This window comes from Kluyvera sp. (assembly GCF_965301105.1).
On the sequence record NZ_CBDKZX010000033.1, the window covers coordinates 1 to 43,761 of the forward strand.

Consider the following 43,761-nt stretch of genomic DNA (forward strand, 5'->3'; position numbering starts at 1 on the left):
GCAGGGTGAAGCCTGCGGTGAACAGCGCGGTGGTACGGGTCAGGAAACCGAACAGGATTGCCAGACCGCCGCCAAACTCAAGCAGGATGGTCAGCGGCAGCAGGAACCCTGGGACGCCCATCGCTTCCATGTACTGCTGTGTACCCGCATACCCGGTGATTTTGCCCCAGCCAGCTGTGATAAACAGAATTGGCATCAGAATACGAGCAACCAGGAAACCGATATCTTCTAATTTTTTCATCTTTCTCTCCAGAGAACCTTGCGGGTAGTTAAACCAATTTATTCAGCATTTACACGTCGATAGCGCGTTGCTGCTGTCGATGGAGAGAAATATAACTGCGACGTATGGCAATTGTTAGCAAGGAAAACTGTTGAACTTCTTCAAAGAATCTGAGCAATGAGGTCTGGCGGTGGAGGCGGTGACGGACAGAGGGGAGCAGGAATGCCTGTCCTGTGACAGCAAACGCTGACAGGATCGAAAGTATGAACAGCAGAAAAAGCCCGTATCTGCGTGCTGTCTACGGGGCTTTATGTTGTGAGAAAGCTGCCGAATCAGCCTGCTTTGCGCAGCAGGCTCTTTGCCATTCGCCAGGTGCTCCAGACGCCAATGCCGCGTCGCGCCCAGCGCACCAGGAAGCGAGGGTGGCGCAGCGACACCACGGCCATGGCGCTGCTGGCGACCATCACCCACGAGCGCAGACTGACGAGACGGCTCCAGCCGCGATCGTAAACCTGTGTGACATCCAGCCAGTCGCGGCGACCTGCGCTGAGATCCAGCCGCTGCTGCTGAATCTGGCGCAGCAGAAACGCTTTGCGCTGTTCCCGTTCCTGACGTGGGCTCATCATGGCTCTTCATCCTCAAGAAGGGCGCGGTCGTTGGCCAGCTCGTGGCGCGTATGTCGCAGTAACGTGGTACGTCGGGCCTTGCGAAGGGTCCAGATGCCGCCAATCAGCGCCAACAGCAGCAGCGTGCCGGTGGTGGCAATCATCACGTGTAAACGATACTGCGGGTCGACCGCCCACATAATCAACACCAGCAGGCTCATCAGGCCGAAAGCGGTAAACAGCAGGGTTAACCCTGCCATTAACAGCAGCTGGATGAGGTTGGCTTTCTCCTCTTCCAGCTCGACGACCACCAGGCGGAGTCGCGTTTCAACCATCTGAACCAGCAAGGTGAGAATGCGCTGACCAATGCCGAGGACGTTTTTCCCGGGACCCTGCGCGTGCTGAGAATCACTCATGCTTAACGGCGCGTCAGCAGTACGCCCAGCACCAGGCCGACAGCGGCGCCAATGCCAACACCGGTCCACGGGTTTTCGCGGACGTAGCCGTCGGCTTTCGCCGCCGCTTCGCGGGTCTGCTTCGCAATGGCATCGCCCGTTTCGCCCAGACGGTCGCGGCTCTCTTTCAGCGCGCTTTCCGCTTTGCTGCGCAGTTTGCTCAACTCTTCTTTGGATTTATCGGTGGAAGCGTTCAGGACTTCTTCCAGAGTATCTGACAGGGCTTTCAGCTCTGCACGTAACTGATCTGAGGTTGAATCTTTAGCCATCGTCTCTCTCCTGTTGGGGTTCCACACACTCAATACGCGCGTGATTCCAGCGCGTTAAGTTCTTTTTTGGCTTCCTGCAGCTTATGCTCGCGTTTAGCCACTTTTTCCGCATCGCCGCTCTGCTTCGCGTCTCGCAGATCCTGCTCGCGCTCGCGAATTTCGTCCTTCTGCTCAGCGATCTTTTCCTGATGATCGGCGCGAAGCTTGCTATCAGTACAGTTGGCTTTCACCTCGCTCAGCGCCTTTTTAAGGCCGTTGATACGGTTCTGATTGTTATGCTTCTCGGCATAACCAATCTCACGCTGAATGTCCTGCTCTTTTTCCTGGCAGAGTGATGTTGCTGCTGCGCTCGCGCTAAGACAAGCGAGAGTAAGCGCAAGTACGATGCGGTATTTCATGTATTCATCTTCCATTTTGCACAGTACATCTGGAATGTACTTTTCCCAGTAGGTGAGTACCGAGACGGCACCCACAATACTAAGCATAGTAAGTAAAAGACTAAATCACCAAAGTAAGTGAAATTATTCAGATTCCTGGAAGTTTTTAGCCAAATCGATGTGAGGTGTCACGCAGTCGTGACAGCCAGCTTTGCGGATCGTTGTCTTCATCCTGTAGAGCGACAACGTAGACGTGCGGTAGGGTGCTATCCAGCACGCGCTTCGCCGCTGCGCTTTGCTCGCTGGATTCAAAGGTAATCAACAGCGAGTCATTCTGCGGGGTAATGCTTTTAAAACGAATGCCGTTGGCATCCAGGTGGTGCGAGATGGAGAAACCATCAGGCATGCTGGCCTGGCTAATCGGGCGAATCGCGAGCGTGGACTCTTCACGCTGCAGCGCGGCCCACATCCAGAGCAGCATGCACAACATCAGCATGATGCTCAGGCTCAATGCAAACCGGCGAAGCTGAATGCGGTTCGACGCCATGATTATCCTCGATTACCGTATTTTTTCTTCCACATCACGATTAACGAACCGCACAGTCCAAAGACCAGCAGCACTACCGGTAGCAGCATCAGGCAGGACATCAGCGCGTCTTCATATTTCTGGAAGACCGGCGTTTTACCGAGCAGGAAACCCAGCGAGACCAGAATCAAAACCCACAGCAGGCCGCTCATCCAGTTAAAGAACTGGAAGCGCGCGTTGTTGAGCCCGGACAACCCGGCGATGGTCGGCAGCAGGGTGCGGACAAAAGCGATAAAGCGGCCAACCAGCAGGGCAGACAGACCATGCTTATGGAACAGATGGTGCGCGCGCTGGTGATAATGGGCGGGAAGATGCGATAGCCAGTTCTGGACGATACGCGTATTGCCCAGCCAGTTGCCCTGGATATAGCCAATCCAGCTGCCGAGGCTGGCGGCGACCGTCAGGAGAAATATCGTTTGCGGGAAGCCCATCGCGCCTTTGGCAATGAGTACGCCAACCAGCACCAGCAGGCTATCGCCCGGCAGGAAGGCGGCAGGCAGCAGCCCGTTTTCCAGAAACAGGATCATAAACAAGACAAAATAGAGCATGCCGATCATCGAGGGATTTGCGAGCGTCTCGAAATCCTGGCTCCATAAGGCATTTAACAGTTGGGTTAGTAGTTCCATTCATGATTCCTGGTACATCGATTAACGTAATGCCTGAACGCGCTGCGACGTCTTCTCTGTTTCTATTTTAATAGCATCGCGGTAAATACGCGCTGAACAGTCCCTGTTTTGGCGAAATAATCTTTTACTCAATGTCGAAACGACAAAATGCACGCAATTGTAACAAACGGCGTGGTTTCACGTCATAGAAATTGCAATTTGTTGCAGATTGATTTTGCGGTTTCGTGCGGAGAGAGGCTAGGGGATTTACAAAGGCTTACCCACACAGAAAGTCAGGCAAGCCTTGTCGAAAAAAAGAACGATTTATTTACCGCCGATGGCGACGGTATCGAGGTGAACGACCGGGTTTTCGGCGAACAGGTAACGGTCGGCGTTGAACTCGAAATCATCGCTGGTTTCGTTGAACAGCATCAGCTTGGTGTTTTCCAGATGCTGCCACATGGCAATCTTCGCCGCGTGCGGATCTTTGCGAATGAGCGCCTTGAGGATTTGGTCGTGATCGTCGCACCAGTTATCGACGGTTCGGGCGTCGATATGGTCGTGGAGCTTCTTCCAGTACGGGTTATGCACACGCTGGGTCCACATTTTTTCAACGATCGCGGCCAGCGCGGTGTTCTGCGTCGCCAGGGCGACCTGCACGTGGAACTGGAGATCCCACTCGGAGTCGCGGAAGCATTTCTCTTTGCGCGCTTTTTCCTGGATCTCCATCAGCTTCATGATGTCCTGCTTGGTGACTTGGGTGGCGGCAAATTCAGCGATGTTGCTCTCAATGAGCTGGCGCGCTTGCAGCAGCTCGAACGGCCCGTAGTTAGCGAACTCCAGGTTTTCGTCCGGCGCCTGATGATGCTTCGGCTGATTGGAGATAACGTGGATGCCGGAGCCTTTGCGAACTTCAACGTACCCTTCAACTTCGAGCATAATGATGGCTTCGCGCACCACGGTGCGGCTGACGCTTTTTTCATCGGCAATAAAGCGCTCAGCAGGCAGTTTATCGCCCACAAGGTAAACGCCTTGCTCAATGCGTTCTTTCAGCTCAGCGGCAAGTTGCTGATATAAGCGACGTGCGTCGGCGATTTCCATATACTCTCCAGGCAGGGTACGGCAGATTGAATTTGTTATACCACTTTTGCGAGCCACTCACCACAATTTGGCATGAAAAAAGCCGCCTGGATCAAGGCGGCTTGAGCGAAAACAAACTTCGGTCGCAGATTAGTTTTGCGTGGCCTGCTGGGCCGGACGATTCTGGCCGGATTGGCCATCGTCAGCCTGCTTGTTCTGCAGGACGGTCCAGATAACCAGCGCGCCTAACAGGTCAAAGATTGCCAGTACGGCGAACAGCGGGCTGAAGCCGATGGTATCAGCCAGCGCACCCACCACCAGGGCAAACATGGTGCTTGCCATCCACGCCGCCATACCGGTCAGACCGTTCGCGGTCGCCACTTCGTTACGGCCAAAGACGTCAGAAGAGAGCGTAATCAGCGCGCCGGACAGAGACTGGTGAGCGAAGCCGCCGAGGCACAGCAGAGCAATCGCAATATATGGGCTGGTGAACAGGCCGATCATGCCAGGGCCAATCATCAGCAGTGCGCCCATGGTAACCACCATTTTACGGGACACAATCAGGTTCACGCCGAACCAGCGCTGGAACAGCGGCGGCAGGTAACCACCGATAACGCAGCCGAGGTCAGCAAACAGCATCGGCATCCACGCAAACATGGCGATTTCTTTCAGGTCGAAGCCGTACACTTTAAACATGAACAGCGGGATCCAGGCGTTGAAGGTACCCCATGCTGGTTCAGCCAGGAAACGCGGCAGGGCGATACCCCAGAAACGACGGGTCTGAATGATCTGCCACGGAGACATTTTCTTCGCGTTGTTGGTCTGGTGTGCCGCTTCCTGACCGCCAATGATGTACTCGCGCTCTTCATCAGTTAATTTTTTCTGATCGCGCGGGTGTTTGTAGAACACCAGCCAGCACATGGCCCAGATGAAGCTCAGCGCACCGGAGATGATGAACGCCATCTGCCAGCTGTGCATCACGATAGCCCATACCACCAGCGGCGGAGCAATCATGCCGCCGATAGAAGAACCGACGTTGAAATAGCCTACTGCGATAGAGCGCTCTTTCGCCGGGAACCACTCAGAGCTGGCCTTCAGGCCGGCAGGAATCATGGCAGCTTCTGCGGCACCGACCGCACCACGCGCCACGGCCAGACCGCCCCAGCTACCTGCCAGCGCGGTTGCGCCACAGAAGATAGCCCATGCGACGGCGAAGAAGGCGTAACCGATTTTGGTACCCAGGATATCCAGAACATAGCCGGCAACCGGCTGCATCACGGTGTAAGCTGCGGAGTAAGCAGCGATGATGTATGAATATTGTTGTGTGGAAATGTGCAGCTCAGCCATCAGCGTTGGCGCGGCTGCCGCCACGGTATTACGTGTCAGGTAACCCAGCACGGTGCCCATCGTCACCAGTGCAATCATGTACCAACGTAATCCTTTAATTTTACGCATGTAAACCTCATCGTGTTGTTATAAATGCGAGTCCTGCAGCCATCTTCCCGTTATGCCGGGGGATGTCATTCTCGAAGGGCTTACCGTGGAAGTGCTCCCCGGTACGGCCCGAACTTGCCAGTAAGTACGTGTGCTGAATTCGGTATCCGTACCGCTCAATCAGGTGTCAGTATCGACCATCGCAAATACATTCCGTCGTTCAATGTGTTTCGACGGGGGCAAGATAACTTGTCATACAACTTTAAAAGGTGAATACCGTCACAAAAGAGGTATTTTCCATAGAGTTTAAGGGGTAGATAGGCCAGGCCAGGCGTGGCGCGGCTTGCAGGGGCGTTTTCGCGATTTTTCTGTCATTTTTTGTCAAGGTTTATTGATCTAACTCACGAAAAAATCTTCGGTTCGGCGAAATTGGTGTGATAACTTTGTCGGCATTACAGATAAACATCTGACCCACTCGTTGAGAGGAAGACGATAATGACCCCGTTTATGACTGAAGATTTCCTGTTAGACACCGAATTTGCTCGCCGTTTGTACCACGACTACGCAAAAGACCAGCCGATTTTCGACTATCACTGCCACCTGCCGCCGCAGCAGGTTGCGGAAGATTACCGTTTTAAAAACCTGTATGACATCTGGCTGAAAGGCGACCACTACAAGTGGCGCGCGATGCGTACCAACGGTGTCGCGGAACGCCTGTGTACCGGCGACGCGTCCGATCGCGAGAAGTTTGACGCGTGGGCGGCGACCGTACCGCACACTATCGGGAACCCGTTATACCACTGGACCCACCTGGAACTGCGTCGCCCGTTCGGTATTACGGGTAAACTGCTGTCTCCGACTACCGCAGATGAAATCTGGGATCAGTGCAATGAGCTGCTGGCGCAGGACAAATTCTCCGCGCGCGGCATCATGAAGCAGATGAATGTGAAAATGGCCGGCACCACCGATGATCCGATCGATTCTCTCGAACATCACGCCACCATTGCGAAAGACGGTTCTTTCGACGTGAAGGTACTGCCGAGCTGGCGCCCGGATAAAGCCTTCAACATTGAGCAGGCCACTTTCGCTGACTATATGGCTAAACTGGGCGAAGTGTCCGACACTGAAATCCGTCGTTTCGCCGACCTGCAAACCGCGCTGACCAAGCGTCTGGATCACTTCGCCGCACACGGCTGTAAAGTGTCCGACCACGCGCTGGACGTTGTCCTGTTTGCGGAATCCAACGAAGCGGAGCTGGACAGCATCCTGGCGCGTCGCCTGGCGGGTGAAACCCTGAGCGAGCACGAAGTTGCGCAGTTCAAAACCGCCGTGCTGGTGTTCCTCGGCGCTGAATACGCACGTCGCGAATGGGTACAGCAGTACCACATCGGCGCGCTGCGTAATAACAACCTGCGTCAGTTCAAACTGCTGGGCGCGGATGTCGGCTTCGACTCCATCAACGACCGTCCGATGGCGGAAGAGCTGTCCAAACTGCTGAGCAAGCAGAACGAACAGAATCTGCTGCCGAAAACCATCCTGTACTGCCTGAACCCGCGCGATAACGAAGTGCTGGGCACCATGATCGGTAACTTCCAGGGCGAAGGTATGCCGGGCAAGATGCAGTTCGGTTCCGGCTGGTGGTTCAACGATCAGAAAGACGGTATGGAACGTCAGATGACTCAGCTGGCACAGCTGGGCCTGCTGAGCCGCTTCGTCGGTATGCTGACCGACAGCCGTAGCTTCCTGTCTTACACTCGTCACGAATACTTCCGCCGTATTCTGTGCCAGATGATTGGCCGTTGGGTTGCCGCGGGCGAAGCGCCTGCCGACATCCAGCTGCTGGGTGAGATGGTGAAAAACATTTGCTTTAACAATGCGCGTGACTACTTCGGCATTGAACTGAACTAAGGTCTGGGTGAAGGTATGCAATACATCAAGATCCATGCGCTGGATAACGTCGCGGTAGCGCTCGCTGATTTGGCTGAAGGAACCGAAGTCACCGTTGATGGGCAGACAGTAACCCTGCGCCAGGCGGTCTCTCGTGGCCATAAATTCGCTTTACGCGATATCGCGAAAGGTGAAAACGTCATTAAATACGGTTTGCCAATCGGTCATACGCTGGTGGACGTGGCGGCGGGTGAGCATATTCACGCTCACAACACGCGCACGAATCTGAGCGACCTGGACACGTATAGCTACCACCCTGATTTCCAGGCGGAAGTTGCCCAAGCGGCCGATCGCGACGTGCAGATTTACCGCCGCGCGAACGGTGATGTAGGGGTGCGTAACGAACTGTGGATCCTGCCGACCGTTGGCTGCGTCAACGCGATGGCACGCCAGATGCAGAATCGTTTTCTGAAAGAGACGAATGACGCCGAAGGTATCGACGGCGTGCATCTCTTCAGCCACACCTACGGCTGCTCACAGCTGGGTGATGACCACATCAACACCCGCACCATGCTGCAAAACATGGTGCGCCATCCGAATGCGGGTGCCGTGCTGGTGGTGGGCCTGGGCTGCGAAAACAACCAGGTTGATGCGTTCCGCGAAACCCTTGGTGAGTTCGATCCTGAACGCGTTCACTTTATGGTCTGCCAACACCAGGAAGACGAAGTGGAAGCGGGGATCGAACATCTCCATCAGCTGTACAACGTGATGCGTAACGACAAACGCGAGCCGGGCAAACTGAGCGAGCTGAAGTTTGGTCTGGAGTGCGGCGGGTCCGATGGCCTGTCCGGCATTACCGCCAACCCGATGCTGGGACGTTTCTCCGACTACGTGATTGCCAATGGCGGTACCACGGTACTGACCGAAGTGCCGGAAATGTTTGGCGCAGAGCAATTGCTGATGGATCACTGCCGCGATGAAGAAACGTTCGGCAAGCTGGTGACCATGGTCAATGACTTCAAGCAGTACTTCATTGCCCACGACCAGCCGATCTACGAGAACCCATCGCCAGGTAACAAAGCGGGCGGTATTACCACGCTGGAAGACAAATCGCTCGGCTGTACTCAGAAAGCGGGTTCCAGCAAGGTGGTTGATGTTCTGCGTTACGGCGAACGCCTGAAAACGCCGGGTCTGAACCTGCTGAGCGCGCCGGGTAACGACGCGGTGGCGACCAGTGCCTTAGCGGGCGCGGGCTGTCATATGGTGCTGTTCAGTACCGGTCGCGGTACGCCTTACGGCGGTTTTGTGCCGACGGTGAAAATTGCCACTAACAGCGAACTGGCGGAGAAGAAGAAACACTGGATCGACTTCAACGCGGGCCAACTGATTCACGGTAAAGCGATGCCGCAACTGCTGGAAGAGTTTGTTGACGTCATCGTCGACTTCGCTAACGGCAAGCAGACCTGCAACGAGCGTAATGACTTCCGCGAACTGGCTATCTTTAAGAGCGGCGTCACGTTGTAATAAAAATGTGATCTGATACGATAAAACGGCGTTTCATCTTCTGAAGCGCCGTTTTTTTATGCATGCTTAACAGGGATCCCCTTCCATGACTGCGTATTGGCTTGCCCAGGGCGTGGGCGTTCTGGCGTTTTTAATCGGTATCACCACCTTTATCAACCGCGACGAACGACGCTTCAAGTTTCAGCTTTCACTCTACAGCGCCACTATCGGCGTGCACTTCTTTCTGATGGGCGCGTTTCCCGCGGGGATGAGCGCTGAACTCAACGTCATCCGTACCCTCATTTCGGTCTATACGCGCCGTATTTGGGTGATGTTTGTGTTTATCGCGCTGACCCTCATCCTCGGCCTCAGCAAATTGCAGCATGCGATGGAGCTGCTGCCGATTGCCGGGACCGTCGCCAGTACCTGGGCGCTGTTTCGCTGTAAAGGGCTGACGGTACGCTGCGTGATGTGGTGTTCAACCGCCTGCTGGGTGATTCACAACTTCTGGCTTGGCTCGATTGGTGGCACGTTGATTGAGGGGAGTTTTCTGGTGATGAACGGCCTGAATATCATTCGTTTCTGGCGCATGCAGCGTAAAGGTATCGACCCGTTCAAGGTGGAAAAGAAAGTACAGGAAGAAAACCCCTCCACCTGACGGCGGAGGGGAGATGGGATTAGCTACGGAGCGCGTTTTTCTCCAGGCGAGCATCTTCTGCCTGGCAGGCTGCCGCGGTGAACAGAACGTCGGTCGACGAGTTCAGCGCGGTTTCGCATGAATCCTGCAATACGCCGATAATAAAGCCCACGGCCACGACCTGCATGGCGACATCGTTAGGGATACCGAACATGTTGCAGGCCAGTGGGATCAGCAGCAGTGAGCCGCCCGCCACGCCGGAAGCCCCGCAGGCACACAGAGAAGCCACGACGCTTAACAACAGTGCGGTTGGTAAATCGACCGGAATACCCAGCGTGTTGACCGCCGCCAGCGTCAGCACGGTGATGGTGATCGCCGCACCGGCCATGTTGATGGTCGCCCCCAGCGGAATAGAGACCGAGTAGGTATCTTTGTCCAGATTCAGCTTTTCACACAGCGCCATGTTCACCGGAATGTTGGCCGCTGAACTGCGGGTGAAGAAGGCGTAGACGCCGCTTTCGCGCAGGCAGGCCATCACCAGCGGGTACGGGTTACGGCGAATTTTCCAGTACACCAGCAGCGGGTTGATCACCAGCGCCACCAGCAGCATACAGCCAATCAACACCAGCAACAGCTGCGCATAGCCCCACAGGGTGCTAAAGCCGGTGGTCGCCAGCGTGGAAGAGACCAGACCGAAGATACCCAGCGGCGCGAAGCGGATCACCAGTTTCACCATAAAGGTCACGGCATTAGAGATGTCGTTGATCAGATTCTTAGTGGTCTCATTGCCGTGGCGCAGCGCAAAGCCCAGGCCAACCGCCCACACCAGAATACCGATGTAGTTGGCGTTCAGCAGCGCATTCACCGGGTTGGAAACCATGCTCATCAGAAGGCCGCGCAGCACCTCGACGATACCGGAAGGTGGCGCAATATCTTCTGCCGCCGCGCTTAAATGCAGCGTGGACGGGAACAGGAAGCTAAACAGCACGGCGGTTAATGCCGCGGCAAATGTGCCCAGCAGATAGAGGAACAGGATGGGGCGAATATTGGTTTTTTGGCCCTGTTGATGGTTGGCGATGGAGGCCATCACCAGCATCAAGACCAGTACCGGCGCGACGGCCTTCAGCGCGCCAACGAACAACGTGCCAAGTAGGCCAGCGGCAATGGCGGCCGGTTTAGAGACGAGGGCCAGGATAATGCCCAGGATCAGCCCAACCAGGATCTGTTTCACCAGACTTCCCTGAGTCAGAATACGGAGAAAACCGGATGATGCGGAAGGTTTCGTCATCATTGCATTCCTTAAAGTGATGAGTTGTGTCTTTCCAGTGACGTATTATTTGTTACGTTTATGTCTGGATGTAAAAATATGTTTGCTCGATCGAGTATAAGGAAAGTCTTCGTTTGGGGAAGCATAAAATGCTGAAATTTACGCCACACGTCATATTATTTAACTAATAATTTACAACGTGTGACGACAATCAAAAGATGGAGCGGCCCGGGTAAGGCATTTACGCCAGCCCCGGGCGGTAAGGGGCGAGTCCCGGCGTTGCTTCCTCGGTCGGGAAAGAATTTACATTTTCTTTTCTTTTAGATCGTGACGGTGATTTACCCAGGCGTTGATGAGTAGCGTCAATGTCAGAATCCCACCGACGACGCCCAGCGAGACCGAGATAGGGATATGGTAGAAATCGACGATCAACATCTTAATGCCGATAAACACCAGAATCACCGACAGGCCGTATTTCAGCATCGAGAAGCGCTCCGCCACACCTGCCAGCAGGAAGTACATCGCGCGCAGGCCGAGGATGGCGAACAGGTTAGACGTCAGTACGATAAACGGGTCGGTAGTGACCGCAAAGATAGCCGGGATACTGTCGACCGCGAAGATCACATCGCTCAGTTCTACCAGAATCAGCACCAGCAGCAGCGGCGTGGCGAACAGTACGCCGTTTTTACGCGTGAAGAAGTGCTCGTTCTCGATCTTGTCGGTCATGCGTAGGTGGCTGCGCAGCCAGCGTACCAGCGGTTTATCGCCGATCCCGCCTTCATCTTCTTTCGCCAGCGCCATCTTGATGCCGGTAAACAGCAGAAACGCGCCGAAAACGTACAGCAGCCATTCAAACTGGGAGATCAGCCAGCTACCGGCGAAGATCATGATGGTACGCAGCACGATCGCGCCCAGAACGCCGTACACCAGCACTCGACGCTGCAACGCGGCGGGCACCGAGAAGTAGCTGAAAAGCATCAGCCAGACGAAGACGTTATCTACCGCCAGCGATTTCTCGATCAGGTAGCCAGTGAGGAACGCCAGCGCCTGAGGGTCGGCCACCGCGCGGCCCTGGGTCTGCACCAGATACCACCAGAATGCGGCGTTAAACAGTAATGAGAGGGTGACCCAGACCAGCGACCAGCTTGCCGCCTGCTTCATGGACATGGTGTGAGCGCCGCGACGCCCCTGTAAAAACAGGTCGATGGCCAGCATGATAACCACGACGACAGCGAATCCGCCCCAGAGCAACGGTGTGCCGACAGTATTCATAGAAATTTCCTTACGCATAAAAAAACGGCTAACGTCAGAAGACGATAGCCGTTGCTTTTTATGCATAGACCTCGCCTTCCGGCAAGGTCTCACTTACAACAAAAAAAGAATGCGCTGACGCATTCCTTTTTCGTTGCCCGGCGACCGGATACGTTTTCACGTATCGTAATGACGATCCACCGACAAGGAAGTTACTCCCCTTTGCAGGTAACAAAATATGACAGGCCATTGATTTCGTCAATGGCCGACAATATCCGTTTACGTTGCTTTACGCATCCGCCGGGAAGAGGACGCCAGTCTGGCGACGAATCTCGGTCTGAACTTTGGCGGTGATGCGGCTGACTTCCAGCCCCGGGTGGTCAACTTCGTTGTTTTCGACCAGGCGCGCAAACTCCTCGGCTTCATACAGCATAGTATTAATATGCTGCGGCTGACTGAGATCCTGCGCTTTACTGCCGCGCGGCACGAAGGAGACTTTCTGGCATTCGGAGATTTTCTCAATCACCAACGCGCCCGCTTCCCCCTGAATTTCGCTTGGCAGGGTAGAGTCGCTGACTTTCGAGTGTTGCAGCGTCACGCTGAAGTCACCGTAGTCCAGCATCACAACGCCGTGGGCATCCACGCCGCTCTCCAGCAGGCTGGCTGAAGCCTGAATATGCTGCGGCTCTCCCCACAGCGCGATGGCGGAGGCCAGGCAGTAAAAACCGATATCCATAATCGAGCCGTTGGAGAAGGCCGGGTTAAAGGTATTTGGGTTTTCGCCATCGAGATAGCGCTGGTAGCGCGAGGAGTACTGGCAGTAGTTGATAAACGCCTTACGAATCTGCCCGAGTTTCGGCAGCGCCTGCTGGAGCTGCTGGAAGTTCGGCAGGCTGGCGGTTTTGAACGCTTCAAACAGCACCACCTGATTTTCGCGGGCCGCGGCGATCACCCGCTCGGCTTCGTCAATGTTAGAAGCCAGTGGCTTCTCGCAGATGACGTGCTTTTTATGGCGCAGGAACAGCTCGGTTTGCGGAGCGTGCAGCGAGTTTGGGCTGGCAATATATACCGCATCAATAACGTCGCTTTGCGCCATCGCCTCTAACGAGGTAAAGAGGTGCTCAACGGGATAGTCATTGGCGAAGCTTTGCGCCTGTTCAAGGCTGCGGGAATAGACGGCGGTCAACTTGTACTTGCCGGTCTCATGGGCGGCATCGACAAACTGGCGGGTGATCCAGTTTGTTCCAATCACAGCGAAACGTATCATAAACGCCTTCAGGCTCCATAAAGGGATTCTGTCGTCAATGTAACACGCCTTTATGACATTGCCAGTGCCCGACTACGCAGTTTCCTTTAACGAAAGGTGCGTCAGCCAAAGGCGGGTATCAAACTCCAGTTGGTGGTACTGCGGCTCCATATGGCAGCACAGCTGGTAGAACGCTTTGTTGTGATCTTTTTCTTTCAGATGCGCCAGCTCATGCACCACGATCATCTTCAGAAAGGGTTCCGGCGCAGTACGGAAAACGGTCGCGACGCGAATTTCCGCTTTGGCTTTCAGCTTGCCGCCCTGTACGCGCGACACCGCGGTGTGTAGCCCCAGCGCGTTTTTCAATACGTGGATCTTGTTGTCGTACATGACTTTATTGATCGGCGGCGCGTTGCGTAGATACTGGTTTTTCAGATCCTGGGTGTACTGCCAGAGCGCTTTATCGGTGGCGAAATCGTGCGCGCCCGGATAGCGTTTTTCCAGCACAGCCCCCAGACGCTGTTCAGCAATCAGCGTGCGCACCTGAGAAAGCAGGTGTTCCGGGTAGCCCTGGAGGTAAGTTAGTTGGTTCATCTTCACCCATGCCAATCATAAAAAGTGTATACTCACGCACCCTTTTCAGGGATAAGCCGAAATTTTACCATTCAGGAGGGCCGATGAGCCACACAGACAACGGTTTCCGTTCACTGACACTTAAACGTTTCCCGGAGACGGACGACGTTAACCCGCTGCTGGCGTGGGAAGCGGCGGATGAATATCTGCTGCAACAGCTGGACGATACCGAGATTAGCGGCCCGGTGCTGATCCTGAATGATACCTTTGGCGCGCTGGCCTGTGCGCTGGCTGAGCATACGCCGTACAGCATTGGCGACTCCTATTTAAGCGAGCTGGCGACCCGTGAAAACCTGCGCCACAACGACATTGCCGAGTCGAGCGTCAAGTTCCTCGACAGCACCGCGGAATACCCGCAGGCGCCCGGCGTCGTGCTGATTAAAATCCCCAAAACCATGGCGCTGCTGGAGCAGCAGCTGCGCGCGTTGCGCGAAGTGGTAACGCCAGAAACGCGCATTATCGCCGGGGCGAAAGCGCGCGACATCCACACCTCGACGCTGGAACTGTTCGAGAAGGTTCTGGGCCCAACCACCACCACGCTGGCATGGAAAAAGGCGCGTCTGATTAACGGCACCTTTACCAAACCGGCGCTGGCCGACGCCGCACAAACCCTGAGCTGGAAGCTGGAAGGCACCGACTGGACCATCCACAACCACGCGAACGTCTTCTCCCGTACCGGGCTGGATATCGGCGCGCGCTTCTTTATGCAGTACCTGCCGGAAAACCTGGAAGGGGAGATTGTGGATCTCGGCTGCGGCAACGGCGTACTGGGCATGACCCTGCTGGCGAAAAACCCGCAGGCGCAGGTGGTGTTTGTTGATGAGTCGCCGATGGCAGTGGCCTCCAGCCGCCTGAACGTGGAGACGAACCTGCCGGATGCGCTGGATCGCAGTGAGTTTATGATCAACAACGCGCTCTCCGGCGTCGAGCCGTTCCGCTTCAACGCGGTGTTCTGCAACCCGCCGTTCCACCAGAAGCACGCGCTGACCGATAATATCGCCTGGGAGATGTTCCACCACGCCCGCCGTTGCCTGAAGATCAACGGCGAACTGTATATCGTGGCCAACCGTCACCTCGACTACTTCCACAAGCTGAAGAAGATTTTTGGCAACTGCGAGACTATCGCGACGAATAATAAGTTTGTGATTCTGAAAGCGGTGAAGTTAGGTCGTCGTCGTTAATACGGTTAACGGTGTAGCCGCCATATCAGGCCTACCTTTGTAGGCCTGATAAGCGAAGCGCCATCAGGCAGTTCGGTGCAGATTGCCGGATGACGGAATAACCGTCTTATCCTCTATATTCCCAGCGCCAGCTTCGTCCCCTGCGCAATCGCCCGTCGGGCATCCAGTTCGCCCGCTACGTCACTGCCGCCAATTAAGTGCACCGTCTTGCCCGCCGCCAGCAGGGGGGCTTGCAGCGTGCGGTTTGGCTCCTGCCCGGCGCAGATAATCACGTTATCCACCGCCAGCAGCTGGCTTTCGCCGCCGATCTCCACGTGCAGCCCCGCATCATCGATCTTCTGATAGCTGACCGCCGGGATCATCTTCACGCCGCGAGAAAGTAGGGTAGTGCGATGGATCCAGCCGGTGGTTTTACCTAACCCTTCGCCCGGCTTGCTGGCTTTACGCTGCAGCATCACAATCTGCCGTGGGCTGCGGGCCAGATGCGGCCCCTCAGGGCGCAGGCCGCCTGCCTGCTGCAGGCTGGTATCAATACCCCATTCCACGCAGAACTCGGCAATATTCTGGCTGGTTGGGTTACCGGGCTGGCTGAGATACATCGCCGTATCAAAACCAATACCGCCGCAGCCGATAATCGCCACCCGCTGGCCTACCGGCGCTTTATCGCGCAGTACGTCCAGATAGGTCAGAACTTTTGGATGATCGATGCCTTCAATAGGCGGGGTGCGTGGGGTGATCCCGGTGGCAAGGATCGTTTCATCAAAGTTGAGCAGATCGTCTGCGGTGACGCGATGATTCAACCTCAACGTCACACCGGTGACGTCGATCATCCGGCGGTAATAGCGCAGCGTTTCGTAAAACTCTTCTTTGCCGGGGATCTGTTTGGCGACATTAAATTGCCCGCCGATCTCTGCGCTACCGTCGAACAGCGTTACCTGATGACCGCGCGCGGCGGCGTTGATGGCAAACGCCAGCCCCGCAGGGCCAGCGCCGACAACCGCCAGATTTTTACGCGTAGTCGCCGGAAGGATCGGCATTTTGGTTTCGTGACAAGCGCGAGGGTTAACCAGGCAAGACGTCACCTTGCCGACAAAGATCTGATCGAGGCAGGCCTGGTTGCAGCCAATACAGGTGTTGATCTCATCGGCGCGTCCCGACTGCGCTTTGGAGAGCAGCTCGGCATCGGCGAGGAACGGACGGGCCATCGACACCATATCGGCATCGCCGCGCGCCAGAATATCGTCGGCGACCTGCGGATCGTTAATTCGGTTAGTGGTAACCAGTGGAATAGTCACCCGTCCTTTTAATTTGCGCGTGACCCAGCTAAAGGCACCGCGCGGTACCGGCGTGGCAATGGTCGGGATCCGCGCTTCGTGCCAGCCGATCCCGGTATTGATGATCGTCGCGCCCGCGCCTTCGATCGCCTGGGCGAGGCGGACGGTTTCATCAAAGGTGCCGCCATTGTCCACGAGATCCAGCATCGACAGACGGTAGATAATAATAAAATCTTTCCCGACGCGCTGACGTACGGCTCGCACCACTTCGACGGCAAAGCGCATGCGGTTGTCGTAGTTGCCGCCCCATTGATCGTCGCGCAGGTTGGTGCGCGCGGCGAGAAATTCGTTAATCAGATAGCCTTCTGAGCCCATCACTTCCACACCGTCATAGCCCGCCTCCCGCGCCAGCTGGGCGCAGCGTGCGAAGTCGTCGATCAGCCCCAGAATACCCTCATGCGTCAGTTCGCGCGGCGTAAAGCGATTGATCGGCGCCTGAAGCGCCGAAGGGGCGACGAGGTTTGGTTGATAGCTGTAGCGGCCAGTGTGCAGAATTTGCAGCGCAATTTTGCCACCTTCCTGATGTACGGCATCGGTAATCGTGCGGTGGTGCGGCAGTTGGCTGACGTCATTCAGCATTGCGCCGCCCGCCATCCCCACACCGGTAGGATCCGGCGCTATCCCGCCGCTGACGATCAGCGCCACGCCATGACGTGCGCGTTCGGCGTAGAAGGCCGCCAGGCGCTCAGCGCCGTCAGGGTACTCCTCCAGCCCGGTATGCATCGAACCCATCAGCACACGGTTTTTCAGCTGGGTAAAACCCAGATCGAGCGGGGCGAACAGCGACGGATAGCTCATAAGGATGTCCAGTATGTGAAATTATTGTTATGTGGTCGGATGAGTTACTAATTTAGCCGTCGGCGCCAAAAAGGGAAAAGGGGAATGCAATGATTGTGATGGGATTCAAAGAACGCCCCCCCACGAAACCGTAGGGGGCGTGAGTTTACTGCTCGGTTGCCACCTGATTCTGGCTAACGCGCAGGGCTGCCAGTGCTTTACGCGCGGCTTTCAGCACCTGATCGCACTGTTCCATCGTCAGCGTTAACGGCGGTTCGATGCGGATGGTTTTCGCGTTGTTCAGCGTGCCGGCCACCAGCACGTGCTGGCGGAACATTTCGCTGGCAAAGCTATAGCCGATTTCGTTATCGACAAACTCAATAGCCATCAGCATCCCTCTGCCGCGGGCTTCGCGGACCAGATCCGGATATTCGCGGGCCATACAGCGGAAGCCATCCAGCAGCATATCGCCTTTCTGTTCCGCCTGAGCGGGCAGGTTCTCGGTCAGCAAGACGTTGATGGTGGCCAACGCCGCTGCACAGGCCAGCGGGTTGCCGCCAAAAGTAGTGGTATGCAGGAACGGGTTGTCGAACAGCACCGAAAACACCTCTTCGGTGGCAATCGTCGCGCCAATCGGCATCACGCCGCCGCCGAGCGCTTTCGCCAGACACAGAATGTCTGGCTGCACGTTTTCATGCTCGCAGGCGAACATTTTGCCGGTACGGCCCATACCGGTTTGCACTTCATCAAAGATCAGCAGCGCGCCGAACTCATCACACAGCTTACGCACCGCGGGCAGGTAGCCCTGTGGTGGCAGAATCACGCCACCTTCACCCTGAATCGGTTCGAGGATCACCGCCGCCACATCGTCGCCGGTTTTCTGGCACTCGCTCAGCATTGTGCGCATGGCATCGATATCACCGAACGGCACGTGGCGGAAGCCCGGCAGCAGCGGCATAAACGGCTTGCGGAAGGTCGATTTCGCAGTCGCGGACAGCGCACCAAGCGATTTACCGTGGAAGGCGCCGCTGGTGGCGATAAAGGTAAATTTGCCGCGCGATGATTGATAAGCTTTCGCCAGCTTCAGCGCTGCTTCGACGGACTCGGTCCCGCTGTTGCTAAAGAAGCTGTATTTCAGCTTGCCCGGCGCCAGCGCAGCCAGCGTTTTGGCCAGCATAGCGCGCAGAGGATCAAGCAATTCCTGGCTGTGAAGGGGTTGTTTGGCGAGCTGATTCTGTACGGCGGAAACCACCACTGGATTACGGTGCCCCACGTTGAAAATACCAAAACCGCCCAGGCAATCCAGAAACTCCTGGCCCTGGGTGTCGACAAGCGTATTTAACCCTCCCGCCTGCCACTCTACGGCTCCGTAATCCCCACCGGCAGTTACAGATTTTCGATACTCTAAAAACCCTGGATTCACATGCTCTTTAAAGTATTCCCTGACCTCCTGGTTCAGTGCTTTCATCTCCTCATGGTCAAGCGTTCGCTTTTCAATGAGATTCAGTGCGTGCGCGCTGCAGGCCAAAGCCGAGGCGCTGGAAGGTAACCTGTTCAAAATGTGCTCCTGGGGGTCACGTATCACACGATACTGAATTAAGTATTGCAGGGATTACGCCACTTCAGCGGCAACGGTGAAAATCGGGATAAATGCCAGGAGAAACCGGTTGTGTACAATATTTAATCGTCCAGCGGCTCAGGGATGGGGGGTAGGGGAGAAGCGCAAGAGGGCAGGTTGCGCCAGGATGGGGCAGGTTTTGCGCCGCCATCGCGCAGCATAAAAAAAGTAGGGCTTTTGTCCATTTTGCGATCTAACGCAAAATTAACAATTAAGGTTAATTAAAATCCCTCCGATATAACAATTGTAATACATTTTCTTTCTGCACCTGAAAAGGATGTCTGTATGTCTACCCTGTCCGACCCAAACTCGTCCACATCATCGCTGGACGAGCGTACTACGCTGATGTCCACCACCGACCTCGATAGCTACATCACCCATGTTAATGATGCCTTTGTGAAAGTTAGCGGCTATGGCCGCGAAGAGATGCTTGGCAAACCGCACAATCTGGTGCGTCATCCCGATATGCCAAAAGCGGCGTTTGCCGATATGTGGCGTACGCTCAAGCAGGGAGAACCGTGGAGCGGGATCGTTAAAAACCAGCCTAAAAGCGGCGGCCATTACTGGGTGCGCGCAAACGCCATCCCGCAGGTGCGTAATGGTAAAACGATAGGCTATATGTCCATCCGCACGATGGCTTCGGCTGAAGAGGTTGCCGCCGTCGAGCCGCTATATCAGGCGCTGCGGGAAAATCGCAGCAACAAGCGCCTGCATAAAGGTCTTGTCGTCAGCAAACGCTGGTGGGGCAAACTGGCGACCATACCGCTGCGCTGGCGTATGCGTAGCGTCACGCTGGGATGTTACCTGCTGCTGGCCGCAAGTTTGCTGACGCTGGGGGCACCCGTATCGGCTGTACTGACATCAGCGCTGATCGTGTTGCTGGCCACCGCAGTGCTGGAGTGGCAGATTATTCGCCCTATTGAGAACGTCGCCCGTCAGGCGTTGAGCGTGGCCACCGGCGAGCGCAACAGCGTAGAGCATTTAAAACGCGGTGATGAGCTGGGATTGATGCTGCGTTCCGTCGGCCAGCTGGGTCTGATGTGCCGTTGGCTGATTAACGATGTCTCAAGCCAGGTAAACAGCGTGAGCGACGGCAGCGATGTGCTGGCGCGCGGTAACGAAGAGCTGAACCAGCGCACCCAGGAAACGGTGGTCAACGTCCAACAAACCGTCGCTACCATGAGTCAGATGGCGGTTTCCGTACAGAATAATTCCCAAACCGCCGCCGAGGCCGACAAGCTGTCGCTGGCCGCCAGCGGCGCGGCCTCTCAGGGGGGGCAGGCGATGCACCGGGTCGTGCAGACGATGGAAGAGATTGCCGACAGCACACAGCGCATTGGCTCGATTACCACGTTGATTAACGATATTGCCTTCCAGACTAATATCCTGGCGCTGAATGCGGCGGTTGAAGCGGCGCGGGCGGGCGAACAGGGGAAAGGGTTTGCGGTGGTGGCGGGAGAGGTGCGCCATTTAGCCAGTCGAAGCGCGACGGCAGCCAATGAAATTCGCCAGTTGATTGAGGCCAGCGCCAGTAAAGTGCAGTCCGGTTCAGAGCAGGTGCACACCGCGGGACGCACAATGGATGATATTGTCTCGCAGGTGCAGAATGTCACCCAATTGATTGCGCAGATTAGCCAATCGACGTCCGAACAGGCCACGGGGCTGTCTGATTTAACTCGTGCCGTGGCAAAGCTGGATGAGATCACCCAGAAAAATGCCGGGCTGGTGGCGGAAAGCGCCAACGTGTCGGCGATGGTGAAACACCGCGCCAGCCGTTTACAGGATGCGGTGACCGTCCTGCATTAATCGAGCTGTGAGATCTCCAGCGCCGCGCGGTCAATAACGCCGATAATCTGTTTTAGCTGCGCGTCGCTGATTTCTCCGTGATTCACCTTCAGGTCCAGCACGGCCTTAAAGTTATCGATCGCCCGTTTCATCTGCGGATTTTTGCGCAGCTCATGCCCTACCATTCTGGCCTTTATCCGCGCCTGGATCTGTTCCAGCTGCTCCCGGTTCTCTTCCAGCGTGCGTGCACCGTCGACGGTGATAGCGATTCTTTTGCGCCCACCGTCTTCTTCCTGAACCGTAATCAGGCCCTGGTCCTGGAGCAGATCAAGCGACGGGTAGATCACTCCGGGGCTTGGGGTGTAGTTCCCCAGCGTCAGAGCTTCAATGGCTTTAATCAATTCATAACCGTGGCTGGCGTTGTCTTTCAGAATGTTGAGGAGCACCAGACGCAATTCGCCGTGGCCAAAGAAACGCTGACGGCGTCCGCCATGATGACCACGTCCGCGGTGTTCGGTATCAGAAAGAGAGTTCATAGTTCACGCCTTACTAACATTTAGATATATCTAATTTATATCTAAATCTATGTTTTTATCAATATGGAAGTGAATATTTTTATATTTCATTGATTTTATTTAGTTTTATTTTGTGCTGTCATTTTTTTTGCTCGTTTTCGTCTATATCTTAAAAATTGCTAGCTTTCTTCTTAATTGGCAATCATTATCATTTGCAAAATGTTTAGATATATCTATTTGCCAGAGAGACGCTCAATGAAAGAGAAAAAGTACCCACAGCGCGTGCGCAATGAACTTCGTTTTCGTGAACTGACCGTACTGCGTGTTGAGCGCATCGGCGAGGCTTTTCAGCGCGTAGTGCTGGGCGGCGAGGCGCTGGAAGGCTTTAGTTCGCGTGGATTTGACGACCACACCAAATTATTCTTCCCACAAGCGGGGAGCAAAATCACGCCGCCAACGGTAACCGATGACGGTATCGTCTGGGCTGAGGGCGTCCGTCCACAATCGCGTGACTATACCCCGCTGTATAATGCTGAACGCCATGAGCTGGCCTATGACTTCTTCATTCATGATGGCGGCGTCGCGAGTCAATGGGCGATGGAAGCTAAAGCGGGTGATACGCTGACGATCGGTGGTCCGCGCGGTTCGCTGGTGGTGCCGGAAGATTATGCCTGGCAGCTTTATGTCTGCGATGAAACCGGTATGCCGGCGCTACGTCGCCGCCTGGAGGCGTTACGCACGCTGGCGCAGCGTCCGCAGGTTACCGCGCTGGTGATGGTGCGTGACGTGGCGGATAAAACCTATCTGGCCGGTTTTGATGAGTTCAATATTGAATGGGTTAGCGAGTATGACGCCGCCGCCGTTGCCGCGCGTCTGGCGCAGCTCACGGTGCCGCCGTCCGATTACTTTATCTGGCTGACCGGTGAAGGGAAGGTGGTTAAAAACCTGACCGATGGATTTGTGACCGATGCCATTGACCCGCAGCTGGTTCGTTCCAGCGCCTACTGGCACGCCAAATAACGTGATTCTGCCGCTGTTTCTCCTGCGGCCAGGATGACTTCCTGTGGCGCTTGTCAGCGCCATTCTCTCTTTTCGCTCCCCGCCGCTACACCTCGGCCATGTTTATTGCCGCTTGCCGTAAACAATCGTCTGAAGGACGTCTTTTCCCTACTTTTTATACTTTTATTTTGCGCCTTTCTGACGTGAGTTATTTGTTGTTTTGTTTTTATAATTCATTGTTTTATATTGTTATTTAATCAATATCCGTATGATATTGTGATGTCAATCACCTTCTGCCTTTTGCCAATACAAAATCTATAAAACTAGATGTTTGTCGAGTTTTCATCTAAAAATAGCGGTGAAGGGACTAGACACGACCATCTTATGGTTATCAAATGGTTAAAAACTCAGAGTCGAATGTAAAAAATCGACAAAATTAGAAAATGGTTAGCCTGCTTACACGACTTACCTGCGTGACAACGCACCTTCTCTGGAGAAACTATGCATTCCACTGTTAATAAAAACGAAAGCCGAACCTTTTTCGGTCACCCTTATCCGCTGGGGTCGCTGTTCTTTACCGAAATGTGGGAGCGCTTCTCGTTTTACGGCATTCGCCCGTTACTGATCCTGTTTATGGCCGCTACCGTGTATGACGGCGGTATGGGATTAGCGCGTGAAAACGCGTCGGCGATTGTTGGTATCTTCGCGGGCACCATGTACCTGGCGGCGCTGCCGGGCGGTTGGCTGGCGGATAACTGGCTCGGCCAGCAAAAAGCGGTGTGGTACGGTTCCATCCTGATTGCGCTGGGACATCTGTCTATCGCGCTGTCGGCGTTTATGGGCGACAACCTGTTCTTTATCGGCCTGATGTTTATCGTACTGGGGTCGGGTCTGTTTAAAACCTGTATCTCAGTGATGGTCGGCACTCTGTATAAAAAAGGCGATGCCCGTCGCGATGGCGGCTTCTCCCTGTTTTATATGGGTATCAACATGGGGTCGTTTATCGCGCCGCTGATTTCCGGCTGGCTGATTAAATCCCACGGGTGGCACTGGGGCTTTGGTATCGGTGGTATCGGGATGCTGGTCGCGCTGGTTATCTTCCGTGTGTTCGCCGTACCGGCGATGAAGCGCTACGACAGCGAAGTGGGGCTGGACTCCACCTGGAACAGCCCGGTGGTGAAAAAGAACGGCGTAGGCGCATGGCTGCTGGCGCTGGCGGTGGGCGTCGCGGTGGTTATCACCCTGATTGCTCAGGGCGTGATCGTGATTAACCCGGTGGCCGTGGCGAGCGTGTTGGTGTACGTGATCGCGGCATCGGTGGCGCTGTACTTTATTTACCTGTTTGCCTTTGCGGGCCTGAGCCGTAAAGAACGCGCGCGTCTGCTGGTGTGCTTTATTCTGCTGGTTTCCGCCGCGTTCTTCTGGTCCGCCTTTGAGCAGAAACCCACTTCCTTCAACCTGTTCGCCAACGACTATACCAACCGCATGATCGGTGATTTTGAGATCCCGGCGGTATGGTTCCAGTCAATTAACGCCCTGTTTATCATCCTGCTCGCTCCGGTCTTCAGCTGGGCGTGGCCTGCGCTGGCGCGTAAGAACGTGCGCCCGGGCAGTATCACCAAGTTCGTGATCGGTATTCTGTGCGCGGCAGCAGGCTTTGGCCTGATGATGATGGCGGCGCAGAACGTGCTGAGCAACGGCGGCGCGGGCGTTTCGCCAATGTGGCTGGTGGGGAGCATTCTTATGCTGACGCTCGGCGAGCTGTGTCTGAGCCCGATTGGGCTGGCGACCATGACGCTGCTGGCACCGGAAAGAATGCGCGGCCAGATGATGGGGCTGTGGTTCTGCGCCAGCGCGTTGGGTAACCTGGCCGCTGGCCTGATTGGCGGCCACGTGAAGGCCGACCAACTGGATATGCTGCCGGATCTGTTCGCCCGCTGTTCTATCGCGCTGCTGATCTGTGCTGCCGTATTGTGCGTGCTGATTGTTCCGGTACGCCGGATGCTGGAAAACAGCAAATCCAGCGCGGAGCAGAACCCGGCGACTAACGTCTGATTGCCATTCAACATCACCTGCCGGCGCCGATGCGCCGGCTTTTTTTTGCGCAAACGGCGGCCAAAAGGGTGACAGCTCACGAAAAAATGCAAGAACGTGAGCGGTTTCTTTGAAATCCCGCTCGATTCCAGTCCATAGTATAGACTTGTTTACTACGTGGTTAATTTAAGGACAAGAATATGCCAGCAGTCATTGATAAAGCGTTGGATTTTATTGGTGGTATGAATACGTCTGAGCCGGTGCCACAGTCTATGGACGAAAGTACAGCGAAGGGAATTCTGAAATATTTGAAAGAGCTGGGCGTGCCCGCGAGTGCGGCCGACATTACGGCGCGTGGCGATCGCGAAGGCTGGAATGCTGGATTCACTCAGAAGGTTGCTGGCTGGGCCGACAAGGTTGACTCCGGTGAACACATGCTGATTAAAAACCCGGAATACTTCTCCGATTATATGCGCGAAGAGCTTCGTGCGCTGGTATAAACCCTAAGTCGGCGCTCTCGCTTTGACGGTGAGAGCGCAAAGTCCGTTGTTTATTTGCATATTTTCTCTCAATAAGCGATTTCGGCCTGGCTGCAATTAATCTGAAAACTGTTGGCCTTCCTTGAGCCATCATCTTCCCGCTTTTATAATTCCGCTAAGAAAGACCGAATTTAATAAAAATATAATTAAAAACATCATCATATGAATGGTGCTTTTAGCTTTTTACTCCCCTGCATCCAGAGATAAATATGAACTCAACCGTTAAATATCGTGCCGATATCGATGGGCTGCGCGCGCTCGCCGTACTCCTTGTGGTGCTCTTTCACTTTGGACTGGGATTCCCCGGTGGATTTGTGGGCGTCGATGTTTTCTTTGTCATTTCGGGGTATCTGATTGGCGGCCATATTTATCAAAGTAAGCTTGCGGGCCATTTTTCGTGGGGGCAGTTTTACGTTCGCCGAATAAAGCGAATTCTTCCCGCGCTGATTGCCGTTGTGATTGCCGTCTGGCTGGTGATGTTTTTTATCTCTACGCCAGCCGATTTCAGGAAATTAGGCCGTGATGCCGCGGCGACGCTGTTGTCGGTCTCTAACGTAACGCTCTGGAATTCCATCGACTATTTCAGCCCCAGCGCCGAGCATAATCCTTTATTGATGACCTGGTCATTGGGCGTGGAAGAACAGTTCTATTTTCTCGCGCCGCTTCTGATTCTGGTACTGACGCGTTTTGATAAAAAACTCTCGTTTTTACTGATGGGGAGCGTCACGCTGCTCTGTTTCGCCATTGCCGCCGCCGGAACCCTGCAGATTCCGCATAGCGCATGGTTTTTGACGCCGTTTCGCGCCTGGGAGCTGTTTGCCGGGGCGCTACTGGGAATGGCCCATACCCACTTTCCCGCGGCATTCTCGACAAAGGTTGATAACCTGAAATCTGTCGTGGGTGTTTTACTCATTGCCTGGTGTGCGCTTTTTTACGACGCGCAGACCTCTTTCCCTGGGCTGGGGGCGCTGCCCGTGGTGATGGGCGCCGTGTTGCTGCTGGACGGGCAAACGGCGCTTATCAACCGCCGTTTGCTAACCTGGAAACCGCTGCGCTTTATTGGGCTCATCTCCTATTCACTCTACCTGTGGCACTGGCCGGTTATCAGCCTTTATCACTATCTTTGTGAAGCGGAGCCGGGGAACGGGATGCGCGTATTGCTGATTGTGCTCTCGTTTTTGCTGGCGACGATCAGCTATTACCTCATCGAAAAACCTTTTCGGGCGGCGCAGTTGCCGGCATCTCGCGTATTCTGGCGCTACGGGATGGCGATGGGGCTGCTGACGCTGGTCTTTGCCACCACCTGGCTGCAAAAAGGTTTTCCCGCCCGTTGGCCTGAGGACTTTGCCCGGATGCAGTCGGAGATAGAAGAGGCGGAAGATAGTTGCATGACCTCATACGGCAATATTCTGCTGACCGGAACCTCGCGCTGCACCGGTGGCGAGGCGCAGGAGAAAATTGCGCTGATTGGCGATAGCCATGCCGGGGCGCTAGCCGCGGCCTTTCGTCAACTGGCGCAGGACCGTCATCTGACGCCGGTGATTTTCGCGAAATCATCCTGTGCGCCGCTGTTCGGCGTGTATCGCCTTGCCGATGGTTGGCCGCTGCATGACGCGCAGTGTCGGGCATTCAAGCTCGATGTCGACAACTATCTGGCTCAGGATAAGCAGATCTCGACGGTGATTCTTACGGGCTTCTGGCAGTCCGGTTTGATGGCAGGAAAAGCCCCCTGGCAGTCGGAAACGACGCCGTCATTAGGCCCTGCTCAGGCGCTGCAGCAGGGGTTGGCGGAGACCATCACGCGTCTGCAGAAAATGGGTAAGCGGGTTATTGTGCTGGGCGATGTGCCGATGATGAATTTTTCCCCGCCCAAACGCGTAATGCGCTGCTTTAGCCGGGCGTTTGCCTATGCGAACCCACAAAGCGCCGGAATGTGCGAGGTGGTGGGGCACGATAGCGTTGAGCCTGATGCCAGCGCGGCGCTGATTGGCAAGGTATCGACGAAGCTGAACGCTGAATTCGCAAGCCTGAAAGACGCGTTGTGTGACACGGCGACCTGCCGTTTTGCGGAGAGCGCACATATTTACTACAAAGATCCACAGCATCTGACGCGATACGGTGCGGATAAAGTGCTGAAAAGCGTGGTGATGCCGCTGATTGCGCGCTAAGGCGCGGGGTCATGCAATAAAAAAGGCCACTCGTGAGAGTGGCCTAACTGTATGTATTTGCTGCTTAAATTTGGTGGCCCCTGTTGGGTTTGAACCAACGACCAAGCGATTATGAGTCGCCTGCTCTAACCACTGAGCTAAGGGGCCAATTAGCCGACGATTATAATGTAACAATGGCCGCCAATCCAGCGCTAAGCGTGCACATGCTGTTTTTATAAACAATGCATTTTCAATTCGTTATACTCGTCTCACGATGTATAGGTCGAGGATATTATGGTTAAGGACATTATCGATTCAGAGTTGCGGGTACTGTTTTGTGGTATCAACCCGGGACTGTCATCGTCTTCACTGGGCTATCCTTTTGCCCATCCAGCAAACCGCTTCTGGAAGGTGCTGCATCTGGCGGGGTTTACCGATCGCCAGTTGAAGCCGGAAGAGGCGGCGCAGATGCTGAAATTTCGCTGCGGCGTGACCAAGCTGGTTGAGCGCCCGACGGTGCAGGCCACGGAGGTGACCTTGCAGGAGCTGCGTAGCGGCGGCCAGGCGCTGATTGAGAAGGTTGAGCACTATAAACCAGCGGCGCTGGCGGTGCTGGGCAAGCAAGCCTTTGAACGCGGCTTAGGGCAGCGCGGCGCGACGTGGGGGAAGCAGACCTACAGAATTGGCGACACCGAAGTGTGGGTGTTACCGAATCCGAGCGGATTGAGCCGAATAACGCTGGATAAGCTGGTGGAAGCGTATCAGGCGCTGGACTCGGCGTTGAAGGCACGTGGCCTGTAGGCAGGGTAAGCGAAGCGCCATCCGGCAGAACCCGCGCAGATTGCCGGATGGCGGCGTAAACGCCTTATCCGGCCTACCGCTCCCGCGCGGATAACAGGCAAAAAAAAGCTCCCAAAAGGGAGCTTTTTCACATTGGGCAGGGCGATTAATCGTCCAGGAAGCTACGCAGCACTTCAGAGCGGCTCGGGTGGCGCAGTTTACGCAGCGCCTTCGCTTCGATCTGACGGATACGTTCGCGGGTAACGTCGAACTGTTTACCCACTTCTTCCAGCGTGTGGTCGGTGTTCATATCGATACCGAAACGCATACGCAGAACTTTCGCTTCACGCGCGGTCAGGCCAGCCAGCACGTCGTGCGTTGCCGCACGCAGGCTCTCGGTGGTCGCAGAATCCAGCGGCAGCTCGAGGGTGGTATCCTCGATGAAATCCCCCAGATGCGAATCTTCATCGTCACCGATCGGCGTTTCCATGGAGATAGGCTCTTTAGCGATCTTCAGCACTTTACGGATCTTGTCTTCCGGCATCAGCATGCGTTCAGCCAGCTCTTCCGGCGTCGGCTCGCGGCCCATCTCTTGCAGCATCTGACGGGAGATACGGTTGAGCTTGTTGATGGTCTCAATCATATGTACCGGGATACGGATGGTACGCGCCTGGTCGGCGATGGAACGGGTGATTGCCTGACGAATCCACCAGGTAGCGTAGGTGGAGAACTTGTAACCACGACGGTATTCAAACTTATCAACCGCTTTCATCAGACCGATGTTGCCTTCCTGAATCAGATCGAGGAACTGCAGACCACGGTTGGTGTATTTTTTAGCGATAGAGATAACCAGACGTAAGTTCGCTTCAACCATCTCTTTTTTCGCACGGCGGGCTTTCGCTTCACCGATGGACATGCGACGGTTGATATCTTTAACCTGCTCGATGGTCAGGCCGGTTTCTTCTTCAATCTGCTGCAGTTTCTGCAGGCCGCGGTGAACGTCATCTGCAACGTCGTGCAGTTTTTCAGACCACGGTTTGTTCATCGCGATAGCCGCGTTGAACCAGGTTTCGCTGGTTTCGTTGCCGGTGAAGAGGGTGATGAAGTTCTTCTTCGGCATTTTGCACTGTTCAACGCACATCTTCATGATGATACGTTCCTGGGTACGCACGCGATCCATCATGACACGCATGCTGTTCACCAGGTAGTCGAACTGTTTCGGCACCAGACGGAACTGTTTGAACACTTCAGACAGCTTCAGAATCTCTTCCTGAGCGGCAGCGTGGCTACGGCCTTTGGCTTTGATAGTGTCGCGAGTGACTTCGTACTGCGTACGCAGTTCGGCGAATTTCTCACGCGCCAGTTCAGGATCGATGCTGTTGTCATCGTCGCTGCTGTCGTCGCTATCGTCGTCTTCATCTTCATCGTCGTCATCCATCTCTTCCTGAGACAGTTCGGAACCGACGTGAGTGGCGGTTGGCGCCATATCTTCTTCGGCGTTCGGGTCGACGAAACCGGTGATCAGGTCGGACAGACGGGCTTCTTCCGCTTCAACGCGATCGTATTGTTCCAGCAGATAGGTGATGGCTTCCGGGTATTCGGCAACGGAGCACTGTACCTGGTTGATCCCGTCTTCAATACGTTTGGCGATGTCGATTTCGCCTTCGCGGGTCAGCAGTTCTACGGTACCCATTTCGCGCATGTACATGCGCACCGGGTCGGTTGTACGCCCGATTTCAGATTCCACGCTGGACAGAACCTGTGCAGCCGCTTCTTCTGCGTCTTCATCAGTGTTGTTGGAGGTTTCAGCCAGCAACAGATCATCGGCATCCGGTGCTTCTTCCATCACCTGAATACCCATGTCATTGATCATTTGGATGATGTCTTCGATTTGATCTGAATCGACGATATCTTCCGGCAGATGGTCATTGACCTCGGCATAGGTCAGATAGCCTTGCTCCTTACCACGTTGGACAAGAAGCTTGAGCTGTGACTGCGGGTTTTGCTCCATAAGACGGTATCCACACTTAATTCATTTGATTGGTGTCGGTCGGCGAACGAACCGCCGACATTTAAAGCGAGGGCGTACTTATATTAGTGCCGCTGCGCCTCGGGCGGCTGTCGGGGGCTTCCCGATAGGTATTCGGCAGTTAAGCCGTTAAATTCATTTTTTTTCCAGGGCCTGTCTGATTTCCCAGAACTCCCTGCGCTCTTCACTGCTCAAACCGTGCGTGCGATCGCGAGCTATCAACTCTTCCTGTCGCTGTTCAAGCATTGAATCAAAAATTCGGTTTAGCGTGTCGGTGAACATTTTTTCAACATTCTCATCCTTTATATCGTTCCAGGTTGAGAGTTTTTCAAGTGTTGAGTATTCACTTGCTCCGCGATAATTCTCTAACAGTTGGCCCGTTGTCAGGCCGGGTTGCGCCACACACAGGTTGACCAGTTCGCTGAACAGGTTGAGCCCCGGTAGCTTTGCCTGAGCCAGCCCATGCATAGGAGGTACAAGTGGTGCCAGATTTGGGTTTTGCACCAGTAGTCCTATCAGTATACGCATAGGCGTCTGTTTTATCTGCTGAGGCGGGCGTACCACGCCACTTTCTGCCTGTTTTGGCATTAAACGATCAAGCGCCGCATCGTCAAAGATGCCCAGCTTCAGCCCCAGCGTCTGGCGCAGCTGAATCCGGTGCGCGTCACCCGGCACCTGGCTTATCAGCGGCAGAGCCAGCGCGGCGAGCTGCGTGCTGCCGTCCGGTGAACTGAGATCAACCTGCGGTAAGAGACTGTTAAATAAGAAGACAGAGAGCGGTTGTGCGTGCTCCATCCGTGCTTCAAAGGCCTCTTTACCCTCTTTACGTACCAGCGTGTCCGGATCTTCACCCTCGGGCAGGAACATAAAGCGTAGCTGACGACCGTCGGTCATGTACGGCATCGCGGTTTCCAGCGCACGCCATGCGGCGTCGCGGCCGGCGCGGTCACCGTCGTAACAGCAAATCACGTTGTTTGTCGCACGGAATAACATATGAATGTGGTCCGCCGTGGTCGACGTACCCAGCGAGGCGACGGCGTAGTTGATACCGTATTGCGCCAGCGCGACAACATCCATATACCCTTCGACAACCAGCAGACGCGGTGGTTCAGCGTTGTGCTGCTGGGCTTCATAAAGGCCATACAGCTGACGGCCTTTATGGAAAATATCGGTTTCCGGGGAGTTGAGGTATTTTGGCGTATCGTTACCGAGTACGCGGCCACCAAAACCAATCACCCGGCCTCGTTTATCGCGAATCGGGAACATCACGCGATTGCGGAAACGGTCGTAGGTTCTTCCCTGGTCGTTATTGACCAGCATTCCGGCATCGAGCAGCAGCTTCCTGTTGTCGACATTTCCGCCGAAACGTTTTAAGGCGTTATCCCAGCCCGGCGGCGCAAAACCAATAGCAAACTGCTGGACAATCTCGGCACTCAGACCGCGTTGCTCCAGATACTGGCGTGCTGGCTCGGCGATGGGTTGGGCGAAGGATTGCTGATAAAAATCATTTAACCCTTCCATTAGCTGATAGAGATTCTGACGCTGGTGACGCTCTATCTGGCTAAGACCTGTTCCGGCTTCGTACGGCACTTCAAGGTTGTGCATGGCCGCCAGTTCTTCAACGGTTTCAACGAACTCGAGCTTGTCGTAGTTCATTAAAAAGTCGATGGCATTGCCGTGCGCGCCGCAGCCGAAGCAGTGGTAAAACTGCTTATCACCGTTCACGGTGAAAGAGGGGGTTTTCTCGTTATGGAACGGACAGCACGCATGGTAATTTTTGCCCTGCTTTTTCAGCTTCACCCGTGCATCGATCAGATCGATGATGTCGGTGCGCGCCAGCAGATCATTAATAAATACGCGTGGGATTCGTCCAGCCATAGGCCCCGTTTATTTTGAAGACTTATAAACGAAAACAAGCCGCGCATTCCTTTCGGAAGCACGGCCTTGCAACTACAACTCGGTCTGTAACCTGAGAGCCGATGCTCTCAAGAGATTAGTACAGACGAGTACGGCGTGCGTTTTCGCGAGCCAGTTTCTTCGCGTGACGTTTCACTGCAGAAGCTTTAGCGCGCTTACGTTCGGTAGTCGGTTTTTCATAGAACTCACGACGACGAACTTCCGCCAGAACACCTGCTTTTTCGCAGGAACGCTTGAAGCGACGCAGAGCTACGTCGAACGGCTCGTTTTCACGTACTTTAATTACCGGCATGTGCCTCTCACCTTTGATTAATTCGGTTTGCCGCTGGCATCAACGCCAGCTTATTTCAAAATGGTGCGGAATTTTACTGCAATTGCTGTTGCTTTGTAAAGCACCGACGCGTTTTTGAACGGGACTTTTTAAGGGTGAGGAGTATACACGAGGCTGCCTGCTGGGGCGAACAATGTTTTACAAGCCGGGACAGAAAACCTACACTGCGCGGTATTGAAACGAGGTAAATCTAGCCATGCGTGTACTGGGTATTGAAACATCCTGCGATGAAACCGGCATCGCAATTTATGACGACGAAAAAGGTCTGTTAGCCAACCAGTTGTATAGTCAGGTGAAATTACACGCTGACTACGGCGGTGTGGTGCCTGAGCTGGCGTCGCGTGACCACGTGCGTAAAACGGTTCCCCTGATTCAGGCGGCCTTACAAGAAGCGAACCTGACGGCCAAAGATATCGACGCGGTGGCCTACACCGCCGGTCCAGGTCTGGTTGGCGCGCTGCTGGTCGGCGCAACCGTAGGACGCTCGCTGGCGTTTGCCTGGAATGTGCCGGCTATTCCGGTCCACCATATGGAAGGCCATCTGCTGGCGCCGATGCTGGAAGATAATCCGCCGGAATATCCGTTTGTGGCGCTGCTGGTATCCGGCGGCCATACACAGCTGATTAGCGTCACCGGTATCGGTGAGTACACGCTGTTGGGCGAGTCCATTGACGATGCGGCGGGGGAAGCTTTTGATAAAACCGCCAAGCTGCTCGGTCTGGATTATCCCGGCGGCCCAATGCTGTCGAAGCTGGCTTCGCAGGGGACGGAAGGGCGCTTTGTGTTTCCGCGTCCGATGACCGATCGTCCGGGGCTGGATTTTAGCTTCTCCGGCCTGAAAACCTTTGCCGCGAACACTATCCGCAATAACGGCGATGACGATCAAACGCGTGCTGATATCGCCCGCGCCTTTGAAGATGCGGTAGTGGATACGCTGATGATCAAGTGCAAACGCGCGCTGGATCAAACCGGCTTTAAGCGCCTGGTGATGGCGGGCGGCGTAAGCGCTAACCGTACGCTGCGCGCGAAGCTCGCGACGATGATGCAAAAACGCGGCGGTGAAGTATTCTACGCGCGTCCGGAGTTCTGTACCGATAACGGCGCGATGATTGCCTATGCGGGCATGGTGCGTCTGAAAACGGGCGTCAATGAATCGCTGGGCGTGACCGTGCGTCCACGTTGGCCGCTGGCGGAGCTGCCGGCCGCCTGACGTTCTGGCCGAGACTCGTGATAAAAAGCCCTCCTGAAGAGGGCTTTTTTGTGCGTGTTAGTCGGTGCCTTTGGGCTTGCGCTTTTTCAGGCGCGCCCAAATTTTTGTCTCCTGCCGTCGCCACAAACGCTGAATGTTGTCATGATGACGCAGCAGAATGAGGCACGACAGCATCGATACCGGGAAGGTGTACTGGGGCTTGAACCACCAGACATAGAACGGCGCGACCAGCGCGCTGACGATGGCGCCCAGTGACGAATAACCGCTCAGCAGAATTGTCAGCAGCCAGGTTCCGGCCATTACTCCGGTTAGATCCCAGCCGATAGGGGCAATCGCGCCAAACGCGGTCGCCACGCCTTTTCCGCCCTGAAAATGGAAGAAAACCGGCCAGATATGGCCCAGACAGGCGGCGATCGCGACCAGCCCAAGCCAGAATGGAGTAAAGCCAAGGGCATAGGCACCCCAGACGGGCAGCATCCCTTTCAGGATGTCGAAAACCAGGACGGCTACGGCAGCACCCTTGCCGCCGATGCGTAAGACATTGGTGGCGCCGGGATTACCGGAACCACTGGTGCGAGGGTCAGGTAACCCCGCGAGGCGGCAGACCAGAATGGCGCTGGAAATTGAGCCGCAAAGGTAGGCAAGGAGGATCATTCCAGGCTCGATTGCACTCATAACGCTGTTCCATTTTGAAAATGTCGAAGTATTCTCTGCATCTGTGGATAATACGCATAATTCGCCGGAAGTGGTATCCGGTTTAGCCTAAAACCAAGCAGGTCGTGATGGATATTGTATTTATAGAGCAACTTTCGGTAATCACCACTATCGGTGTTTATGACTGGGAACAAACCATTGAACAGAAGCTGGTGTTCGATATCGAATTAGCCTGGGACAACCGCAAAGCCGCCGTCAGCGACAACGTGGAAGACTGCCTGAGCTATGCGGATATCAGCGAAGCGGTAGTAAAACACGTGGAAGGCAGCTGTTTCGCGCTGGTGGAACGTGTTGCGGAAGAGGTTGCCGACCTGCTGATGTCGCGCTTTAACACCCCGTGGGTGCGCATTAAGGTGAGTAAACCGGGCGCCGTGGCGCGCGCCGCCAACGTGGGCGTGATCATTCAGCGTGGCCATAATCCTAATTAATCTCATTATTCGTCATATAACTTAAACCAAAATGATTTATACCGGTCTTAGTGCCGGGTTTATTTTATTGTTTACTTTTAAGGGTTTATTTAATGAGCGATATGCACTCGCTGCTGGTGGCGGCTATTCTGGGTGTGGTCGAAGGATTGACTGAGTTTCTGCCCGTCTCCAGCACTGGCCATATGATTATCGTCGGCCACCTGCTGGGCTTTGAAGGAGATACGGCGAAGACGTTTGAGGTGGTGATCCAACTGGGTTCGATCCTCGCGGTGGTGGTGATGTTCTGGCGTCGGCTGTTTGGCCTGATTGGCATCCACTTTGGCCGTCCTCCGGTGCACGAAGGTGAAGGCTCAGGCCGTTTGTCGCTCATTCATATTCTGCTCGGGATGATTCCGGCGGTGGTGCTGGGGCTGGTGTTCCACGACGCCATCAAATCGTTATTTAACCCGATTAACGTGATGTACGCGCTGGTGGTGGGCGGTGTCCTGCTGATTGCCGCGGAATGCCTGAAGCCGAAGGTGCCGCGCGCGGTTGGCGTGGATGATATGACGTATCGTCAGGCATTTATGATTGGCTGCTTCCAGTGTCTGGCGCTGTGGCCGGGCTTCTCCCGTTCGGGAGCGACCATTTCCGGCGGTATGCTGGTCGGCGTGAGCCGCTATGCGGCGTCGGAGTTCTCTTTCCTGCTGGCGGTGCCGATGATGATGGGCGCGACGGTGCTGGATCTCTACAAGAGCTGGCACTTCCTGACTGCCGGTGATATCCCGATGTTTGCCGTCGGGTTTGTGATGGCCTTCCTGGTGGCGCTGGTGGCCATCAAAACCTTCCTGCAGCTGATTAAACGTATTTCGTTTATTCCGTTCGCTATCTACCGCTTCATCGTCGCGGCCGCGGTCTACGTGGTCTTCTTCTGATGCCGTGCCCTCAGTCTTTTGGCTGGGGGCAACGTTTTTCCTTCCAGTTGGCCACCGCCTGAATTCGGCGTCGTGTCAGTTCTTCGCGGATTTCCGGCCCTTTAAATCCGGCCTCAATCACCTCTTTGTTGCCCACGCTTCTGGCAACGGCCCACGCTTCCCGTAGCAGGCGTCCCTGTGGGTAATCACAGGCTTCGAAGCGAGTACGCCCGCGCACGTCGGCTTCGCTGGTAAGCGCAATCTGTTCTACACGCTGCGGCTTGCGCCAGGCGTCGATGGAGTCGAACAGTTTCACCAGCGTTTTCGGCTGCAGAATGGGCAGGGTATGAATCAGGTCATGGAATTCGGCGACCAGTTTTGCCAGCTCGCGCATGTCGTTCGGCACTTTCAGACGCTGGCACAGCTGCTCGACCAGCTTAACCCCCGCCGGGCCGTGGCCGTGGTGACGAGGCCAGAACTCTTTTGGCGTCAGCCCCTTGCCTAAGTCGTGGCACAGCGTAGCGAAACGGACGTCAATATCCGGGCTGAGCATCGCGGCCATCGATACGGTCATCAGCGTATGCACGCCGGTATCAATTTCCGGGTGCCATTTCTCCGGGGCCGGCACGCCAAACAGCGCGTCGATTTCCGGGAACAGCACCTTTAGCGCGCCGCAGTCGCGTAACGTCTGGAAAAAGACTTGCGGGTTACGGGTGCCGAGTGCGCTTTCCGTCTCTTTCCAGACACGCTCAGGCGTCAGATGCGCCAGCTCGCCAGCGTCGGCCATTTCGCGCATCAAGGCCAGAGTTTCGTCGGCAATACGGAAGCTAAGATGGGCGTAACGCGCGGCAAAACGCGCGACGCGTAGCACGCGCAGCGGGTCTTCCGCGAAAGCGGGGGAGACATGGCGCAGAATGCGCTGCTGGAGATCGCGCTGGCCGCCGTACGGGTCGATAATCGTCCCGTCGCTGTCCTCGGCAAGCGCGTTAACGGTGAGGTCGCGGCGCAACAGATCTTGCTCCAGCGTGACGTCCGGCGCGGCGTAGCAGGTAAAGCCGGTATACCCGGAACCCGATTTTCGCTCGGTGCGCGCCAGCGCGTACTCTTCGTGGCTGTTCGGATGTAAAAATACCGGAAAATCGCGGCCTACCTGCTGGTAGCCCGCATCAAGCATCTGCTGCGGCGTGGCGCCGACCACGACCCAATCTTTATCTTTGATCGGTAGGCCCAATAGCCTGTCCCGAACTGCTCCGCCGACCAGATAACTCTTCACGCCACGCTTCTCCTCATCATTTTCTTTCTGATAATACGAAAGAAGTCGACTTAAGGCGAGTTGGCTTAGTTCATCCAGCGATCTTTGCGTTTACGGCTTGGAATGATGTGCGGCAGCACCAGACCGAGGATCAGGCCAATACCGAGCACGCCGCCGCCGTACATAAACCACTGCATGATGATGGTGCGCTGTTTATCATCGAGCTGCAGATTCGCGGCGTTCACCTTTTTCTGCGCCACGATAAGCTCGTTTTTCAGCTTCTGGTTCTCATTTTTCAAACCGTTGATCACCGTATCGCTCTCAGCAACCTTTTTCTGCATTTCTGCGGTGCGCTGGTTCCAGGTGGTGTCGATGTTGTTCAGTTTGTCGGTCAGGGTTTTGACCTGATTTTCGAGATCCGGCACGCGGGTGCGCAGGCTTGGCGTCGCGGTCAGCTCTTTGAGCGGGATCCACGCGGTACGGCCGTTGCTGTCACGCACCTGGCCGTATTGGGTATTTTCGTTGGTCTGCAGCAGGGTGACTTCTTCACCCGCGTTGACGGTGCCTGCCAGGCGATAGTTATCGCCCGGGCCGCTGCGTACCCAGGTGTTCAGTTCATCGGAGACATACCGCTTTTCATCGGCGTGAGCGACGGTAGAAGCAGTAAGTGCAAGTAAAGTAATGGCAATTAAGCGTAATTTTGGCATCAGATCATCGTTTTTGTCATAAAAGTGGAACGATAGTAGTGGCAACAGTCTGACGACGCAAAGCATTCTGCGGCAATCGGAATCCTCCAGGAGGAAAAATTGCATCAGCTGTTGGCCTGACAAATTGCGCATTGCATGGCAATTTGTCGCAAAATACTATCTACTGACAAAAAGAATACCTGTAAGTTCGCCGTAAAGGTATTTCCCGGCAACGAAACCATAAGAATTCAGTCATGGCTCAAGAAATCGAACTCAAATTTATCGTCGATGGCGCTGGCGTTGAGACGCTGCGCAACCACCTTCACACACTGAACGCAGAGCACACCCCGCCGGGGCAGTTGCTGAATATCTATTACGAAACTGCCGATAACTGGCTGCGCCGCCACGATATGGGGCTGCGTATTCGCGGCGATAATGGTCGTTACGAGATGACCATGAAAATCGCCGGTCGCACCGTGGGCGGCCTGCATCAGCGCCCGGAATACAATATCGACATCAGTACGCCCGAACTGGCGCTCGACAAACTGCCTGCCGAAGTGTGGCCGAACGGCGAAATGCCCCAAGGGCTGGCGGAGCAGGTCAATCCGCTGTTTAGCACCGACTTCTACCGCGAAAAATGGGTGGTGAAGCACGGCAAAAGCCAGATTGAAATCGCGCTGGATCAGGGCGAGGTCAAAGCGGGCGAGCATCAGGAAGCCATTTGCGAACTGGAACTGGAGCTGCTGAGTGGTGAAACCGCTGACGTGCTGGCGCTGGCGAAGCAGCTGGCCGAGACCGGCCTGCTGCGTCAGGGCAGCCTGAGTAAAGCCGCGCGCGGCTACCATCTGGCGCAGGGTAACCCGGCGCGAGAGCTGCAGGCGCTGACGATTTTAACGCTGCCGCCAAAGGCAACGGTAGGCCAGGCGATGGAGGCGGCGCTGGAAAAAGCGCTGGCGCACTGGCAGTACCACGAAGAGCTATGGCTGCGCGGTAATAAAAAGGCGAAAACCGAAGTGGTTAACGCGCTGGGCCTGGTACGTCATATTCTGACGCTGTTCGGCGGCATTGTGCCGCGTAAAGCCAGCGCCAGCCTGCGCGATGGGCTAACCCAGGTTGATGCGCTGATGGCAAGCGATGCCTCTGTGCATGATGCGGTCTTCAGCCGCGAAACCGCGCTGACCAAACTGGCCTACACCGAGTGGCTGGTAACGCGCGGCTGGCAGGCGTTCCTCGATGCTAAAGCCGAAGCCAAACTGGCCGATTCGTTTAAACGCTTTGCCGATATTCACCTCTCCCGTCAGGCTGCCGAGCTGCGTAAGACGTTCGCCTATCCGTTGGGGGATAGCTATAGCGATCAGTTGCCGCGTCTGACGCGCGACATCAATACCGTTCAGCTGCTGTCGGGTTACTACGACTACGAACGGGCGGCGCAGTGGTTGTCCAACTGGCAGGGCCTGCGTCACGCCATCGAGACGCGCCAGCACATTGAAATTGAACATTACCGCAATGAGGCACTGTCGGTTGAGCCGTTCTGGTTACACAGCGGCAAACGTTAATTAACTTCAGGGAACCCGTGTATGACGCCGCTTTCTTCGCAGTTACAGCAGCACTGGCAAACGCTCCTGGACCGCGCCCCGGAAGATTTTCCCCTTGGGGCGCTGAGTACCGAAGCGCAGGCTGTTTTCACCTTTAGTGATTTTGTTCAGCAAAGTTTAACGGCGCACCCCGAGTGGCTGGCGTCGCTGGAAAGCGAGCCGCCGCAGGCGGACGAATGGCGGCAATACGCGGGCTGGCTACAGGCCGAACTGGCGGAGGTTTACGATGAAGCGGCGCTAATGCGCGCGCTGCGTCTGTTCCGTCGGCGGATAATGGTGCGCATCGCCTGGTCGCAGGCGCTGTCGCAGGTTTCCGAAGAAGATACGCTTCAACAGCTTAGCCACCTGGCGGAAACGCTGATCGTCAGCGCCCGTAACTGGCTGTATGACGCCTGCTGCCGCGAGTGGGGCACACCGTGTAGCGCTGATGGCGTTCCGCAGCCGCTGCTGATCCTGGGTATGGGTAAGCTGGGCGGCGGCGAGCTGAATTTCTCCTCTGATATCGATCTCATTTTTGCCTGGCCGGAGCATGGCAGCACCCAGGGGGGGCGTCGTGAACTGGATAACGCCCAGTTCTTTACCCGCCTGGGGCAGCGCCTGATCAAAGTGCTCGACCAGCCTACGCAGGACGGTTTTGTCTACCGCGTGGATATGCGGCTGCGTCCGTTCGGCGACAGCGGCCCGCTGGTGCTGAGCTTTGCGGCGCTGGAGGATTATTACCAGGAGCAGGGGCGCGACTGGGAGCGCTATGCGATGGTCAAAGCACGTATCATGGGCGATGACGACGGTGTTTACACTAGCGAGCTGCGCGCCATGCTGCGGCCCTTTGTCTTCCGCCGCTATATCGACTTCAGCGTGATCCAGTCTCTGCGCAACATGAAAGGGATGATCACCCGCGAAGTACGTCGTCGTGGCTTGAAGGACAACATCAAGCTGGGCGCGGGCGGCATTCGCGAAATTGAGTTTATCGTTCAGGTCTTCCAGTTGATTCGCGGTGGCCGCGAGCCTACGCTGCAAAGCCGTTCGCTGCTACCGACGTTGACCGCCATTGAGGCGCTCAATCTGCTGTCAGAAAACGATGCGCAGGTGCTGCGTGAAGCGTATCTGTTCCTGCGTCGCCTGGAAAACCTGCTGCAAAGTATTAACGACGAGCAGACGCAAACGCTGCCCGGCGACGATCTTAACCGCGCGCGTCTGGCGTGGGGTATGCATTTTGCCGACTGGGAGACGCTCACGGAGCGGCTGGATGCGCTGATGGCGCAGGTGCGACGGGTGTTTAACGAGCTTATCGGCGACGATGAAGAAAGTTCGCAGGAAGAGCAGCTGTCGGAGTCCTGGCGTGAACTGTGGCAGGACACGCTGCAGGAGGATGATTCACCGGCTGTGCTGATTCATCTGAGCGACGACGATCGTCATCGCGTGTTGTCGCAGATTGCCGATTTTCGCAAAGAGCTGGATAAGCGCACCATCGGCCCGCGCGGCCGTCAGGTGCTGGATTCACTGATGCCGCATCTGCTCAGCGAAGTGTGCGCCCGCGAGGACGCGCTGGTGCTGCTGTCGCGCATTACGCCGCTGCTGAGCGGCATCGTCACCCGAACGACCTATCTGGAGTTGCTGAGCGAGTACCCCGGTACGCTGAAGCACCTGATTCGCCTGTGTGCGGCTTCGCCGATGGTGGCCAGCCAGCTGGCGCGCTATCCGCTGCTGCTGGACGAACTGCTCGACCCGAACACGCTGTACCAGCCGACGGCTACCGACGCCTATCGCGACGAACTGCGCCAGTATCTGCTGCGCGTGCCGGAAGAAGACGAAGAGCAACAGCTGGAAGCACTGCGTCAGTTTAAACAGGCGCAGCTGCTGCACATTGCGGCGGCCGATATCGCTGGCACGCTGCCGGTCATGAAGGTCAGTGACCACTTAACCTGGCTGGCTGAGGCGATGATTGACGCTGTGGTGCAGCAGGCGTGGGTGCAAATGGTGGCGCGCTACGGCCAGCCGACCCACCTGCGTGAACGCTCCGGTCGCGGTTTTGCGGTGATTGGCTATGGCAAGCTGGGCGGCTGGGAGTTGGGGTACAGTTCGGATCTCGATCTGGTGTTCCTGCACGATTGCCCGATGGATGCGATGACCGACGGTGAACGCGAAATTGACGGTCGCCAGTTCTACCTACGTCTGGCACAGCGCATTATGCACCTGTTCAGCACCCGCACCTCGTCCGGTATTTTGTATGAAGTGGATGCCCGTCTGCGCCCATCCGGGGCGGCCGGGATGCTGGTGACCACCGCCGAAGCGTTTGCCGATTATCAGCAGAACGAAGCGTGGACCTGGGAGCACCAGGCCCTGGTGCGCGCCCGCGTGGTGTATGGCGATCCGCAGCTTCAGCAGCAGTTCGACGCGATCCGTCGTCAGATCCTGACCAATACGCGCGACGGCGCGGCGCTGCAAACCGAAGTCCGCGAGATGCGGGAAAAAATGCGCGCTCATCTCGGCGGCAAGCAGCGCGACCGTTTCGACATTAAAACCGATGCTGGCGGTATCACCGATATTGAGTTTATCACCCAGTATCTGGTGCTGCGCTACGCTCACGAGAAACCGAAGCTGACACGCTGGTCGGATAACGTGCGCATCCTCGAGCTGCTGGCGCAAAACGACATTATGGATGAGCAGGAAGCGCAGGCGTTAACCCGCGCTTACACCACGCTTCGCGATGCATTGCATCATCTGGCGCTTCAGGAGCTGCCGGGCAATGTGGACCTGGCGAGCTTCGTAAAAGAGCGCGAACTGGTGAGCGCCAGCTGGCAGAAGTGGCTGGTTCAACCGTGAAATGTGCTATTATCGCGCGAAAATTTTGATTCTCTCAGGAGACACGAATGAAAGTGACGCTGCCGGAATTTGAACGTGCAGGAGTAATGGTGGTTGGCGATGTGATGCTGGATCGCTACTGGTATGGCCCAACCAGCCGTATTTCCCCGGAAGCCCCGGTGCCGGTGGTCAAGGTGGAGACCATCGAAGAACGCCCTGGCGGCGCGGCGAACGTGGCAATGAACATTGCTTCTCTGGGCGCAAATTCTCGTCTCGTGGGCCTGACCGGTATTGACGACGCGGCGCGCGCGCTGAACAAAGCGCTGGCCGACGTGAACGTCAAATGTGATTTCGTCTCGGTGCCGACGCACCCGACGATCACCAAGCTGCGCGTGCTGTCACGTAACCAGCAGCTCATTCGTCTGGATTTTGAAGAAGGGTTTGCTGGCGTGGATCCACAGCCGCTGCATGACCGCATTCAGAGCAGCCTGCCTAATGTCGGTGCGCTGGTGCTTTCCGACTACGCCAAAGGCGCGCTGGAAAGCGTGCAGCAGATGATTAAGCTGGCGCGTCAGGCGAAAGTACCGGTATTGATCGACCCGAAAGGGACTGATTTTGAACGCTATCGCGGCGCGACGCTGCTGACGCCGAACCTGTCCGAGTTCGAAGCGGTAGTGGGGAAATGTAAAAACGAAGAAGAGCTGGTTGAGCGCGGCATGAAGCTGATTGCCGATTTCGATCTTGCCGCGTTATTAGTGACTCGCTCCGAACAGGGCATGACGCTGCTGCAGCCAGGCAAAGCGCCGCTGCATCAGCCAACTCAGGCGCAGGAAGTGTACGACGTGACCGGCGCGGGTGATACGGTGATTGGCGTGCTGGCGGCGACGCTGGCCTCCGGTAAGACACTGGAAGAGGCCTGTTTCTTCGCTAACGCCGCCGCGGGTGTCGTGGTGGGTAAACTCGGGACGTCAACCGTTTCGCCTATCGAGCTGGAAAACGCCGTGCGCGGTCGTGCGGATACCGGTTTTGGCGTGATGAGTGAAGAAGAGCTTAAGCACGCGGTGGCTGCCGCGCGTCGTCGCGGTGAGAAAGTGGTGATGACCAATGGCGTGTTCGATATTCTGCACGCGGGCCATGTTTCTTATCTGGCGAACGCACGCAAGCTGGGCGATCGTCTGATCGTGGCGGTCAACAGCGATGCGTCAACCAAGCGTCTGAAGGGCGAGTCTCGCCCGGTAAACCCGCTGGATCAGCGGATGATCGTGCTGGGTGCGTTGGAGTCGGTAGACTGGGTGGTCTCGTTTGAAGAAGATACGCCGCAGCGCCTGATTGCCGGGATCCTGCCGGATCGCCTGGTGAAGGGCGGCGACTATAAGCCAGAACAAATTGCCGGTAGCGAAGAAGTGTGGGCGAACGGTGGTGAAGTGCTGGTGCTGAACTTTGAAGATGGTTGCTCAACGACCAATATTATTAAGAAGATTCAGAAGGATAGCGGGAAGTAACGCTTCGCGCTTCCCCTCACCCGAACCCTCTCTCCGTAGGGAGAGGGGACCGCTCGGTTTGCTCCCTCGCCCCTTTGGGGAGAGGGTCGGGGTGAGGGGCCGTTCGACTTACTCTTTTTCTTCAGCAACTGGCGCCGTGTCGCGGTTTTCCAGCTCGCTAATCCGCTGTTCCAGCAGCGCCAGCTTTTCACGCGTGCGCAGCAATACCTGCGTTTGTACGTCAAACTCTTCACGACTCACGACGTCAAGGCGCGTCAGCTGAGACTGGATCACCTGGCGAACTTTCTTCTCAATGTCATCCCCGAACTCTCGCAGACCTTTCGGCATGGATTCGTGGACCTGGCGGGCGATTTGTTCAATTTTCTTCGGGTCGATCATCTCTGTTTCCCTGATTCTGTCGGCATTACTGCTATTGTAGTGTCTTCTCCCCATACGATAAACCAGAATTGTTCGAAGCTTATGCATTGCCGAAGATAGTCATTAGCGTTATAGTGAGTGCGCTTATTCTCAGGGCGGGGCGAAATTCCCCACCGGCGGTAAATCAGCTACGGCTGAAAGCCCGCGAGCGCTTCTTGTGAATTCAGGAAGGTCAGCAGATCCGGTGTAATTCCGGGGCCGACGGTTAAAGTCCGGATGGG

General features: G+C 55.7%; 39 protein-coding genes, 1 tRNA gene and 1 riboswitch. Of the genes, 16 read left to right on the forward strand and 24 right to left on the reverse strand.

Annotation, left to right across the window (positions count from 1 at the left end; genetic code table 11):
• From ACW14G_RS12810 to ACW14G_RS12850, 9 genes are all read right to left on the reverse strand, one after another.
• Nucleotides 1–241, reverse strand: a 241-nt coding sequence (locus ACW14G_RS12810) for a DoxX family protein (protein ID WP_455648615.1), incomplete at its 3' end; no start/stop codon positions are given.
• Between the two features lie 311 nt (nucleotides 242–552).
• Nucleotides 553–843, reverse strand: a complete 291-nt coding sequence (locus ACW14G_RS12815; RefSeq protein ID WP_064542524.1) for a YqjK-like family protein — start codon at nucleotides 841–843, stop codon at nucleotides 553–555.
• Nucleotides 843–1,241 (reverse strand): phage holin family protein, encoded by a 399-nt coding sequence (locus ACW14G_RS12820; protein ID WP_163447840.1) that lies wholly within the window; start codon nucleotides 1,239–1,241, stop codon nucleotides 843–845. The genes ACW14G_RS12815 and ACW14G_RS12820 overlap by 1 nt, the downstream gene beginning before the upstream one ends.
• Nucleotides 1,242–1,243: 2 nt before the next feature.
• The gene (locus tag ACW14G_RS12825; protein ID WP_064542116.1) at nucleotides 1,244–1,549 is read right to left on the reverse strand and encodes a DUF883 family protein; all 306 of its coding nucleotides are present in this window, start codon (nucleotides 1,547–1,549) and stop codon (nucleotides 1,244–1,246) included.
• Nucleotides 1,550–1,578: 29 nt separating this feature from the next.
• Complete coding sequence (locus tag ACW14G_RS12830; RefSeq protein WP_167574981.1) at nucleotides 1,579–1,947, reverse strand: DUF1090 domain-containing protein; 369 nt, start codon at nucleotides 1,945–1,947, stop codon at nucleotides 1,579–1,581.
• A 145-nt stretch (nucleotides 1,948–2,092) separates the two neighbouring features.
• Nucleotides 2,093–2,473, reverse strand: a complete 381-nt coding sequence (gene mzrA, locus ACW14G_RS12835) for an EnvZ/OmpR regulon moderator MzrA (RefSeq protein ID WP_167574982.1) — start codon at nucleotides 2,471–2,473, stop codon at nucleotides 2,093–2,095.
• Nucleotides 2,474–2,475: 2 nt separating this feature from the next.
• Complete coding sequence (gene yqjA, locus ACW14G_RS12840) at nucleotides 2,476–3,138, reverse strand: DedA family general envelope maintenance protein YqjA (RefSeq protein WP_064542121.1); 663 nt, start codon at nucleotides 3,136–3,138, stop codon at nucleotides 2,476–2,478.
• Nucleotides 3,139–3,441: 303 nt separating this feature from the next.
• Nucleotides 3,442–4,218 carry a transcriptional regulator ExuR gene (gene exuR / locus ACW14G_RS12845; RefSeq protein WP_163447842.1) on the reverse strand — a complete coding sequence of 259 codons (777 nt, stop codon included), beginning with the start codon at nucleotides 4,216–4,218 and terminating at the stop codon, nucleotides 3,442–3,444.
• A gap of 129 nt (nucleotides 4,219–4,347) precedes the next feature.
• Nucleotides 4,348–5,652 (reverse strand): MFS transporter, encoded by a 1,305-nt coding sequence (locus tag ACW14G_RS12850; RefSeq protein ID WP_064542128.1) that lies wholly within the window; start codon nucleotides 5,650–5,652, stop codon nucleotides 4,348–4,350.
• 474 nt (nucleotides 5,653–6,126) lie between these two features.
• On the opposite strand from ACW14G_RS12850, the gene uxaC reads away from it, so the two are divergent.
• The 3 genes from uxaC to ACW14G_RS12865 all read left to right on the forward strand — a co-directional run bounded on the left by uxaC (nucleotide 6,127) and on the right by ACW14G_RS12865 (nucleotide 9,679).
• The gene (gene uxaC, locus ACW14G_RS12855) at nucleotides 6,127–7,539 is read left to right on the forward strand and encodes a glucuronate isomerase (protein WP_163447844.1); all 1,413 of its coding nucleotides are present in this window, start codon (nucleotides 6,127–6,129) and stop codon (nucleotides 7,537–7,539) included.
• Nucleotides 7,540–7,554: 15 nt separating this feature from the next.
• Complete coding sequence (locus ACW14G_RS12860) at nucleotides 7,555–9,042, forward strand: UxaA family hydrolase (RefSeq protein ID WP_064542134.1); 1,488 nt, start codon at nucleotides 7,555–7,557, stop codon at nucleotides 9,040–9,042.
• 85 nt (nucleotides 9,043–9,127) lie between these two features.
• Nucleotides 9,128–9,679 carry a YgjV family protein gene (locus tag ACW14G_RS12865; protein ID WP_163447845.1) on the forward strand — a complete coding sequence of 184 codons (552 nt, stop codon included), beginning with the start codon at nucleotides 9,128–9,130 and terminating at the stop codon, nucleotides 9,677–9,679.
• A gap of 19 nt (nucleotides 9,680–9,698) precedes the next feature.
• Here ACW14G_RS12865 and sstT read toward each other — a convergent pair whose 3' ends face one another.
• The 4 genes from sstT to ACW14G_RS12885 all read right to left on the reverse strand — a co-directional run bounded on the left by sstT (nucleotide 9,699) and on the right by ACW14G_RS12885 (nucleotide 14,016).
• Entirely contained in the window at nucleotides 9,699–10,946 is a 1,248-nt protein-coding gene (sstT, locus tag ACW14G_RS12870; RefSeq protein WP_419058095.1) for a serine/threonine transporter SstT, read from the reverse strand.
• Between the two features lie 282 nt (nucleotides 10,947–11,228).
• Nucleotides 11,229–12,197, reverse strand: coding sequence for a TerC family protein (locus ACW14G_RS12875; RefSeq protein WP_163447847.1), 969 nt, complete (start codon nucleotides 12,195–12,197; stop codon nucleotides 11,229–11,231).
• A 268-nt stretch (nucleotides 12,198–12,465) separates the two neighbouring features.
• The gene (locus tag ACW14G_RS12880) at nucleotides 12,466–13,443 is read right to left on the reverse strand and encodes a Gfo/Idh/MocA family protein (protein WP_249022712.1); all 978 of its coding nucleotides are present in this window, start codon (nucleotides 13,441–13,443) and stop codon (nucleotides 12,466–12,468) included.
• Nucleotides 13,444–13,515: 72 nt separating this feature from the next.
• Nucleotides 13,516–14,016 (reverse strand): M48 metallopeptidase family protein, encoded by a 501-nt coding sequence (locus ACW14G_RS12885; RefSeq protein WP_249022713.1) that lies wholly within the window; start codon nucleotides 14,014–14,016, stop codon nucleotides 13,516–13,518.
• A gap of 83 nt (nucleotides 14,017–14,099) precedes the next feature.
• On the opposite strand from ACW14G_RS12885, the gene rlmG reads away from it, so the two are divergent.
• On the forward strand, nucleotides 14,100–15,236 hold the full coding sequence (gene rlmG, locus ACW14G_RS12890) for a 23S rRNA (guanine(1835)-N(2))-methyltransferase RlmG (protein ID WP_163447849.1): 1,137 nt from the start codon (nucleotides 14,100–14,102) through the stop codon (nucleotides 15,234–15,236).
• 113 nt (nucleotides 15,237–15,349) lie between these two features.
• On the opposite strand, the gene ACW14G_RS12895 is transcribed toward rlmG, so the two are convergent.
• Both ACW14G_RS12895 and ygjG read right to left on the reverse strand, forming a co-directional pair.
• Nucleotides 15,350–17,368, reverse strand: coding sequence for an oxidoreductase (locus ACW14G_RS12895; RefSeq protein ID WP_419058092.1), 2,019 nt, complete (start codon nucleotides 17,366–17,368; stop codon nucleotides 15,350–15,352).
• Nucleotides 17,369–17,513: 145 nt separating this feature from the next.
• The gene (ygjG, locus tag ACW14G_RS12900; protein ID WP_249022715.1) at nucleotides 17,514–18,905 is read right to left on the reverse strand and encodes a putrescine aminotransferase; all 1,392 of its coding nucleotides are present in this window, start codon (nucleotides 18,903–18,905) and stop codon (nucleotides 17,514–17,516) included.
• A gap of 345 nt (nucleotides 18,906–19,250) precedes the next feature.
• On the opposite strand from ygjG, the gene ACW14G_RS12905 reads away from it, so the two are divergent.
• Nucleotides 19,251–20,771: a methyl-accepting chemotaxis protein gene (locus ACW14G_RS12905; RefSeq protein WP_249022716.1), complete on the forward strand. Its 1,521-nt coding sequence runs from the start codon at nucleotides 19,251–19,253 to the stop codon at nucleotides 20,769–20,771.
• Here ACW14G_RS12905 and ACW14G_RS12910 read toward each other — a convergent pair.
• Nucleotides 20,768–21,286: a PadR family transcriptional regulator gene (locus ACW14G_RS12910; protein WP_249022717.1), complete on the reverse strand. Its 519-nt coding sequence runs from the start codon at nucleotides 21,284–21,286 to the stop codon at nucleotides 20,768–20,770. The two genes, ACW14G_RS12905 and ACW14G_RS12910, sit on opposite strands and share 4 nt — an antisense overlap.
• A 234-nt stretch (nucleotides 21,287–21,520) precedes the next feature.
• On the opposite strand from ACW14G_RS12910, the gene ACW14G_RS12915 reads away from it, so the two are divergent.
• The 4 genes from ACW14G_RS12915 to ACW14G_RS12930 all read left to right on the forward strand — a co-directional run bounded on the left by ACW14G_RS12915 (nucleotide 21,521) and on the right by ACW14G_RS12930 (nucleotide 27,005).
• Nucleotides 21,521–22,285: a siderophore-interacting protein gene (locus ACW14G_RS12915; RefSeq protein WP_249022718.1), complete on the forward strand. Its 765-nt coding sequence runs from the start codon at nucleotides 21,521–21,523 to the stop codon at nucleotides 22,283–22,285.
• A 480-nt stretch (nucleotides 22,286–22,765) separates the two neighbouring features.
• Entirely contained in the window at nucleotides 22,766–24,319 is a 1,554-nt protein-coding gene (locus tag ACW14G_RS12920; protein ID WP_163447857.1) for a peptide MFS transporter, read from the forward strand.
• A gap of 179 nt (nucleotides 24,320–24,498) precedes the next feature.
• Nucleotides 24,499–24,798, forward strand: coding sequence for a DUF1889 family protein (locus ACW14G_RS12925; RefSeq protein ID WP_065356095.1), 300 nt, complete (start codon nucleotides 24,499–24,501; stop codon nucleotides 24,796–24,798).
• Nucleotides 24,799–25,046: 248 nt separating this feature from the next.
• Nucleotides 25,047–27,005: an acyltransferase family protein gene (locus ACW14G_RS12930; RefSeq protein ID WP_419057366.1), complete on the forward strand. Its 1,959-nt coding sequence runs from the start codon at nucleotides 25,047–25,049 to the stop codon at nucleotides 27,003–27,005.
• Between the two features lie 71 nt (nucleotides 27,006–27,076).
• Here ACW14G_RS12930 and ACW14G_RS12935 read toward each other — a convergent pair.
• A tRNA-Ile gene (locus tag ACW14G_RS12935) sits at nucleotides 27,077–27,152 on the reverse strand.
• Nucleotides 27,153–27,278: 126 nt separating this feature from the next.
• Between ACW14G_RS12935 and mug the strand changes: the two genes are divergently transcribed.
• Nucleotides 27,279–27,785, forward strand: coding sequence for a G/U mismatch-specific DNA glycosylase (gene mug, locus ACW14G_RS12940; RefSeq protein ID WP_163447859.1), 507 nt, complete (start codon nucleotides 27,279–27,281; stop codon nucleotides 27,783–27,785).
• A 145-nt stretch (nucleotides 27,786–27,930) separates the two neighbouring features.
• Here mug and rpoD read toward each other — a convergent pair whose 3' ends face one another.
• From rpoD to rpsU, 3 genes are all read right to left on the reverse strand, one after another.
• Nucleotides 27,931–29,775, reverse strand: a complete 1,845-nt coding sequence (gene rpoD / locus ACW14G_RS12945; RefSeq protein ID WP_455648616.1) for an RNA polymerase sigma factor RpoD — start codon at nucleotides 29,773–29,775, stop codon at nucleotides 27,931–27,933.
• Nucleotides 29,776–29,928: 153 nt separating this feature from the next.
• The gene (dnaG, locus tag ACW14G_RS12950) at nucleotides 29,929–31,671 is read right to left on the reverse strand and encodes a DNA primase (protein WP_167574991.1); all 1,743 of its coding nucleotides are present in this window, start codon (nucleotides 31,669–31,671) and stop codon (nucleotides 29,929–29,931) included.
• Nucleotides 31,672–31,786: 115 nt separating this feature from the next.
• Nucleotides 31,787–32,002, reverse strand: a complete 216-nt coding sequence (gene rpsU / locus ACW14G_RS12955) for a 30S ribosomal protein S21 (protein ID WP_001144069.1) — start codon at nucleotides 32,000–32,002, stop codon at nucleotides 31,787–31,789.
• Between the two features lie 235 nt (nucleotides 32,003–32,237).
• Here rpsU and tsaD point away from each other — a divergent pair, with 235 nt between their 5' ends.
• Complete coding sequence (gene tsaD / locus ACW14G_RS12960) at nucleotides 32,238–33,251, forward strand: tRNA (adenosine(37)-N6)-threonylcarbamoyltransferase complex transferase subunit TsaD (RefSeq protein WP_064542267.1); 1,014 nt, start codon at nucleotides 32,238–32,240, stop codon at nucleotides 33,249–33,251.
• A gap of 57 nt (nucleotides 33,252–33,308) precedes the next feature.
• Here tsaD and plsY read toward each other — a convergent pair whose 3' ends face one another.
• Nucleotides 33,309–33,926 carry a glycerol-3-phosphate 1-O-acyltransferase PlsY gene (gene plsY, locus ACW14G_RS12965; protein ID WP_163447862.1) on the reverse strand — a complete coding sequence of 206 codons (618 nt, stop codon included), beginning with the start codon at nucleotides 33,924–33,926 and terminating at the stop codon, nucleotides 33,309–33,311.
• A 107-nt stretch (nucleotides 33,927–34,033) separates the two neighbouring features.
• Here plsY and folB point away from each other — a divergent pair, with 107 nt between their 5' ends.
• Nucleotides 34,034–34,393, forward strand: coding sequence for a bifunctional dihydroneopterin aldolase/7,8-dihydroneopterin epimerase (folB, locus tag ACW14G_RS12970; protein ID WP_249022720.1), 360 nt, complete (start codon nucleotides 34,034–34,036; stop codon nucleotides 34,391–34,393).
• Nucleotides 34,394–34,485: 92 nt separating this feature from the next.
• Nucleotides 34,486–35,307, forward strand: coding sequence for an undecaprenyl-diphosphate phosphatase (bacA, locus tag ACW14G_RS12975; protein WP_065356077.1), 822 nt, complete (start codon nucleotides 34,486–34,488; stop codon nucleotides 35,305–35,307).
• Between the two features lie 10 nt (nucleotides 35,308–35,317).
• On the opposite strand, the gene ACW14G_RS12980 is transcribed toward bacA, so the two are convergent.
• Complete coding sequence (locus ACW14G_RS12980) at nucleotides 35,318–36,559, reverse strand: multifunctional CCA addition/repair protein (protein ID WP_249022721.1); 1,242 nt, start codon at nucleotides 36,557–36,559, stop codon at nucleotides 35,318–35,320.
• 65 nt (nucleotides 36,560–36,624) lie between these two features.
• The gene (locus ACW14G_RS12985; protein WP_163447864.1) at nucleotides 36,625–37,245 is read right to left on the reverse strand and encodes a TIGR04211 family SH3 domain-containing protein; all 621 of its coding nucleotides are present in this window, start codon (nucleotides 37,243–37,245) and stop codon (nucleotides 36,625–36,627) included.
• A gap of 233 nt (nucleotides 37,246–37,478) precedes the next feature.
• Between ACW14G_RS12985 and ACW14G_RS12990 the strand changes: the two genes are divergently transcribed.
• Genes ACW14G_RS12990 through hldE form a run of 3 tightly spaced genes read left to right on the forward strand, consistent with a single transcriptional unit; the run spans nucleotide 37,479 to nucleotide 43,123 of the window.
• The gene (locus tag ACW14G_RS12990) at nucleotides 37,479–38,780 is read left to right on the forward strand and encodes a CYTH domain-containing protein (RefSeq protein ID WP_249022722.1); all 1,302 of its coding nucleotides are present in this window, start codon (nucleotides 37,479–37,481) and stop codon (nucleotides 38,778–38,780) included.
• A gap of 21 nt (nucleotides 38,781–38,801) precedes the next feature.
• Nucleotides 38,802–41,642, forward strand: a complete 2,841-nt coding sequence (gene glnE, locus ACW14G_RS12995; protein WP_249022723.1) for a bifunctional [glutamate--ammonia ligase]-adenylyl-L-tyrosine phosphorylase/[glutamate--ammonia-ligase] adenylyltransferase — start codon at nucleotides 38,802–38,804, stop codon at nucleotides 41,640–41,642.
• A 47-nt stretch (nucleotides 41,643–41,689) separates the two neighbouring features.
• On the forward strand, nucleotides 41,690–43,123 hold the full coding sequence (gene hldE, locus ACW14G_RS13000) for a bifunctional D-glycero-beta-D-manno-heptose-7-phosphate kinase/D-glycero-beta-D-manno-heptose 1-phosphate adenylyltransferase HldE (protein WP_167574996.1): 1,434 nt from the start codon (nucleotides 41,690–41,692) through the stop codon (nucleotides 43,121–43,123).
• A 108-nt stretch (nucleotides 43,124–43,231) separates the two neighbouring features.
• Here hldE and ubiK read toward each other — a convergent pair whose 3' ends face one another.
• Nucleotides 43,232–43,501 (reverse strand): ubiquinone biosynthesis accessory factor UbiK, encoded by a 270-nt coding sequence (ubiK, locus tag ACW14G_RS13005; RefSeq protein ID WP_163447868.1) that lies wholly within the window; start codon nucleotides 43,499–43,501, stop codon nucleotides 43,232–43,234.
• Nucleotides 43,502–43,622: 121 nt separating this feature from the next.
• A riboswitch (FMN riboswitch) is annotated at nucleotides 43,623–43,761 on the forward strand. This riboswitch is flagged as partial in the annotation.

Excerpts from the sequence above, each read along its gene's own strand:
- ACW14G_RS12815 (WP_064542524.1), bottom strand. The coding sequence starts at position 843 with ATGAGCCCACGTCAGGAACGGGAACAGCGCAAAGCGTTTCTGCTGCGC.
- ACW14G_RS12820 (WP_163447840.1), bottom strand. The coding sequence starts at position 1,241 with ATGAGTGATTCTCAGCACGCGCAGGGTCCCGGGAAAAACGTCCTCGGC.
- ACW14G_RS12825 (WP_064542116.1), bottom strand. The coding sequence starts at position 1,549 with ATGGCTAAAGATTCAACCTCAGATCAGTTACGTGCAGAGCTGAAAGCC.
- ACW14G_RS12830 (WP_167574981.1), bottom strand. The coding sequence starts at position 1,947 with ATGAAATACCGCATCGTACTTGCGCTTACTCTCGCTTGTCTTAGCGCG.
- mzrA (WP_167574982.1), bottom strand. The coding sequence starts at position 2,473 with ATGGCGTCGAACCGCATTCAGCTTCGCCGGTTTGCATTGAGCCTGAGC.
- yqjA (WP_064542121.1), bottom strand. The coding sequence starts at position 3,138 with ATGGAACTACTAACCCAACTGTTAAATGCCTTATGGAGCCAGGATTTC.
- exuR (WP_163447842.1), bottom strand. The coding sequence starts at position 4,218 with ATGGAAATCGCCGACGCACGTCGCTTATATCAGCAACTTGCCGCTGAG.
- ACW14G_RS12850 (WP_064542128.1), bottom strand. The coding sequence starts at position 5,652 with ATGCGTAAAATTAAAGGATTACGTTGGTACATGATTGCACTGGTGACG.
- uxaC (WP_163447844.1), top strand. The coding sequence starts at position 6,127 with ATGACCCCGTTTATGACTGAAGATTTCCTGTTAGACACCGAATTTGCT.
- ACW14G_RS12860 (WP_064542134.1), top strand. The coding sequence starts at position 7,555 with ATGCAATACATCAAGATCCATGCGCTGGATAACGTCGCGGTAGCGCTC.
- ACW14G_RS12865 (WP_163447845.1), top strand. The coding sequence starts at position 9,128 with ATGACTGCGTATTGGCTTGCCCAGGGCGTGGGCGTTCTGGCGTTTTTA.
- sstT (WP_419058095.1), bottom strand. The coding sequence starts at position 10,946 with ATGACGAAACCTTCCGCATCATCCGGTTTTCTCCGTATTCTGACTCAG.
- ACW14G_RS12875 (WP_163447847.1), bottom strand. The coding sequence starts at position 12,197 with ATGAATACTGTCGGCACACCGTTGCTCTGGGGCGGATTCGCTGTCGTC.
- ACW14G_RS12880 (WP_249022712.1), bottom strand. The coding sequence starts at position 13,443 with ATGATACGTTTCGCTGTGATTGGAACAAACTGGATCACCCGCCAGTTT.
- ACW14G_RS12885 (WP_249022713.1), bottom strand. The coding sequence starts at position 14,016 with ATGAACCAACTAACTTACCTCCAGGGCTACCCGGAACACCTGCTTTCT.
- rlmG (WP_163447849.1), top strand. The coding sequence starts at position 14,100 with ATGAGCCACACAGACAACGGTTTCCGTTCACTGACACTTAAACGTTTC.
- ACW14G_RS12895 (WP_419058092.1), bottom strand. The coding sequence starts at position 17,368 with ATGAGCTATCCGTCGCTGTTCGCCCCGCTCGATCTGGGTTTTACCCAG.
- ACW14G_RS12905 (WP_249022716.1), top strand. The coding sequence starts at position 19,251 with ATGTCTACCCTGTCCGACCCAAACTCGTCCACATCATCGCTGGACGAG.
- ACW14G_RS12910 (WP_249022717.1), bottom strand. The coding sequence starts at position 21,286 with ATGAACTCTCTTTCTGATACCGAACACCGCGGACGTGGTCATCATGGC.
- ACW14G_RS12915 (WP_249022718.1), top strand. The coding sequence starts at position 21,521 with ATGAAAGAGAAAAAGTACCCACAGCGCGTGCGCAATGAACTTCGTTTT.
- ACW14G_RS12920 (WP_163447857.1), top strand. The coding sequence starts at position 22,766 with ATGCATTCCACTGTTAATAAAAACGAAAGCCGAACCTTTTTCGGTCAC.
- ACW14G_RS12925 (WP_065356095.1), top strand. The coding sequence starts at position 24,499 with ATGCCAGCAGTCATTGATAAAGCGTTGGATTTTATTGGTGGTATGAAT.
- ACW14G_RS12930 (WP_419057366.1), top strand. The coding sequence starts at position 25,047 with ATGAACTCAACCGTTAAATATCGTGCCGATATCGATGGGCTGCGCGCG.
- mug (WP_163447859.1), top strand. The coding sequence starts at position 27,279 with ATGGTTAAGGACATTATCGATTCAGAGTTGCGGGTACTGTTTTGTGGT.
- rpoD (WP_455648616.1), bottom strand. The coding sequence starts at position 29,775 with ATGGAGCAAAACCCGCAGTCACAGCTCAAGCTTCTTGTCCAACGTGGT.
- dnaG (WP_167574991.1), bottom strand. The coding sequence starts at position 31,671 with ATGGCTGGACGAATCCCACGCGTATTTATTAATGATCTGCTGGCGCGC.
- rpsU (WP_001144069.1), bottom strand. The coding sequence starts at position 32,002 with ATGCCGGTAATTAAAGTACGTGAAAACGAGCCGTTCGACGTAGCTCTG.
- tsaD (WP_064542267.1), top strand. The coding sequence starts at position 32,238 with ATGCGTGTACTGGGTATTGAAACATCCTGCGATGAAACCGGCATCGCA.
- plsY (WP_163447862.1), bottom strand. The coding sequence starts at position 33,926 with ATGAGTGCAATCGAGCCTGGAATGATCCTCCTTGCCTACCTTTGCGGC.
- folB (WP_249022720.1), top strand. The coding sequence starts at position 34,034 with ATGGATATTGTATTTATAGAGCAACTTTCGGTAATCACCACTATCGGT.
- bacA (WP_065356077.1), top strand. The coding sequence starts at position 34,486 with ATGAGCGATATGCACTCGCTGCTGGTGGCGGCTATTCTGGGTGTGGTC.
- ACW14G_RS12985 (WP_163447864.1), bottom strand. The coding sequence starts at position 37,245 with ATGCCAAAATTACGCTTAATTGCCATTACTTTACTTGCACTTACTGCT.
- ACW14G_RS12990 (WP_249022722.1), top strand. The coding sequence starts at position 37,479 with ATGGCTCAAGAAATCGAACTCAAATTTATCGTCGATGGCGCTGGCGTT.
- glnE (WP_249022723.1), top strand. The coding sequence starts at position 38,802 with ATGACGCCGCTTTCTTCGCAGTTACAGCAGCACTGGCAAACGCTCCTG.
- hldE (WP_167574996.1), top strand. The coding sequence starts at position 41,690 with ATGAAAGTGACGCTGCCGGAATTTGAACGTGCAGGAGTAATGGTGGTT.
- ubiK (WP_163447868.1), bottom strand. The coding sequence starts at position 43,501 with ATGATCGACCCGAAGAAAATTGAACAAATCGCCCGCCAGGTCCACGAA.